This window comes from Kitasatospora fiedleri, from assembly GCF_948472415.1.
Lineage (GTDB): Bacteria > Actinomycetota > Actinomycetes > Streptomycetales > Streptomycetaceae > Kitasatospora > Kitasatospora fiedleri.
In genome coordinates, this window is the sequence record NZ_OX419519.1 from 6,403,064 (window position 1) to 6,458,765 (window position 55,702).

Genomic DNA, 55,702 nt, shown 5'->3' on the forward strand with positions numbered 1-55,702 from the left:
CAGCGCCTGCCGGGAGACCTGCTCGTCGCCGAGCGCGGCCTGCCGCTCCTGCACGTACCCGGCGGCGACCGCGCAGCTGACCACCCGCAGGTAGCCGAGCAGCCGGTCCTGGGCGGTGACGACGTCGGGCAGGTCGGCGGGGGCGGCCTCGGCCAGCACCCGGGCCGCGCACAGCTGGGCGCCCAGGTGGTAGGCGCCGACCACGGACTCCAGCGGCACCCCCTCGTCGGCGCGGCGGGCCGAGGACTCCCGAATCCGGGCCAGCTCGGCCTCACCCGGCAGCTCGCCGGTCCGCATCACCTCGACGAACGCCCGGATGCCGCGCTCGACCTGACGGGCCACCTCGCCGCGCAACTGCTCGGGCGGCAGCGCGTGGTAGGCCGGGAGCCGGTCCAGCAGTCGGACCATCACCTCGCCGGCCAGTGCGGGGGCCAGCGCGAGCAGCCGCAGGTGGACCGGCCGGCCGCCGAACCGGGGGCCTTCGACGGCGGGTTCGGGGACGGGTTCGGGGACGCGCTCGGGGGCTCCGGCGGTGGACACCGGCGCGGGGCCGGGCCCGGCGGCGGTCACGGCTCCGGTCGTGGCCCCGTTCGCGGTTCCGTTCGCGGCCCCGTCCGCGGTTCCGGCGGTGGTGAGTTCGACGGTGGTGAGTCCGGTGGTGGTGAGTCCGGCGGCGGGTCGGGCGTTGGGCGCGGTCACAATCCACCTCGCGAATCTCTGTGCGGCGGCCCGGCGACGGGGCCGGGCGGCGCGGTCATCATGGTTTCCCGGAGGTTACCTACCCGTAGGTAACTCCCGCGAGCCCCCACCGTTGTTCAGGTCGCGCGCCCCCACCCCCACCCAGAAACGGGAACCGCCATGAACCGAGCCGCCCGGTTGATCGCCACCGCCCTCGCCGCCGCCGCGGTCGCCACCGCAGCCCCCGTCGCCACCGCCGCCGCGGCGACCGCCACCACCGCGGCCGACCCGTTCTACCGCTACGACGGCAGCGCCCCGCTGTCCTCGATCGCGCCCGGCACCGTGCTCAAGACCCGCACCCTCGCGTACCACCTGCTCGGCCTGCCCACCCCCGTGCGGGCCGTCCAACTGCTGTTCCGCACCACCGACGCGCAGGGCCGCCCCAGCGCGGGCGTCACCACCGTGGTGCGCGGGCTGGGCAGCGACGGCTCCAAGGCGGTCTCCTACCAGTCCTTCTACGACTCGCTGAACCCCGAGCACGCCCCGTCCCGGGCGGTCGCGGGGGACGTCAGCCTGGGCGGCGCGATCGCCAACGCCGAGTCGCTGTTCGTCGTCCCGTTCGTGCTCCAGGGCTACGACGTGGTGATCCCCGACACCGAGGGCCAGACCGCGGACTTCGCCGCCGGGCCCGAGTACGGCACCACCACGCTGGACTCGATCCGGGCCGCCTCCGCCTCGTCCGCCACCGGGATGAACGCGGACACCCGGTTCGGCATGCTCGGCTACTCCGGCGGCGCGATCGCCACCAACTGGGCCGCCGCCCTCGCCCCCGGCTACGCCCCCGACGTCAACCGCCGCCTGGTCGGCTTCGCCGAGGGCGGCCTGCTGGTCGACCCCGCGCACAACCTCACGTACGTGGCCGGGGGCGTGGTGTGGCCCGGCGTCATCCCGATGGCGGTCACCGGCGTGGCCCGCGCCTACGGCTTCGACCTCCAGCCCTACCTGAGCGACTACGGCAAGCAGGTGTTCGCGAAGATGCAGGACGCCTCGATCGCCAACGCGCTCGGCCAGTACCCCGGTCTGACCTGGCAGAAGCTCGCCAAGCCCGCCTACGCGAACCCGAACTCGATCCCCGAGTTCCTGGAGGCCGTCAACAAGGTCAACCTCGGCTCGGCCGCCACCCCCACCGTCCCCGGCTACATCGCCCAGGGCAACGGCGGCGTCCTGGAGGGCACCTTCAGCAACGTCTCCGGCATCGGCACTGGAGACGGCGTGATGGTGGCCGGCGACGTCCGGGCGCTGGCCCGGCAGTACTGCGCCACCGGCAACGGCAGCATCAAGTACCAGCAGTACGACCTGCTCAGCCACCTCGGCGCGGCCGTCCCGTGGGCGCCCACCGCCGTGCTCTACCTGAACGACCGGTTCGCCGGGAAGGCCGCCCCGTCCGACTGCGGGCGCATCCCGGCCGGCAACTCGCTCGCCCCCGAGCGGCCCGCCGTCGCCGGGAGGTGACCCGCTGCGCGCCCGCCCCGCACCACACCGGGGCGGGCGCGTCCGCCTCCGCGTCCGCCTCCGCGGCCGGGCCTACGTCCAGGCGACGGACACCACGACGGCGGCCGCGGTGAACGTCCCCACCGCGTAGAACGCCCACGGCCGCCGGGTGGGCATGCCCACCAGCGCGACCACCGCCACCAGGACGTCCAGGCCGAGCTTCACGCCGATCTTCGGGTACAGCACCGGCAGGTCCAGGGCGTGCCTGGTCCAGACCAGCCCGGCGCCGGTGACCAGCTGCACCACCGCGCTGGACACCATGTACCCGCCCGTCACCGGGTCCTTCCCGCGCAGTTGGTAGAACAGCCCGCCCAGGATCGCGGCGAACCCGAACAGGTGGAAGACGAGGAACGCGTACCGAAGTGTCTCCATGCCAGTGATCTCTCTCCAGGGCCGGAACGGATGAGGACTTCCGGTACTGAGAGCGGAACGGCACCCGGATGCGTGACACCGGCGGCCCGGACGGCGGGGAGATCCGCGTCACACCCGCACACGCGGGGGCCCGTCCGCCGGTCAGCGGACGGGCCCCGGGGTGCGGACGCGGCGTCAGAGCTCGCGCGGGTACTGCTTGGCGCCGCTGCGGATGCGCAGCGCCGCGACGATCTCGGTGACGCCGATCACCACCAGGCCGCAGGCCGCCAGGATCGCCAGCGCGGTGATCGAGTGGGCGGGCCAGACCATCAGCACGACGCCCGCCAGCACGCTCAGGCCGCCGACGAAGCCCTGCCAGCCGCGGGCCGGCATCATCGGGTCCGAGGCCACCGCCGCCAGGTGCGTGATGCCGCGGAACAGCCAGCCGATGCCGATCCACAGCGCCAGCAGCAGCACCGACTGGGCCGCCGAACGGAAGCACAGCAGGCCCAGCAGCACGCAGATCGCGCCGCTGATGAACGCCAGCACCCGCAGCGCCGTCGACGCGTGCGTGCCGAACGCGCCGACCAGCTGCACCACGCCGATCACCAGCAGGTACAGGCCGAACAGCACGCCGACCACCCACAGCGTCTGCTTCGGCCACGCCAGCACGACCACCCCCAGCGCCAGCGAGATCAGCCCGCCCGCCAGCACCGCCTGCCAGGCCAGCCGGGCCAGCTGCTGGAACGGCCCGGGCAGGTCGTCGCGGGAGTCGATCCGGTACGGGGCACTCATGGCTCCTCCGAAGGGCGGGACGGAAACGGGCATGACACCCCCAGCCTCCGCGCCCCGCCACCCCCGGGGCGCGGCGGGATGCGCCGGACGGACGAACGGGCCGCCCCGTCCGCACCCGGACCCGCTACCGTCCGTTCACCCAACCGTCCTGACGGGCCGTCTACCATCTGACGGTATGACGGACCAGGGGCGGGGGAGCCCGGAGGACGGGGCCGAGCCGGGCGGAACGGACCCGGACGGGCACTACATCGTGTGCGGCGGCAACTCGCTCGCGCACCGGCTGATCCTGGAGCTCACCGAGCAGTACGAGGTCCCGGTGGTCGCCGTGGTCCCCGACCGGTCCCGCGAGCACGCGCCCGCGATCGCCCAGATACCCGGCGTCACGGCCGTGCTGGAGCACTCCACCGTCACCGGCGAGGCGCTCGCCGCGGCCCGGGTCGAGCAGGCCCGCGGCATCGCGCTGATGGACGGCACCGACCAGGAGAACATCCACGCCGCGCTGGCCGCCGAGAACCGCAACCCCGGCGTCCGGATCGTGCTGCGGATCTTCAACCAGCGCCTGGGCGAGCACCTGGAGAAGCTGCTGCCCAACTGCGCCGCGCTCTCCGGCTCCGCCACCGCCGCGCCCGCCTTCGCCAACGGCGCCCTCGGCCACCCGCACACCGTCGAGGTCGGCGGGCGGCAGTTGTACGTCGCCTACGACGCGGACATCCGGTCCGACCAGATCTGCCTGGTCGCCGACCGGATCGACCGCCAGGACCTCGGCCGGCTCCGGCTGCTGCCCGAGACCGGGGGCCGGGCCGCCGACTTCATCCGGATCGCCGAACTCCTGGGCGGCGGCGAGGCGCTGGGCCCGGTCGGCCGCTCCGACCCGGCACCCGCCCGGGAGCCCGGCGGCCTGGCCGCCCTACAGCGCCTGGACACCGAACCGCCGCTGCGCCCGCCGCTGCGCAAGCGGCTCAAGTGGTGGCTGCTCGACAGTCTCAAGTACTTCACCAACACCCGGCTGCGGATGATCCTGATCACCGCGTTCGCGGCGATCGTGGTCGGCGGCCTGGTGCTGGCCACCCACACCACCCACTCCGGCGGCCTCGGCTGGACGGTGTACTTCACGCTGCTCGACGCGGCCGGCGCCGTCCAGCCCGACGTCCCGGGCGAGCAGGTGCTCGGCGACTCCTGGGCCCGGGCCGCCCAGGTGCTGATCACCTTCTGCGGCATCACCTTCGTCCCGGTCGCCACCGCCATCGTGGTCGAGGCGCTGGCCAGCGGGCGCCGTGGCCTGCCCCGCCCGCCCGGGGCCCGCACCCGCGACCACGTCATCGTGGTCGGCCTCGGCAACGTCGGCACCCGGGTCGCCACCCTGGTGCACGGCACCGGCCTGCCCGTGGTCTGCCTGGAGCGCGACCCGCAGGCCCGCGGCATCACCGCCGCCCGCGCCCTGGGCATCCCGGTGCTGATCGGCGAGGGCCCGCTGGAGGCCCAGCTCAAGCAGGCCCGGGTCAAGCACGCCCGCGCCGTGGTCGCCGTCACCTCCGACGACGCCGCCAACCTGGAAGCCGCCTTGGAGGCCCGCGCGGTACGGCCCGAAGTCCGGATCGTGGTGCGGCTGTTCGACGACGACTTCGCCCACCACGTGTACGCCACCCTGGGCAACGTCGCCTCCCGCTCGGTCTCCTACCTGGCCGCGCCCGCCTTCGCCGCCGCCCTGATGGGACGCGAGGTGCTCGGCACCCTCTCGGTCTTCCGCCACGTCCTGCTGATCGCCGAACTCGCCGTCGAGGAGGGCTCCGCGCTCGACGGCCGCAACACCGGCGACCTGGAGGGCCCCGGCGGCGTCCGGGTGCTCGCCGTCCGGCTGCACCGGCGGGTCCCCGACTACCAGTGGAACTTCGCCGACCGCTCCCGGCGGCTCGCCCCCGGCGACCGCGTGGTGATCGCCGCCACCCGGGCCGGACTCGCGCGCGTCATCCAGTGACGGTGTGTACAGTGACGGTTCGTCCGATGGCGGAACGGGGGCCGCGGCGGCGTCGATGAGGGGACACCGGCGCCGCAACTCCCGTTCCCACAGCTATCGGTGACGCAGCGTCAGGGTGGGCGGGGGGAGCCGTGCCGGTCCGGTCGCGCGCACCGCACCTCCCCGACGGAGCACCGATGATCCGCGCCGCCCTGCACGGCCACGCCGGGATGATCCCGGCCTTCCTGGTCCTCGCCCTGCTGCTCGGCGCCGCCGGGCACCGGCTCGCCCGGCGGCACGGCCTGCCGCGCTGGGCCGTCCTGCTGCTCGCGGTCGCCCTGGCCGGGGAGCTGGCCGTCACGCTCCACCCGACCTTCGGCGGCGGCGCCCTGGCCCCCTCCTGCGCCTGGAGCGGCGACCCCGGGTCGGCGTTCCGCACCGAGCAGGGGCGGCTCAACCTCCTGATGTACCTGCCGGTCGGCCTGTTCGCGGTCCTGGCCCTGGGCCGACCGCTGGCCGCCGCCTGCGGGGTGCTCGCGCTGAGCGCCGCCACCGAGACCGTCCAGGGGCTGCTGCCCGCGATCGGACGGGCCTGCGACAGCGCCGACTTCACCGTCAACGCCACCGGCGGCCTGCTCGGCGTGCTGCTCGGCTGCGCGGTGCGGCTGGTCCGGCGCCGCCGGATCGCCCCGGACCGGCGGGAGTGGCGGCTCACCGGCCTGCTGGTGGCCGCGGCGGGCGTGCCGGTGCTGCTGCTCCAGTCCTTCGTGCTGACGCCGACGGCCGCCACCGGCGCGGTCGAGGCGAGCGCGGAGCAGGAGCAACTGGCCCGGCAGGACACCGTGCTGCTGTTCGGCCCGGACGCCCGGCTGATCCGCACCCAGCGCCTCCTGGACGTCGGGGTGGACCAGCTGACCGCCACCGTCGACCGGGGCTTCTTCACGGTGGACTGGCCCTCCGGGCGGCTGCGCGACCTCATCACCTTCCCCGCCGACCCGGGCGCCGCGCCGCCCGCCGTCCCCGCCGAGCAGGCCGCCGCGTCCGCGCGGGGCGTCCGCCCGGTGGCCGACGCCTTCGCCGCCCGCTGGCTGCCCGACCTCGCTCCGGGCATCGAACCCGTCGTCACCCCCGGCGGCGGGCAGGACGGCAGCCACCGCTTCACCTACGGCACCGGCCCGGACGCGCTCTGCCTGGACGTCGCCCCGGACGGCCGGCCGGTCCGGTTCGGCATCCGGCGCTGAGGGTGGCGGTGAGGCCCGGCCGGGCCGTCGGCGGCGCCGCGTAGGGTGCCCGTGACCGTGCCGGCGGGCGACCCGACAGACGACCCGCCGGACCACCCGACGCAGGGGGGAGCGCACCCGTGCCGCAGCACCCGGCCGGCGGAGGACCGGCCCCCGACCGACAGCCCGCGGACCCCGACGGCCTGGAGGCGCTGGCCCGCGACCTGTACCGGCGCAACGCCGAGCACCGCGGCGAGTGGACGCTGGACGGCGGCGGGCTGGTCCGGCGGCTCCGGGCGCTGCCGGTCGAGCGGCGGGTGTCGCTGCTGGTGCGCCTGAGCGAGGGGCTGGAGCGAGGGGCGGTGCACGCCCCGCCGGAGCGCCGCGGCCTGGCCGCGCTCCACGTGCTGTTGGCGGAGGGGCTCTCGGACCGGGAGCTGGCCCCCTGGCGGGAGCCGCTGCTGGCCGAGGCGGCCGGGCGGCCGGCGCTGTGGGAGGGCTGGCGGCTGACCGCCCTGGTGGAGGCCGACCTGGCCGCCGGGCGGGAGCTGCCCGCCGCGGTGGTGGCGACCGTCCGGCGCTCGGCCGTGCTGGCCGCCGACCCGGCCGGACTCCCGGCCCTCGCCGCCCGGTTCACCGAGCCGCCGCTCAACCCCGGTGAGCCGTGGGCCGATCGGGCGCTCGCCGACCTGGCCGGTGCCGGGCCCGCCTGGCGGGAGCTGCTGGCCCACGCGCTGACCGCCACCGGGGCCAGGCCCGCCGCGCGGTGGCTGCGGGCCGGGCGGCCGCTGGTGGACGCGGTCGGGCCGGGGCCGCTGCGCGAGGCCGTCGCCGGGTGGTTCGCGCTGACCGGGCAGCCGCGCCGGGACGGCCTGCCCTCCCCGTACCGCTCCGGCCCGGCCCTGCACGACCCCGACCCGTTCAACTGGCGCGCCCTGCAAGGGCTGTCCGCCCTGCTGGCGCTCACCCCGCCGCACCCCGACGCCGCCCGGGCCCTGGGCGTCCTGGCGGAGGCCGCGCTGATCCCGGTCCGCGGCCTGGGCCCGCGCTCGCCGCTGACCGCCGCGGCCGCCGTCCGCGCCCTGACCGCCCTCGGCGGCCCGGACGCCCGGGCCGAACTGGAGCGGCTGGCGGGCGCGTCGGCCCACAAGCCGACGCTGAAGGCGGTCGCGGCGGCGCTCACCGGCTGGGCGGACTGACCGGCTGGGCGGACCGACCGGCTGGGCCGACCGACCGGCCCCGCCTACCGGTGGGTGAAGGAGGCCGGGCGCTTCTCGGCGAAGGCCGCCATGCCCTCCTTCTGGTCCGCGGTGGCGAAGGCGGCGTGGAACAGCCGCCGTTCGAAGCGGACGCCCTCGGCGAGGGTGGTCTCGAAGGCGCGGTTGACGGACTCCTTCATCATCACGGCGGCGGGCAGCGACATCGCGGCGATGGTCCCGGCGACGGCGACCGCCTCGGTGAGCAGTTGCTCGGCGGGGACGATCCGGGAGACCAGGCCGGCCCGTTCGGCCTCCTCGGCGCCCATCATCCGGCCGGTCAGGCACAGGTCCATGGCCTTGGCCTTGCCGACGGCCCGGGTCAGCCGCTGCGAGCCGCCGATGCCGGGGATGACGCCGAGGGTGATCTCGGGCTGGCCGAACTTCGCGGTGTCGGCGGCGATCAGCACGTCGCAGAGCATCGCCAACTCGCAGCCGCCGCCGAGCGCGTAGCCCGCGACCGCGGCGACCACCGGCTTGCGCAGCCGGCCCAGCTCGTCCCAGGGGGCGAGCCAGTCGTCGAGGTAGACCTCGGGGAAGCGGTTGTCCTGCATCTCCTTGATGTCGGCGCCCGCGGCGAACGCCTTGGCGGAGCCGGTGATCACCAGCGCGCCGATCTCCGGGTCGCGGTCGAAGGACCGGGCCGCCGCCACCACCTCGTTCATCAGCTCGGTGCTGAGCGCGTTGAGCGCCTTGGGCCGGTTGAGGGTGATGATGCCGACCCGGCCCTCGCGGTCCACCAGGATCGTCTCGTACTCGGTCATCGCCGGTTCTTCCTCTCCACGCTGAGCGGGAACTCCGCCGGAAACTCTGCCGCTGGACACGATCTCCGAACGCCGGGCCGGATGCCAGTCTCGACAGGCGAGACGATGGTCACCCCGGCGTCACCGGGCCAGGCCCAGGTCGCCGTCGGCGGGCGGCTCGAAGAAGCGGGCGACGTCGGCGGCGGAGACCCCGGCCAGGGTGGCGGGGGACCAGTGCGGGTCGCGGTCCTTGTCGACGACCTGGGCGCGGATGCCCTCGACCAGGTCGTGGTGGGCCAGCGCGGCGCAGGAGATCCGGTACTCCTGGTCCAGGGTGGCGGCCAGCGAGGGCAGCGCGCGGGCCCGGCGCAGCGCGGCCAGGGTCACCTTGAGCATGGTCGGGGACTTGGCGCGCAGCTGCTCGACGGCGTCCAGGGCGGCGGGCAGGCCGGTGGCGCGCAGCCGGTCCAGGATCTCCTCGACGCTGTCGGCGGCGTAGCAGTGGTCGATCCAGCCGTGCTGCTCGGCGAGCGCCGAGTGCTGGGCGGGCGCGGCGAGTTCGGCGACGGCCTTGGCGGGGTCGTCCCCGGCGGCGAGCCGGTCGGCGAGGGCGGGCAGCGCGGCGGAGGGCAGGAAGTGGTCGGCGAATCCGCAGTGCAGGGCGTCGCCGGCGGTCATGGTGGCGGCGGTGAGCGCGACGTGGGTGCCGAGTTCGCCGGGGGCCAGGGCCAGCAGGCGGCTGCCGCCGACGTCCGGGACCAGGCCGATCCGGGTCTCCGGCATGGCGACGGCCGAGCGCTCGGTGACCACCCGGACGCCCGCGTGCCCGGACAGGCCGACGCCGCCGCCCATGGTGATGCCGTCCATCAGCGCGACGTACGGCTTGGGGTAGCGGGAGATCAGCTCGTTGAGCGGGTACTCGACCCGGAAGAAGGCCCGGCCGCCGGCGCCGCCGCGCTTGGCGTCGTCGTGGATCGCCCGGATGTCGGCGCCCGCGCACAGGCCGCGCTCGCCCGTGCCGGTGAGCAGCACGGCCGTCACGGCCTCGTCGGCGGCCCAGGCGTCCAGGGCGGCCCGGACGGTCTCCAGCATGGCGTGGGTGAGGGAGTTGAGGGCGCGCGGCCGGTTGAGGGTGATCCGGCCGAGCGGGCCGGTCCGCTCGACCAGCACGTCCCGCTGGGTGTCCTGGATGTCCTGGGTGTCCTGGGGGTGCACCGTCACCGCTCCCGTCCGTCCGGAAAGTACGAAGATCCTCCGTCGCACCGTACCGGGCGTCCGGGAGCGGCGGTCGGCAGCCCCGTCAGGGGGGCCTCAGCAGGGGTGCAGCGGGGTGGCGAGCAGGACCGGGGCGGCGGCGGGGGCGAGGGGGCGCGGGGAGAAGGCGCAGAGCGCCACGGGGTGCGGGGCCAGCGGGAGGGCCTGGGCCTGGGGGACGGGCAGCAGCAGGTTGGCGGCGGCGAGCGCGGCTCCGCAGACCAGGGTGCGCAGCTTCATCATCGGGGGTTCCTCCGGGGAAGAGAGTTGTCCGCGAACGGTCGCGGCCTGCCCCTTCGGTGCCTGGCGTGGGCGGCCCGGCTCGGGGGGAGGTCGCTGGAATGTCGGGTCAACTTCTAGCGGTGGAGGGGTTTGCGGTCCCGGAACCTCACCCGTTCGGCGGCGTGCTGCGGACGCGCCGTTGACGGGTCCGCAGCACGCCGGAGGATCGGCCCGCTGTCAGGTCGGCCGATCGTCCTCCCGGCGGATCAGCCGGTGACCGTCCCGGTGACCTCGCCGAACCCGACCCGCAGGCCCCCCGGCCCGGGGGCGGTCGCGGTGACGGACACCTCGTCGCCGTCCTCCAGGAAGGTCCGGTCGGTGCCGTCGGGGAGCTTGAGCGGCTGCTCGCCGTTCCACGTCAGCTCGATCAGCGCGCCCCGGGTGTCCGGCTCGGGGCCGGAGACCGTGCCGGAGGCGTACAGGTCACCGGTGCGCAGGCTCGCCCCGTTGGCGGTCAGGTGGGCGAGCTGCTGGGCGGCGGTCCAGTACATGGTGGCGAACGGGGGCCGGGAGACGGGGTGCCCGTTCAGCGAGACCTCCAGCGCCAGGTCCAGGCCCCAGGGCTCGGCCCCGCGGTCGTCCAGGTAGGGCAGCGGCGCCACGTCGCGGGCCGGCGGCTCCACCCGGGCGTGCTCCAGCGCGTCCAGCGGCACCACCCAGGGGGAGAGCGAGGTGGCGAAGGACTTGCCGAGGAACGGGCCGAGCGGGACGTACTCCCAGGCCTGGATGTCGCGCGCCGACCAGTCGTTGAGCAGGCAGACGCCGAAGACGTGCTCGGCGAAGTCCGCCAGCGCCACCGGGTGGCCCATCGAGCTGGGCGTGCCGACCACGAACGCGACCTCGGCCTCGATGTCCAGGCGGCGGGACGGGCCGAAGCTCGGCGCGGCGTCGGCGGGGGCCTTGCGCTGGCCGTGCGGGCGGACCACCGGGGTGCCGGAGACCACCACGGTGCCGGCCCGGCCGTGGTAGCCGATCGGCAGGTGCTTCCAGTTCGGGGTGAGCGGCTCCTGGCCGGGCCGGAAGAGCTTGCCCAGGTTGGTGGCGTGGTGCTCGGAGGCGTAGAAGTCGACGTAGTCGGCGACCTCGAACGGCAGGTGCAGCTCGACCTCCGCCAGCGGCAGCAGGCAGGGCTCGACGGCCGCCCGGTGGGCCGGGTCGGTCAGCCAGGAGGTGAGCGCGGCGCGCACCGCCCGCCAGGTCGGACGGCCGGACGCCATCAGCGGGTTGAGGTTCTCCGCCTCCAGCAGCGCCGAGGACGGGCCGACCGCCCGGGCGGCCGCCCCGGCGTCCAGCACCAGCTCCCCGATCCGCACCCCGATCCGCCGCCGGCCGGGCCGGTCGGCGGCGGTGAACACGCCGTAGGGGAGGTTGTGGACGCCGAACGGGGAGTCGGCGGGCAGGTCGAGCCAGGCGGCGGTGGTCAAGGGGTCTCCAGGAGGCCGAGTCGGGCGAGGTCTTCCAGCGGCTCGGCGATGCTACAGGTGCCGAACGAGGTGAACGAGGCGCGGATGCCGGACACCTGACGCTCCGTCAGCGACTCGACGGCGGTGGCCAGTCGGGCCCCGTCCCGTTCGGCGAGCAGGGCGACGGCCTGCTCCCGGCTCGAACTCCCGGCCGCCAGCAGCAGGTTGAGGAAGCCGTGGTGCTCGTAACCGGTGCCCGGGTCGGTGTACCGCACCGCGTGGTGCAGCCCCGCCGTGCACTTGTACGGCAGCGCGCGCTCCGCGCAGCCCCGCAGGAAGCCGGCCAGCTCAGCCACCGACGGGAAGGCCGCGTGCGCCAGGCCGCCGGTGCGGTACTTGGCGCGGTAGCGGGTGCCGGCCAGGGCGTCCAGGCCGTCCTCGATCCGCGCCGAGCGGGGCAGCTCGACGGCCGCCCCGACGCCGTCGGGCAGCAGCGCGTCCAACTCGGCCACCGCCGCCCGGACGTCCGGGCCCGCCGCGTACTCGACGGCGGTGACCGGCAGGCCGTCGGCGGCCTTCAGCGCCTCCGCCAGCCGGCCCGGGCCGACCACCAGCCCGACGGCGAACTCCGGCTCCAGCGCGCGCAGTTCGGCCAGCCGGTCGACCGGCGCGAGCAGCGGGCCGACCGCCGCCGCGTACCGGGCGGCGCGGTGCGCCCGGTGCGCGGGGACGGCCTCGGCCAGCGGCAGGTCGCCGGGCGGGAAGACCGCCGCGTCGTCGAACAGCCCGCGGTACAGCTCGGGTACGTTCATCGCCGCGCCCAGGTCCACGCGTAGTCCGGGTCCTCGCCGGCGGTGGCGGCCTCGCCGAGCTCCAGCGGGCGGAAGGTGTCCACCATCACCGCCAGCTCGTCGAAGAACTCCACGCCGATCGAGCGCTCGTAGGCGCCCGGCTGCGGGCCGTGGGTGTGGCCGCCGGGGTGCAGCGAGACCGACCCCTGCCCGATGCCGGAGCCCTTGCGGGCCTCGTAGTTCCCGCCGCAGTAGAACATCACCTCGTCGCTGTCCACGTTCGCGTGGTAGTACGGCACCGGGATCGACAGCGGGTGGTAGTCCACCTTGCGCGGCACGAAGTTGCAGATCACGAAGTTGGTGCCCTCGAACACCTGGTGGGCCGGCGGCGGCTGGTGCACCCGCCCGGTGATCGGCTCGAAGTCCGCGATGTTGAACGCGTACGGGTACAGGCAGCCGTCCCAGCCCACCACGTCGAACGGGTGGTGCGGCACCGTGTAGCGCGTCCCGACCACGCCGCCCGGGCCGCGGTGCTTGACCAGCACGTCCACCTCGCCGCCGCCCTCGACCAGCAGCGGGCCCTGCGGGCCGCGCAGGTCCCGTTCGCAGAACGGCGCGTGCTCCAGCAGCTGGCCGAACTTCGACAGGTAGCGCCGGGCCGGGGTGATGTGGCTGTTGGCCTCGATGCAGTACGCGCGCAGCGGCCCGTCCCCGGTCGGCACCCAGCGGTGGGTGGTGGCCCGGGGGATCAGCACGTAGTCGCCCGGCCCCGCCTCCAGCGCGCCGAACACCGTCTCCAGCACGGCCGTCCCGGACTCCAGGTACACGCACTCGTCGCCCAGCCCGTTGCGGTACAGCTCGCTGGGGGCGCCCGCCGCGACGTAGGAGATCCGCACGTCCGCGTTGCCGAGGACGAGCCGGCGGCCGGTGACGGCGTCCGCCGACTTCCACTCCTCGCCCGGGAACAGCCCGTGCAGTTTCAGGTGGCGGGGGAGCAGCGGGAGGTTGGCGGTGGTCGACTGGTCCGGCAGCTCCCACACCGAGGCGGCCGTCACCGCCGAGGGGATGTACCGGTGGTACAGCAGCGAGGAGTCCGAGGAGAAGCCCTCCTCGCCCATCAGCTCCTCGTAGTACAGGCCCCCCTCGGGGGTGCGGTGCTGGGTGTGCCGCTTGGGCGGCACCGAGCCCAGCTGCCGGTAGTACGCCATCGTCCCGCTTCTCCCTGTCGCCTGGGTGACTGCCCGTCAGAGGTTGCCGCGCCGGTCCTGCTCGCGCTCGATGGCCTCGAAGAGCGCCTTGAAGTTGCCCTTGCCGAAGCCCAGCGAACCGTGCCGCTCGATGAACTCGTAGAAGACGGTCGGCCGGTCGCCGATCGGCTTGGTGAAGATCTGCAGCAGGTAGCCGTCCTCGTCGCGGTCCACCAGGATGCCGCGCGACTGCAGCTCCTCGATCGGGACGCGGACGTGGCCGATCCGCTCGCGCAGCTCCGGGTCCTGGTAGTACGAGTCCGGGGTGGACAGGAACTCCACGCCGCGCGAGCGCAGCACGTCCACCGTGGTCAGGATGTCGTTGGTGGCCAGCGCCATGTGCTGGCAGCCCGGGCCGGTGTAGAACTCCAGGTACTCGTCGATCTGCGACTTCTTCTTCGCGACGGCCGGCTCGTTCAGCGGGAACTTCACCCGGTGGTTGCCGCTCGCCACCACCTTCGACATCAGCGCCGAGTACTCGGTGGCGATGTCGTCGCCGACGAACTCCGCCATGTTCACGAAGCCCATCACCCGGTTGTAGAACGACACCCACTCGTCCATCCGGCCCAGCTCGACGTTGCCCACCGCGTGGTCCAGCGCCTGGAACAGCCGCTTCGGCGCGCCCTCGGGCCGGACCACCGTCGAGGCGCGCGCCACGTAGCCCGGCAGGTACGGGCCGGTGTAGCGGGAGCGGTCGACCAGGGTGTGCCGGGTCTCGCCGTACGCGGCGATCGCGCCCCGGCGCACCGTGCCGTGCTCGTCCGAGACGTCGTTCGGCTCCTCCAGGACCGTGGCGCCCTGGGCGCGGGCGTGCGCGATGCACTTGTCCACGTCCGGGACCTCCATGGCCAGGTCGACCACGCCGTCGCCGTGCCGGCGGTGGTGGTCCAGCAGCGGGCTGTCCGGCGTCACCCCGCCCTCGATCACGAAGCGGCAGGAGCCCGAGCGCAGCACGAAGGACTTGCGGTCGCGGCGGCCGGTCTCCGGGCCGGAGTAGGCGACCAGTTCCATGCCGAACACGGCCTGGTAGAACTGCGCCGTCTGGGTCGCGTTGCCGACCACGAAGACGACCGCGTCCTGGGCGGTCACCGGGAACGGGTCGGTCGAGGCGTCGTACTCCACCAGGCCCACCAGGGTGCGCAACTGCTCGGCCGTCAGACCGGCCTGGAGCTCCTCGGGGGTCAGTTCAACAGCGGCGTCGGCGGTCATGGGGCATTCCTCCACGTCGAGGGCGGTTGCGCAGAGCTTGCTCCTGCTCGGTGAGGTGGGCAACAGGTCCGAATCCGGCTGCTCAATGTGTACAAGGTGAGCAGCCGGTCGGGGTACGGGCTGGACGGATTGCTCAGTCACCGGCCGGTTCGCCTCCCCGGTCGCCCTCCCGCCGGCCCTCCTGCCCGCCGTCCCGCCCGCGCTCCGGGGCGGCGGGCAGCCGGTGGACGAACCAGCCGGCCGCCAGCTCGGCGACCGCGTCCAGCGCGCCCGGCTCCTCGAACAGGTGCCCGGCACCCGGCACGACCTGGAGGACGCCCTCGCCGCCCAGTTCGGAACGGGCCTGCCGGTTCCACTCCACCACCTCCCGGTCCGCCCCGCCCACGATCAGCAGGGTCGGCACCGTCACCAGCGGCAGCCGTGCCGCCGCCAGGTCCGGCCGGCCGCCGCGCGCCACGATCGCGTACGGCCCGCCGTCCGGCCCGCCGCCGTCCGGCCCGCCGCCGTCCGGCCCGGCCGCCGCCCACAGGGCCGCCGCCGCGCCGGTGCTCGCCCCGAACCAGCCGTACGGCAGGCCCGCCAGCGCCGGGTGCCGCAGCGCCTCCCGGGTCGCCCCGGTCAGCCGCCCGCCCAGCAGGCCCGGGTCGAACACCTTCCAGTGCTCGTCCGCCTCGCCGGGCGCCAGCAGGTCGAACAGCACGGTCGCCAGCCGCTTCCGGTGCAGCCGGGCGGCGACCGCGCGGTTGCGCGGGCTGTCCCGGCCCGAGCCGCTGCCGTGCGCGAACAGCACGACGCCGCGCGGGCGTTCGGGCACCGTGAGGACGGCCGGGCCGGTGCCGAGCCGGAGCGCGTGCTCGACGGGCGCGGGCGCGGGGGCCGGGGTGAGCGCGGCCAGCACCTCGGCGTCGGTGGTCTGCCGGAAGTCCCGGTAGTACTCGCCCACGGCCCGGAAGCCCGCCGGGGTGTGCACGGCCAGGTAGCCGTCGGCCGCGTCGCCGAGCCGCCGCGCCCAGTCCGGCGGGGCGACCGGCACCGCCAGCACCACCCGCGCGGCGCCGCGCGCCCGGACGATCCGGCAGGCCGCCAGCGCGGACGAGCCGGTCGCCACCCCGTCGTCCACCACCAGCACCGTCCGCCCCGCCAGCGGCACCGGCGCCCGCCCGCCCCGGTAGAGCGCCGCGCGCCGGGCCAGCTCGGCCCGCTCCCGGGCCTCCGCCGCCGCGAACTCCGCCGGCCGGACGCCCGCCGCGTCCACCACCTCCTGGTTCACCACCCGGGCGCCGTCCTCGCCCACCGCGCCCATCGCCAGCTCCGGCTGCCCGGGCACCCCGACCTTGCGCACCACGCACACGTCCAGCTCCGCGCCGAGCGCGGCGGCGACCTCGGCGGCCACCGGCACGCCGCCGCGCGGCAGCGCGACCACGACGGCGTCGCGCAGGCCGGGGACGTGCTCCGGGTCGAGGGCCGCGGCGAGCCGGCGTCCGGCGTCGGTCCGATCGGTGAAGTGCATGGCGGAACCCCTTCCCCTCCCACGGTACGCGCGTAAGGGAAAAATAAGGACAAACCGGCGGGTAGCGTTATTTACCGCCCAGGGCGGGTAGCGACCCATTGGCTCGCATGTCCTGACTACGAGGAGGTGGTCCAGGTGTCGACCCATGCGCCTTCGGGCATGGAACACCATCCGGACATCCTGGCCCTGCGTGAACACGCGGAGCGCGTCACATCCACCACCGCCGGGCAGGGGACGGAAGCACTCGCCGTCTGCGCCGGCCTGTTCCTGGCGATCTCCCCCTGGGTGGTCGGCTTCTCCGGCTTCACCGGACTGGCCGTCAGCAACCTGGTGCTCGGCATCGCCTACGCCGTCCTGATGGCCGGCTACGGCTCAGCCTTCGGCCGCACCCACGCCCGGGCCTGGGCGTGCGTGGCGATCGGCGCCTGGACGGTCATCGCCCCCTGGGCGGTCAACGGCGGAGCGCACGTCCGCCGCACCATCCTGACCAACGTCATCACCGGCGGAGTCATGACCTGCCTCGCCCTGGCCGCGGTCGGCCTGGTCGCCGCGGGCATGTCCGGCCGACGCCGGTAGGACCCGGAACCGGGGCCCGGAAGCCCCCGGCACGGCGGGGCCCCGACGGGGCCCCGCCGTCACGCGCGGACAAGTTTCCGTCAAGTTCTGGTCAAAGAGCGGCTCGGACCGGAAACCGGCGTCGAGGCCCGTCGCACACGTCCCACCGGTGGTTCGTGCCCGGCCGGGAGCAGTGGTGATCCCGATTTCCCCGTCGAAACCTCCGGCCGCCCGGACGGCCGGGACCGGACGCCCCGGGCGGCGCGGCGGGAGGGACGGAAGTGCAGGCCGGGGACACCGGGGGCGGGGTGTGACGGGTGGGGCCCAGGTTGGCCGGGACCACACTCACCACATCGTGGGAAGCCGGGAAACAGTGGTGCCTCGCGCCGGGCCGGACCACCGTCCGGACCGGACACCGCCCGGGCCACCGTTCCGGGCGGACCCACGAGCCCTCAGGAGGGGATATGCGCACCGAGATCACCGTGCAGTCCGACACCGCCGACCTCGACCTGGACCTCCGCATCGCGGACGTCGCGGAGCAGACCCAGGAGTTCGGCCGGGGCACCTACACCTCGCCGAGCAGCTACGCCATCGGCACCCGCTGCCCGGTCTGCTGCTGACCGGACGGCTGTGCGCGCGGGGCGGGTTGCGGCCCGCCCCGCGCGCTCCCTCCCGCCCGGGCGGCCCGTCCCGCCCGGGACGCCCTCCTTCCCGCCCGCGAAGCTCTTCCCACCCGCGAACCCGAGGGGCCCCACGAACGTGCGCGCAGAGCTGGACCTGTTCGAAGTCCGGGAACCGGTGCTGGTGCGGACGGCCGGCATCCCGCGGACCGGCGCCGAGCCCCGGATCGACCCGGCCGACCCCGCCCCGGGCGCCCGCCGCCTGGCCGCCGACCCGCTGCTGCGGCAGGCCGTCGAGGTCGCCAGCGGCAGCCTCGCGCTCAGCCTCCAGCGGCTCGCCGAACCCGGCGGCGCCGCCGCCCTGGGCCGCAAGCGCACCGTCAGCGCCGCCCGCACCCTGACCCGCTACGCCCGCCGCGCGGGCGGCCGGCCCACCCCGTTCGGCCTGTTCGCCGGCGTCGGCCGGGCCCGGTTCGGCGCCGCCGCCAAGATCCCGCCGCCCGGCCCCGGCCGGGTCCGGGTCCGCCTCGACGGCGGCTGGCTGCACCGCCGGGTGCTGGACTGGCTCGCCGTGCCCGAGGTCCGCCGCCGGGTCGACGTGGTCCTCGACGACCTGTGCGTGCTGCGCGACGGCCGCCTGCTGCGGCACACCGGCGAACGCGAGGTCTCGGTGCGCGACAACGCCCTGGTCGCCCGGGTCCGGGAGGCCGCCGCCCGCCCGGTCGGGTACGCCGACCTGCTGGCCGACCTGGCCGGCCGCTTCCCCGCCGTGGCCCCCGAACGGATCGACGGCCTGCTCGCCGGACTCGTCCAGCACGGCTTCCTGCTCACCTCGCTCACCCCGCACCGGATCGACGACGCCCTGCTGGACCGGATCGACGCCGCCCTCGACGGCGCCCTCCCCGCGGCCGCCGAAGGACTGCGCGCCGTCCGGGCCGCCGCGACCGCCCACGAACGCGACCGCCCCGGCGCGGGCCTGGCCTCCTGGCGGCACCTGCTGGAACGCGTCCGCGCCCTCGACCCCGACGGCCGCGCGGGCGAACGCCCGCCCGTCCAGGTCGACCTGCGCACCGGCGCGGACCTGGTGCTGCCCGAGGAGGTCGGCGCCGAGGTGCGCCGCTACGCCGCCGCGATCTGGGCGATCACCCCCGAGTGGACCACCCTGCACCACCTGCGCGACTACCGGGAGCGCTTCGTCGAGCACTACGGCACCGCGAGCGCCGTCCCGCTCGCCGACCTCGCCGACCCGCACCGCGGCCTCGGCCTGCCGCCCGAGTACGGCGGCGCCGCGCCCGCGCACTCCCGCTCCGGGCCCGGCCAGGACGCCGACCGGCCGCGCCGCAACGCCGTCGCCGAACTCGTCCAGCAGGCCGTGCTGGCGGGCGGGGACCTGGTGCTCGCCGACGCCGACATCGACCGCCTCGCCGACGCCGCCGGCCACGCCCCCGGCGGCAGCCGCCCGCCGCGCACCCTGGAACTCTGCTTCCAGCTCCTCGCCGACTCCGCCGCCGCCCTCGACCGCGGCGAGTTCCTGCTGCTCGGCAGCCCGCACACCGGCTCCTGGACGGCCGGGGCCACCGCCGGCCGGTTCGCCGACCTGGCCGGCCTCACCGACGGCCTGGCCGCCCTCGCCGCCGGACCCGCCGACGGGCCGGCGCTGCCCGTCCAGGTCGAACTCGCCCCGCGCGACCCGCGTTCGCTCAACCTCGTCCAGGTGCCGCCGCTGCTGCCGCACCGCCTGCCGATCGGCGTCGCCGCCGACCGCGGCGACCCGCACTGCCTGGACTGGCGCACCCTGCTGGTCGCCGCCGGCGAGGACGGCCTGCGCCTGCTGCACCCGGACACCGGCCGCCCGGTCGTCCCGGTCCTCCCGCACATGCTCGCCCTGGACGCGCAGGCCCCGCCCGTCGCCCGCTTCCTGGCCGACCTGGCCGCCGCCCGCCCCCGGGTCTGGTCCGGCTGGGACTGGGCGGGCCTGGACACCCTGCCCTACCTGCCCGCCGTCCGCTACGGCAGGGTCCTCACCACCCCGCGCCGCTGGCTGCCCGGCCGCCGCCTGCGCGACGCCGCCCGCACCGCCGGACCCGCCGCCTGGACGGACGGACTGCGGGCCTGGCGCGAGCGCTACCGGGTGCCCGACCGGCTCCAACTCGCCAGCAACGACCGGACCTTCCCGATCGACCTGCGCGAGAGCTGGGACGCCGACCTGCTGCGCGCCGAACTCACCGCCCCCGAACCGAGGTTCCAGCTCTTCCAGGACCTCACCGCCGACGGCGCCGGACTCGGCTGGAACCACGGCCACAGCACCGAGATCGTCGTCCCGCTGTTCCGCGCCGCCCGCCCGGCCCCCGCCGACGCCGCCCCCGCCGACGCCCGGCCGCCGCTCGCCAGGTCCGCGGTCCGCACCGCCCCCACCCGGGTCCACCTCCCCGGCGAGGACTGGCTGTTCGCCAAGCTGTACGCCGAACCGGGCACCCACGACACCCTGCTCGCCGAACACCTGCCCGCGCTGCTCGCCGAGGTCGAGGACGACGTCGACCGCTGGTTCTTCCTCCGCTACCGCGACCCCGAACCCCACCTGCGGCTGCGCCTGCACGGCGACCCCGCCGCGCTGGCCGGCCGCGTCCTGCCCGCCCTCACCCGGCACGTGCGCCGACTCGTCGGGAACGGCGCGCTGCGCACCATGGCGCTCGACGCGTACCGGCCCGAGACCGACCGCTACCTCGGCCCGGACGCCCAGGAGAGCGCCGAACGGCTCTTCCAGACCGACAGCCGCTCCGCGCTGCTCCACCTGCGGGCCCGCCGCGCCGGAGCCGCCGCCGTCCCCGACGAGGTGCTCGCCGCCGTCGGCCACGCCGTGCTGCTGGACTCGCTCGGCGCCTGGGACTGGTGCGCCTGGGCGGTCCACCTGTTCGAGAAGGGCGACGACCACCGCGCCTACCAGCGCCACCGCGCCCTGGCCGACCGGCTGATCCGGCCCGGCGACGCCGCCCGGCACGCCGCCGAGCACCTCGGCGTCCCCGACCTCGCCCCGCTCTGGACCGACTCCCCGGCCCCGCGCGACTTCGGCCGACTGCTGCTCGCCGCACCCGAGGCCGACCGCGACGAGGCCGTCATGTCGCTGCTGCACATGCGGCACAACCGCCTGTTCGGCATCGACCCGGCCGCCGAGGCCCGCGGCTACGCCGTCCTGCGCGGCGCCGCCCGGACGCTGATCGGCCGGGCGGCGCACGGCGGGCGGCGGGAGTGACGACCCGTCGGACCGCCCGTCCCCGACCCGCCACCGACGACCGGAGCCCCCGATGACCGCCGCCGTACCGATGACCGCCGCCGTGCCCGCGGAACGCGCCCGGCTGCGCGAAGCCGCCGGGCGGCTGTCCGACCTGATCCTGGACCGGCTCGCCGACCCCGCCGCGACCGCGGCCGCCACCCGGATACCCGCCGAAGCCGCGGACGACGGGGCGGCGGACGGCGGGGCGGCGGGCGAGGGCGCGGCGGGCGACGGCGCGGGCGAGAACGTCTGGGCCGAGCTGACGCTCGGCAGCGGCAGCCCCGGGCTCTCCCTGGCGTTCAGCGGCGGCGCCCGGCCCGGCACCGAGCGGACGGCCCGGGCGCACGGCTACCTGGCGGTGGCGACCCGGGCCGCCGCCGACGGCGACACCGTGCCCAGCGGGATCTTCAAGGGCCCCGGCGCGCTCGCGTTCGCCGTGCTGGCCGCCCACCGCGCCACCGGCGGCTACACCACCGCGCTGCACCGGCTCGACGCCTACCAGCGGCAGCTGGTGCGCACCGCGCTGCCCACCGTCCCGCCCGGCCCGCTGGCCACCATCGGGCACTACGAGGTGGTGCGCGGCATGACCGGCGTCGGCCGCTACCTGCTGGCCCGCGCCGAGACCTGCGGCCCGGAGCTGGAGCAGGTCCTCGGCTACCTGATCGCGCTGGCCCGCGGCACCACCCGCCACCGCGGCGCCCGCGTCCCGCGCTGGTGGGCGCTGGACGCGCCCCGGACCGGCTCCGAGCACCTGCTGCCGGACGGCCACCTCAACCTCGGCCTCTCGCACGGCGTCGCGGGCCCGCTGATGCTGCTCGCGCTGGCCTGGCGCGACGGCGTCCGGCTGCCCGGCCACCGGGAGGCGCTGGAGGAGACCGCCGACCTGCTGGTGCGCTGGGCGGTGCGCGACGGGCACGGCACCTACTGGCCCGGCTACCTCGGCCTCGACGCGTACCTGGCCGGCCCCGACGCGTACCGCGAGCCCGCCGGCTGGCCGTCCTGGTGCTACGGCGCGCCCGGCGTCTCGCGCGCCCTGCAGACCGCCGGGGCCGCCCTGGACCGGCCGGACTGGACGGCCACCGCCCGCGACTCGGTCGAGCGGCTGCTGCGCCTGCCGCTCGACGACTGGGGCGTCACCGACCACGCGCTGTGCCACGGCTGGGCCGGCGCGCTGCACCAACTCGGCCGCCTGAACGAGCACTTCGCCGACGAGCGGATCGAGCGGCGGCGCGACGAGACCGCCACCCGGCTGCTGGACGCCTTCGACCCGGACGCCCCGTTCGGCCTGCGCTTCACCATGACCCGCCGGCCGTTCGCCAGCGACGTCTCCGGCTACCTGGACGGGGCGGCCGGTGTCGCGCTCGCCCTCGACTCGTACGCGGTCGGCGGCACCCCGCGCGACTGGGACATGCCGCTGCTGCTGTCCTGACCGGCGGCCGACCGGCGGCCGACCGGCGGCCGGCCGACCGGCCGCCCGCCGGTCGGCTGCCCGTCCGTCCGTCAGTCGGCGTCCCGCGGGCGGGTCATCCGCAGCACGTCGAGCGCCGCGTCGAGCTGCGCCTCGGTGAGCAGGCCGCGCTCCACGTAGCCCCGGTCGAGGACCACCTCGCGGATGGTCCGGCGCTCGGCCAGCGACTGCTTGGCGACCTTCGCCGCCTCCTCGTAGCCGAGGTACCGGTTGAGCGGGGTGACCACCGACGGGGAGGACTCGGCGTACTCGCGGGCCCGGTCGACGTTCGCGGTGAGGCCGTCCACCGCCCGGTCCGCCAGCAGGCGGGCCGAGGTGGCGAGCAGGCGGATCGACTCCAGCACGTTCCGGGCGATCACCGGGAGCATCACGTTGAGCTCGAAGTTCCCGCTCGCACCGGCCACCGTGACGGTGGTGTCGTTGCCGATCACCTGGGCGGCGACCATCAGCACCACCTCGGGCAGCACCGGGTTGACCTTGCCCGGCATGATCGAGGAGCCGGGCTGGAGGTCGGGCAGGTTGATCTCGGCCAGGCCGGTGCGCGGGCCGGAGCCCATCCAGCGCAGGTCGTTGGCGATCTTGGTGAAGCCCGCGGCGATCGTGCGGAGCTGGCCGCTGAGCTCGACCAGGCCGTCCCGGGCGCCCTGGGCCTCGAAGTGGTTGCGGGCCTCGGTCAGCGGCAGGCCGGTGGCGCGGGCCACCTCGGCGATGACGGCGGCCGAGAAGCCCGGCGGGGTGTTGATGCCGGTGCCCACCGCCGTGCCGCCGAGCGGGAGTTCGGCGACCCGGGGGAGCGTCGCGCGCAGCCGCTCGACGCCGTACCTGACCTGGGCCGCGTAGCCGCCGAACTCCTGGCCGAGCGTCACCGGCGTGGCGTCCATCAGGTGGGTGCGGCCGGACTTCACCGTCTCGGCGTGCTCCGCGGACTTGGCCTCCAGCGCCCGCGCCAGGTGCTCCAGGGCCGGGACCAGCTCGTGCAGGACGGCGCCCGTCGCGGCGATGTGGATCGAGGACGGGAAGACGTCGTTCGAGGACTGCGAGGCGTTGACCTGGTCGTTGGGGTGGACCGGGCGGCCCAGGCGTTCGGCGGCCAGGGTGGCGATCACCTCGTTGGCGTTCATGTTGGAGGAGGTGCCGGAGCCGGTCTGGAACACGTCCACCGGGAACTCGTCGTCCCAGCGCCCCTCGGCGACCTCATCGGCCGCGGACCCGATCGCCGCCGCGGTCTCCGCGTCGAGCACGCCGAGCCCGGCGTTGACGGTGGCCGCGGCCGCCTTGATCCGGGCCAGCGCCGCGATGTGGGCGCGCTCCAGGCGCTGCCCGGAGACCGGGAAGTTCTCCACCGCGCGCTGGGTCTGCGCCTGCCACTTGGCCGCCGCCGGGACGCGGACCTCGCCCATCGAGTCGTGCTCGGTCCGCCACCGCTGCTGTTCGTGCTGTCCGTCCGCCATGGTCGGTACACCTCCTGGACCGGTCAGCCTTCCACGGACGCCCGGCATTCCCGGCGCGCCGCCGCCGCGTGTCGGCGGACCGGACCGGCCGGCCGGGCCCGCCGTGGCGCCCTTGACCGCGCGGCGTACCGACCGGTAGGGACAGCGGTGACGCACCCGCGCCTACCCCGAACACCCCCGCGCACCCCCCCGTACCCTCCGAGGAGCCCGCCCATGGCCACCGCCGCACCCGCCGGCCGCCCCGACCCGCTCGACCTGCTCGGCGTCGACGAACTGCTCACCGAGGACGAGCGGCTGATCCGCGACACCGTCCGCGCGTTCACCGACCGGCACGTCCGCCCGCACCTCGCCGACTGGTACGAGCGGGGCACCTTCCCGGTGCGCGAACTCGCCCCGGAACTCGGCAAGCTGGGCGTCCTCGGGATGCACCTGGAGGGCTACGGCTGCACCGGGTCGACCGCCACCGAGTACGGGGTGGCCTGCATGGAGCTGGAGGCCGCCGACTCGGGGCTGCGCAGCTTCGTCTCGGTGCAGGGCTCGCTCGCCATGCGCTCGATCCACGCCTTCGGCTCGGAGGAGCAGAAGCGGCACTGGCTGCCGGAGCTGGCCGCCGGACGGGCCGTCGGCTGCTTCGGGCTGACCGAGCCGGAGGCCGGCTCCGACCCGGCCTCGATGCGCACCCGGGCCCGGCGCGACGGCACCGACTGGGTCCTGGACGGCGCCAAGCTGTGGATCACCAACGGCTCGGTCTCCGACGTCGCGGTGGTCTGGGCCGGCACCGAGGACGGCGTGCGCGGCTTCCTCGTCCCGCGCGGCACCCCCGGCTTCACCGCCCGCGACATCCCCGGCAAGCTCTCCCTGCGCGCCTCCGTCACCAGCGAACTCGCCTTCGACGGCGTCCGGTTGCCCGCCGACGCGGTGCTCCCGGACGCCCGCGGCCTGCGCGCCCCGCTCTCCTCGCTCGGCGAGGCCCGCTACGGCATCCTGTGGGGCACCGTCGGCGCCGCCCGGGACTGCTACCGGGCCGCGGTCGACTACGCCCGCGACCGGGTCCAGTTCGGCCGCCCGATCGGCGGCTTCCAGCTGACCCAGCAGAAACTCGTCGACATGGCACTGGAGTTGGAGAAGGCGTACCTGGTCGCGGTCCGGATCGGCCGGCTCAAGGACGAGGGCCGCGCGCAGGCCGCGCACATCTCCTTCGGCAAGCTCAACAACGTCCGCACCGCGCTGGAGATCGCCCGCACCGCCCGCACGATCCTCGGCGCCAACGGCATCACCACCGCCTACCCGGTGCTCCGGCACGCCAACAACCTGGAGTCGGTGCTCACCTACGAGGGCACCTCGGAGGTGCACACCCTGGTCCTCGGCGAGGCGATCACCGGCGAATCCGCCTACCGCTGACCGGAGTCCACCGGTCGGCGCGCCGGACCGGCGGGGTCGTCCGCGCGCACCGCCGGTCCTCCCGCCGGGCGGTCGCGGGTCCGCCGGAAGTCGGGGTCCCGGCCCCCGGTCTCCGACTTCCGGCGGACCCCGCCCGGTACCTGGTGCGCATGGATCGGGCCCCCGCCCGCACCCACCATGGAGGGGAAGGACCGGAACGGCGGGAAAAGGGGTGAGGGGCGATGGGCGGCGGACGGACGGCGGCGACGGTGGTGCTCGGCGGAGCGGCGGCGACGATGCTGCTGGTGATGGTGGCGCCCGCCGCGATCCAGCGGGCGCAGGACCGGATGGACCAGACCGTCCGCTACCCCAGCGGGGCCGCCGCCAAGGCCGACCGCACCGAGGTGCCGCGCTGGCTGCCCGACTCCGCCACCGGCATCGCCTTCCTGGCCCCCGGCGAGCAGGGCGAGCGGCTGATCCGCGCCACCCTCCCGGGCCGCGCGCTGCCCGCCGACTGCACCCTGGCGAGCCCGGCGCCCGACCCGCACCTGCGCGCCCACTGGTTCCCGACCGACACCCCGCGCCGGGCCACCGCGCACTGCGGGCAGTACGACGTCGCCCTGGTCGGCGACCAGCTCTACGGCTGGCGCGGCGCCCCGGCCACCGCCGGGGCCCGCACCGCCGGGGCCCGCACCGCCGGGCCGACCGGGTAGCCGCCGAGCGGGGGCGGCCGAGCGGGCGGCGGGTGGCCGCCGAGCGGGTGGCGGCCGAGCGGGTACCGGGTGGCGGACCGGCGGGTCCGGTTTCCGCCCGGGCGGGTGGATGGGATAGGACGGTGCGCACACCCGCCATCCGTGAGGAGCCCCATGCCAGGCCCGACCGTCGACCCCGACGGCGACCAGACCGCATCCGACCTCCCGCTCCGGCCGGAGGAGGTGGGCGCGGGGACCCCGCGGCCCGCCCCGTTCGCCACCGCCACCGTGATCACCCTGGGCTGCCTGGTCGCGCTCGGGCCGTTCACCACCGACCTCTACCTGCCCGCGCTGCCCGACCTGACCGCCGACCTGCGCTCCACCGCCCCGGCCGCCCAGCTCACCCTGACCGGCTCGCTGCTCGGCATGGTGCTCGGCCAGCTGCTGTTCGGCCCGCTCAGCGACCGCCTCGGCCGCCGCCGCCCGATCCTCACCGGCCTGGCCGCGTACACCGCCGCCAGCCTGCTGTGCGCGTTCGCCGACTCGATGCCGCTGCTGGTGGCCGGCCGGGTGGTGCAGGGCGCCGCGGGCTCCGCCGCGCTGGTGGTGGCCCGGGCGGTGGTCCGGGACCGGCTGGAGGGCGTCGCGATGATCCGGTTCCTGGCCACCATGGGCCTGATCTCCGGCCTCGCCCCGATCGTCGCCCCGCTGGCCGGCGCCCAACTGCTGCACGTCACCGACTGGCGCGGCACCTTCGTCGCCCTGGCCCTGCTCGGCGCGGTGCTCACCGCGGCCTGCGCCCTCGGCGTCCGCGAGACGCTGCCGCCCGAGCGGCGGCACGGCGGCGGCCCCGGCACCACCGTCCGGGCGATCGGCGGGCTGCTGCGCGACCGGGTGTTCCTCGGCTACCTGCTGGTCAGCACCTTCGCGTTCGGCGCGCTGTTCGCGTACGTCGGCGGCTCCTCGGTGGTGCTCCAGGAGGTGTACCGGATCACCCCGCAGACCTACAGCCTGGTCTTCGCGGTGAACTCGATCGCGCTGCTGGCGGTCACCCAGGTCAACGGGCGCTTCCTGGTGCACCGGTACTCCGAGCGGACGCTGCTGGTCTGCGGCCTGTCCGCCGCCGCGCTGGCCGGGGCCGCCGTGGTGCTGTGCACCACCGTGTGGGACGCCGGGCTGGCCGGGGTGTGGCCCGCGCTGACCGTGCTGATGGGCGCGATGGGCGTCATCCTGCCGAACGCCAACGGCCGGGCGCTGACCATGGCCCCGCACGCCGCCGGTTCGGCGTCCGCGCTGCTGGGCACCGGCACCTACCTGTGCGGCGCGGTGGTCGCCCCGCTCAGCAGCCTGGGCGGGCGGCCGTCGGCGACGGTGCTCGGCGCGGTGGTGCTGGGCTGCGCGGTGCTGGCGCTGGCGTCCTTCCTGCCGCTGTGCCGGGAGCGCTGAGCGGCCGGGCTCCTCGGTGGTTCCGGAAGCGGCCCGGCCCGGCCGGTGGCGGGGTGCCACCGGCCGGGCCGGGTCCAGGGGTGGAGCAGAGGCGGGCTGGGGTCAGGCGATCGAGAAGTCGTCGCCGTAGACCGCGCCCTGGCCGTACCAGCCGTGCAGGTAGACCGTGACGGTGCCGTTGGCGCCGGTGGTGAACGGGACGGTCAGCTTGGTCCAGGAGGTGCCGTTCGCCCAGGAGGAGGCGGTGGCGCCGCCGCTGACGCCGACGTACGAGTACGGGCCCTGGACCCAGGCGGTCAGGGTGTACGCGTGGTTCGGGGCCAGGGTGACGGTCTGGTCGCACTCACCGGTGGCGCCGGCGGTCGGGACGACCTTCAGGGCCTTGGAGCCGCCGTGCACCGGGGAGGTGACGACCGCGCCGCCGCTCTGGCAGGTCCACGGGGCGAGGGTGCCGCTCTCCAGGTCGCCGTTGGCCAGGCCGGTGGGCGGCGGGGTGGTGCCGGTGACGGTCAGCGCGTAGGTGGCGGTGTGGGTCTTGCCCGCGCCGGTGCCGGTGACGGTCAGGGTGTAGGTGCCCGGGGCCGCCGAGGCGGTGGTGGAGACGTTCAGGGTGGCGGAGCCGCCCGCGGTGACGGTGGAGGCGCTGAGCGCGGCGGTGACGCCGGCCGGGGCGCCGGAGACGGTCAGGTTGACGGTCGCGGCGGTGCCGGAGGTGACGGCGGTGCCGACCGTCGCGGAGGTGGCGGCGCCGGCGGCGACCGAGCCCGCGGCGGGCGACAGCGCGACCGAGAAGTCGGAGGCGGTGCTGCCGCCGGTGACGGTCAGGGTGTAGGTCGCCGAGTGGGTGCCGCTCGCGCCGGTGCCGGTCACGGTCAGCGGGTAGCTGCCGTTGGCGACGCCCGAGGTGGTGGAGACGTTCAGGGTGGCGGAGCCGCCCGCGGTGACGGTGGAGGCGCTGAGCGCGGCGGTGACGCCGGCCGGGGCGCCGGTCACCGACAGGTTGACGCTCTGGGCCGAGCCGGAGGTGACGGCGGTGCTGACCGTCGCGGAGGTGGCGCCGCCGGCGGTGACCGAGCCGGTGGCCGGGCTCAGCGCCACCGAGAAGTCGTTGGCCGGGACGGAGGAGCTGGTGAACTTCGAGAAGATGTGGCTGAAGTCCCAGGTGCCCTGCGCGATGCCGGAGCAGCTGTCCGAGCCGGCGGTGCCCGGGCAGCCGCCGTTGTCGCGCTGGAGGGCCCAGAAGGACAGCGTGTTGATGCCCTTGCTCACCGCCCAGTTGTAGACCGTGGTGGCGTTGGCGACGGTGAAGGTCTCGCCGGCGCCGAAGTCGTCGATGCCGGCCATCTCGGTGATGCCGATCGAGTTCCACAGCTGGGCGGAGGTCTTGGTCGGGTACAGCTTCGCCAACTGGTTGTACAGGCCCTGCGCGGAGGTCTGGGTGTCCGCCGCCATGTCGTGCGAGGCGCCGTCGTAGTAGTCGAAGGTCATCATGTTGACGACGTCGATCCGCGCGTTGTTGGTGACCGCGTTCTTGAGCACCGCCAGCCCGCTGGAGGCCAGGCCGCTGGTGGTGGTCGGCAGGGTGTAACTGAACTGGATGCTGCGGCCGTTGGCGGCGGCCCAGTCCTCGACGATCTTGATCGCCTTGTTGCGGCGGTCGATGCCGGCCGTGTTGGTCAGCGAGTTGTCCTCGATGTCCAGGTCGATCCGGGAGACGTCGTAGGTGGTGATCAGCTTCTCGAACTGGGCGGCGATCTGGTTGACGTCCGTGCAGGAGTCGGCGATCTCGGTGCCGGTGTTGTCGGCGGTGTAGCCGCCGAAGGACGGGATCACGTCGCCGCCGTTGGCGCGGATGGTGGCGATGTCGGCGCCGAACACCGAGTTCGAGATCGGCATCGAGGTGTCGCCGTTCCACAGGGCGGTGCAGGAGCCCTTGGTGGCGGCCTGGAGGAACGCCATGGTCAGGTGCTTGGCACCGGACTGGGCGGCCAGGGCGGCCGGGCTCTCGCCGGTCCACGCCTCGAAGTACGGGGCGAAGACGTGCTGCGGCAGCGGGGTGGCGGCCTGCGCGGGGGCGGAGATCAGCCCCAGCGAGGCGGCCGCCATCGCGCCGGTGGCGAGCAGCGCTTGGAGTGGTCGGTGAAGGCGCATCGAGTCTCCATCAGGCATGGGAGGGGGGCCCGCGTGCCGGTGCTCGGGCACGGGGGCGTGGATCGGCCTGGTACAGGGAGTGCCGGGGTGGTGCGGGGCAAGGCTCGCCCCGGCCGGTGGTCACACCCCCACGATGCGTCCCGGTCGGGAAGTACAGCGGACTCATGTTTGGTCTGGACCAGTGCATCTGTCAAGACTCTTTCCAGTTCGCCGGGGCAGCCCTCCGAGAGCTTTGCCAACCCTTGGGAATCAGGGTCCTGACATGCCGTCGGCCCCGCACCCGACTGCTCGGTGCGGGGCCGACGGGCGGCGCGGATCAGCTCAGGCCGCTGGACTTCAGCCAGTCCTTGGCGACCGCGGCCGGGTCCTCCTTGTCCACCGCGACGCGCTTCATCAGCGCGGTCAGCCCGGCCGTGTCGAGCTTCGCGGAGACCGCGTTCAGCGCGGCCGTCCCGGTGGCGTCCAGGCCGCCGGTGTTCACCAGCGGGGTGACGTTCTGCGAGCTGAACACGTTCTTCGGGTCGTCCAGCGACACCAGCTTCAGCTGGACCACCTTCGGGTCGGTGGTGAACACGTTGCCGACCTGGACGGTGCCGTCCTTCAGCGCGTTGGCGGTGGTGTCGCCGGTCGGCTTCCACTCCTTGAAGGTCAGCCCGTAGGCGTCCTTGAACTGCTGCTCGCGACGGGACTTGAACTCCGGCGGCCCGCCGACCACCAGGTCCTGCGCCTTGCCCGCCAGGTCGGCTATCGACTTCACGCCCAGCTTGTCGGCGGTCTCCTGGGTGACGGTCAGCGAGTCCTTGTCCTCGGCCGCCGCCGAGTCCAGGATCGCCAGCCCGGCCGGCAGCTTGGCCTTCAGCTCGGTGTTCACCTGGTCCTTGCTGGCGGCGGTCGACTTGGCGTCCAGGTAGGCCAGCAGCGCGCCGTTGTACTCCGGCAGCACCGTCAGCGCGCCCGACTGCAACTGCCCGTACAGCAGCTCGCGGCTGCCGATGTTGAACTTCTCCTCCACCTTCACGCCCTTGGCCTGCAGGGCCTGCGAGTAGATCGAGGCGAGCAGCACGTTCTCCGGGAAGTTCGCCGAGCCGACCACCACGGTCTTCCCGGAGCCGCCCGCCTGGCTGGAGGGCCCGCCGGAGGTCGCCGGGGCGGAGGACTTCGCGGCCAGCGGGTCGCCGCCGCCGGAGGAGGAGCAGGCCGCCGCGCCCGTCAGCAGGAGGACGGCGAGGGCGATTCTGACCGGACGGGTCGTCATGGGGATTCCTTCACGAGTGCGGGGGAGCCCGCGGGGTCGTCGGTGTCTACGGGTACGGGTTCTGCGGTGGTGCGGCCGGCGCGCGCGCCGGGTGGCGACGCGAGCCGGATGAACAGGGCGAACAGCAGTTGGACGGCCACCGCCAGCAGCACCACCAGCAGGGCGCCGCCGACCGTGGTCGGGAAGTCACGGGTGGCCAGCCCGTCGATCACGTACCGGCCCAGGCCGCCCAGACCGACGTACGCGGCCACCGTGGCGGTCGCGATCACCTGCACCGACGCCGTCCGCACCCCCGCCAGCAGGGTCGGGGCGGCGGCCGGCACGCACACCCGCAGCAGCGTCTGCGGGTGGGTCAGGCCGATGCCGCGGGCCGCGTCCCGGACGTCCGGGTCGGTGCCGCGCACCCCCTCGGCGGCGGCCACCAGCATCGGCGGCGCGGCCAGCGCCGTCAGCGGCAGCAGCACCGCCGCCTCGCCGACGCCCGCCAGCAGCACCGCCAGCGTCACCAGGCCCAGGGTCGGCAGGGCGCGCGCGACGCCGGCCAGCGCCGTCACCAGGAACAGGCCGCGCCCCGAGTAGCCGATCAGCAGGCCCAGCGGCAGCGCGACCAGCGCGGCCAGGCCCAGCGCCTCGGCGGAGAACACCAGGTGCTCCAGCACCCGGTGCAGGATCGAGTCCGGACCCGAGCGGTGCGCCGGGTCGGCGAAGAAGTCGTGCAGCCAGCCCAGCCAGTTCACCGCGCCACCCCCCGCGACCACGGCGCCAGCACCCGGCGGGCCAGCAGCAGCACCAGGTCGGCGGCCAGCGCCAGCAGCGCCACCAGGGCGATCCCGGCCAGGATCGGCGTCGGGAAGGTCCGCTGGAAGCCGTCCACGAACAGGTAGCCCAGCCCGCCCCGGCCGACCAGCGCCCCCACCGCCGCCAGCGAGATCGAGGACACCGCGGCGACCCGCAGCCCCCCGATCAGGTACGGCACCGAGGCCGGCAGCTCGACCGCCGCCAGCCGCCGCCACGGGCCGTAGCCCATCGCGGTGGCCGCCTGCCGCACCGGCTCCGGCACCGCGCGCAGCCCGTCCACCGCGGTCGGCAGCAGCACCGCCAGCGCGTAGCAGGTCAGCGGCACCATCACGGTCTGCCGGGTGGCCAGCCCCGTGTACGGGATCAGCACCACGAACACCGCCAGCGAGGGCAGCGCGTACACCACGTTGAACACCGCGGCCAGCGGCTGGTACAGCCGGGGGAAGCGCGCGCAGGCCAGGCCCAGCGGCAGCGCCAGCAGCAGCGCGATCAGCACCGGCACCAGCGCGATCACCGCGTGGTCGGCCGTCAGGTCGCCCAGGTAGCCGAGGTGGTCGCCGAGCCAGCGCCAGCGGATCAGCGGCTCACCGTCCAGCATGCGGCACCTGCGCAGACTCGGGGGAGCTCCCGGCCGGGGATTCGGCGGTCGGGGCCTGCGCGGCCCCCGGGGCAGGGGCCTCCGCGGCCGGTGCGGCCTGGCTCAGGGCCAGCGCCTCGACCACGGCGGCGCGGCTCGCGGTGCCGACCGCCCGGCCCTCGGCGTCCACCGCGACGGCCAGGCCGGACGGGGCGAGCAGGGCGGCGTCCAGCGCGGAGCGCAGCGAGTCCCGGGACGGGGCGAAGACCGGGGCCGGGTGGCGCTCGGCGCCGCGCGCCCAGTGCTCCGGGCGGCCCTCCGGGTCGAGCGCCAGCGTCCACTCGCCGTAGGCGGGCCGGAGCCCGTCCAGCGGGACGGCGCCGGCCGGGCGCAGGCCCAGCCCGCGCAGGCCGCGGTCGCGGCCCAGGAAGGCGGCCACGCCGTCGTCCGCCGGAGCGGTCAACAGGGTGTGCGGGTCCGCGAGTTGGGCGATCTCGCCGTGCTCGCGGAGCACCACCACCCGGTCGCCGAGCCGGACCGCCTCCTCGATGTCGTGCGTCACGAACAGCACGGTCTTGCCCAGTTCGGCCTGGAGGCGCAGCAGTTCCTCCTGGAGCCCGGCACGCACCAGCGGGTCGACCGCGCTGAACGGCTCGTCCATCAGCAGCACCGGCGGATCGGCCGCCAACGCCCGTGCCACGCCCACCCGTTGCTGCTGGCCGCCGGAGAGCTGCGCCGGGTAGCGGCGGGCGGTCTCCGGCGACAGGCCGACCAGCTCCAGCAGTTCGGCGGCCCGGGCCCGGGCCCGCTTGCGGTCCCAGCCGAGCAGCCGGGGCACCGTCGCCACATTGTCGATCACCCGGCGGTGCGGGAACAGCCCGGCCTGCTGGATCACGTACCCGATGCCGCGCCGCAACTGCGCCGCGGGCAGCCCCGCCACGTCCGTCCCGTCCAGCAGCACCCGCCCGGCGGTGGGCACCACCATCCGGTTGACCATCCGCAGGATGGTCGTCTTGCCGCAGCCGGACGGGCCGACCAGTACGGTGGTCCGGCCCGCCGGAACCTCCAGGTCCAGGCCGCGGACGGCGACCGTGCCGTCGGGGTGGCGCTTGGCGGCGCCCTCGAATCTGATCACGGAAGGGTCCTCGGAGGGTCGGCCGGAACGGCTGGCTCGGCCGGAACGGCGCTGTGCCCGGCGCGCACGGCCGGCACAGGTATCGAACAATGGTCTGAATGCGTCGCCTGTCCGGCTTCCCGCGGTGGCATCACCGCAAACCTTGATCAACCGAACGGGTGGGCAGCCCGGCCGCCGCCCAGGCCACGAACCCGCCGTCCAGGTCGGTCGCCCGGTACAGCCCCAGCTCCTGGAGCGAGGCCGCCGCCAGCGAGGACGCGTACCCCTCCGAGCAGACCACGATCCAGCGCACCCCGTGGTCCACCGCCTCCGGGATGCGGTGGCTGCCGGTCGGGTCCAGCCGCCACTCCAGCACGTTCCGCTCGATCACCAGCGCCCCCGGGATCTCCCCCTCGCGGGCCCGCTGCGCCGCCGGGCGGATGTCCACCAGCCGCGCCCCGTCGGTCACCTCGGCCCAGGCCCGGGCCGGGTCCGGCCGGTCCAGGCCCGCGCGGGCCGCCGCCACCAGCTGGTCCACCGTCCGCGTCACCGGGCCGCCCGCTGCCGCCGCCGCTCCGTCCGTCACCGCTGCTCCGTCCGTTCCGTCCGCCACTATCGCTGCCACTGCCGCTCCGTCCGTCACCACTGCGCCGCCTCCTCCGTGGAGGTCTTCACCAGGCCGTTGACCCGCAACTGGTAGTGCGACATCTCGTTCAGCGGCGGCGAGTACGCGTGCAGCGTCACCGCCGGGCCCTGCGCGGTGTTGCGGACGTCGTGCAGGTACTGCGGCCCGAACGCCCGCTCGCTGCCCGACGGCAGCCGGCGCACGGTCAGCCCGTGCTCCGGCCCGGCCAGCGCCAGTTCCTCCAGCTCGCCCAGCGCCACCGTGAACGCCCCGCGCGAGCCGCCGTGGTCGTGGAACCCGGTGGACTGCCCCGGCAGCCAGCTGATCAGCCACACCTCGTAGTCCTCCGCCAGCTCCAGCCGCTCGTACCAGCGCTCCTCCGCGGACAGCCGCACCCGGTGCAGCCAGCGCTCGGGCCGCTCGGCCAGGTCGCGGACGATCCGGCGCAGCGCGTTCGGGGACAGCGGGGGGCGGGCGGGCGTGGCACCGCCAGCACCGTCGGCGGGGACGGCGGCGGTGGTGGTGGCGGGGACGGCGGGGGCGGTTTCGGGGGTGGCGACGAGGCCGGTGCTCATGGGATTCCTCCGGAGTGTGCCGGGGCGGCCGTCGACGGCGCCGACACCCGTGCCGGGGCACGGGCGGGGAGACGCGGACAGCGGGGGGAAAGGGGGTGTCTGGCAGCGGGGGCGCGGAACCCTGGGTCAACTCACAGGGCAGGCGCGGAGGTTACGCGGTGAGCGTCAACAGGCACACATGTCGCTCGCCTGGCGTCGCAGATCGACGTGCAGGCGGCAGACCAGGAAGGTGCCGGAGTTCATGCCGCTGATGCTTCACGACCCGGCGGCAGCGCGTCAAGTTCCGCCACGCTCATGATCGCATCCCGGACGTTTCCGTCCCGGTGGCCGGACAGGCCGACGGCCCGCGCTCCGGGGAGAGCACGGGCCGTCGGGGCTGTCGGGGGCGCGCCGCGCCCTCAGCCGCCGGTGCCGCCGGTGTCGGTGCCGGTGTCCGTGTCGGGCCGGGCGGCGTCGGATTCGGCCTGGGCGGCGGCGCTGTCCGCGGCGTCCACCTTCTGCTGCATCTGCTGGACCTGCTGCGCGTCGTCGGGCCCGGCGCCCCCGGACGGCCCGCCGGAGGTCGGGCCGCAGGCCGACAGCAGGGCGGCCGAGGCCAGCGCCAGCGCCGCCAGGGCCGCTCGCCCGGCGGCGGGCCGACGGGTCACTTCTTGGCCGCCGGGGCGTTCTTCGCGCACCAGTCGGCCACCGGGCCGAGGTCCGCCTTGCGGGTCTGGAGCGTCGGCAGCAGGCCGCGGCGGAAGGTCAGCCGGTCGTTCAGGTACTTCTCGATCTCGGCGTGCCCCGCCTTGTGGGCGTCGTCCACCCGCTGCTGGAGCCGGGCCACCGACCCCACGACGGTGGCGTCCCCGTTCAGTCGGGTCAGCGCCTTGTCGACCCGCTCCTGGGTCTTCGGCAGCCGCTTGCACACCGCCTTCGCCCCGTCCGACTTCGGCGCCCCGGTCGCCGCCTGCGCGGGCCCCGCCGCGAGCAGGCCGCCCGCCAGCGCCAGTACCCCGACAGCGGCCGCCGCCGCCCGGTCGATCCGCATGGTCGTCCCCTTCCGTTCCGGACTCCGACCGGCTGCCCGGCCGGACCCGACCGACGGTAGGGGCCCTTCTTGTGGAAACCCTGTGGAACAGGGGGACGAGTGAGCGGGTACCGGCCCGGCGGACGTCCGAGCAGAATCCACGCTCCGGCCCGCGGCCACCGGCTGGTCTCCGTTCGTCGACACGGCTCGCGGTGATCGACGGTGGCCGTCCTCGCCGGAGGCCGACCTCACCCGGCCCGGTCGAGGCCGACGTCGGACCGGCCGTCCGCTGTCAGAGGGTGGCGGCACGCAGCACGATCAGGGCGACGGAGGCCGCGGTGAGGACCACCGCCGGAGACGCGCCCTTGCGGTCGCCGACGCGCAGGTGGAAGGCGACCGCCCCGGCGAAGTAGAGCGTCAGGCCGATCGCGGCGGCGATTCCGACGGGTCCCCACCGGAGTCCGGCGATCACGCCGGCCGCGCCCGCGATCTGAGCGCCGATCAGGAGAGCCATCATGCGCTTCGGCACTCCGAGGGTCGACATCTGCTCGGTGATGTGCCGCGTCCGCAGGGACTTGGCCCCGGCCGATACCAGGAGGAGCGCCGACATGAACACGGTGACGACGGCGAGCGAGACGAACATGGCTGAGACCTCAATCGTGCGAGAGGCGAGTAAGGGGCGTGCGCACCTCGACGACGATAGGCGGCCACCAGGTACCTCCAGGTAACCTTCGGGGCATGAGCCTGCGACCCGGAATCGCCTTCCTCGCCGACTGCCCCGCTCTCCTGGCCATGGAGATCATCGCCAGCAAGTGGTCCATGGTCACGCTCTTCGCGCTGACCGAAGGCCCGTTGCGCCACGGCGAGTTGGTCGAGCTGAGCGGTGGCATTTCGCGCAAGGTGCTGACCCAGACGTTGCGCCGGCTCCAGGCCAACGGGCTCGTCGAGCGGCACGCGTACGCCGAGGCGCCGCCGCGCGTGGAGTACGGCCTGACCGCTCTCGGGCGAACCCTGGAGGAGCCCATCAGGATGCTCACCGCATGGGCGCGGGAGAACGGCGAGGCGGTCGTCACCTTCCGGGAGGCAGCCGAGGCGGCCAGGGCCAGTGATCAAGGACTGCGGCTGGAGCGCTAGGCGACAGGCATCTCGGCGGGGGCCTGGGGGCGGAAGGCGGGGTAGCCGGGCAGGGGTTCGACCGGCCAGGTGTCGGCGGTCTGCCGCAGCAGCCGTTCGAAGGTCCCGGTGAGGGCGGGGAGGCCGTCCAGGCGGGTGGCGGACTGCCAGCGGTGGCGCAGGAGTTGGCGGCGGGTCGGGACCGGGCGGCGGGTGGGGTGCAGGGGGGCGTCCTCGGCGGTGCGGGGCAGCAGGCGGACGGTGGCGTCGACGGTCCACACGGCGGTGGCGTCGCGCATGCCGGCCTCCCAGCGGGCGTCGTCCGCCAGCGCCGGGTGGACCGGGACGACCTCGGCCCGGTAGGCGGCCTCGACCCGCCGGGCCAGCTCGGGCGGCAGGGTGAAGACGCACCAGCAGGAGGAGAACGGCATCCGGCAGTAGGCGGCGGTGAGGAAGACCGACTGGAAGCAGGCGGCCTCGAAGTCGAGCAGCCGCAGGCCGTCCGGGGTGAGCAGGTTGTTGTCGGGGCAGGTGTCGCCGGGGGTGAACCCCAGGTACTCCGGGCCGCCGACGGCGCCGATCACGGCCAGTTCCGCCGCCAGCCCCGCGGGGGCGGGGACCCCGGCCGCGGCGAGCACCTCGGGGAAGCGGGCGGCGTTCTCCGCGATCCAGGGCTGTTCCGCCCAGGTCGGCACTCCGACGTCGAACTTCCGCCACAGCGCGGCGAGTTCGGGTTCGCGGCCGACGGCCCGGGCGGCCAGCCCGCCCAGCCCGCGGGCCCAGGCGAGCAGGCCCGCCTCGGCGGCCCGCGGGTCGGTGCCGAGCAGCACGTCGGCGAGGGTGGGCGCGGGGCCGAGGTCGCCCAGCACCAGCAGCGGCACCTCGGGGTCGACCGCGAGCAGCGGCGGACCGGCCACCCCGAGGGTGAGCCCGGCTGCCTCGGAGGTGAAGCTGCGCAGCGCGTCCGGGCCGCCGGGGTACGCCTTGACGATGACCGAGCCGCCGTCCTCGGTGCGGCAGCGCAGCACGGTGGTCCGGCGGCTGCCGCCCAGGTCGACGGGGTCGGACAGGCCGCTGCCCAGCAGGCGGGCGGCGGCCGCGAGGATCTGCTCCATCCGGGCATCCTGCCACCCGCCCCCGGCGGCCGGTCCGGCCGGGTGGTCCGGCGGGTACGGCTCGGCGGCGACAGGGGGCGGACCTACCGGCCGAGCGCCTCGGCGGCCAGCGCGGTGCCCTTGAGCCGGGCGTCGATCTTGGCGAAGGCGGTCTCGCGGGAGGTGGAGGTGTCGTCGGCGAACGGGGCGAAGCCGCAGTCGTCGCAGGTGCCGAGCTGGTCCACCGGGAGGTGGCGGGCGGCGGTCAGGACCCGGTCGCGGACCTCCTCCGGGGTCTCCACCCGGGGGTCGATCGGGTCGGTCACGCCGACGAACACCCGGACGCCCGGGCGGAGGTGCGCGGCGATGACGCCCAGCACCCGCTCCGGGTCGGCCTCCCCGGCGAGCTGGACGTAGAAGTTGCCGACCTCCAACTGGAAGAGGGTGGGCAGCAGTTCGGCGTAGTCGACGTCCAGGCTGTGGGTGGAGTCCCGGTCCCCGCCGGGGCAGGTGTGCACGCCGATCCGGGCCCGCTCGGCCTCGGTGAAGCGTTCCAGCACCCGGTTGTTGAGGGCGACGAAGTCCTTCAGCAGGCCGCCGCTGGGGTCGAGCTTGAGCGACAGCCGGGCCTCGGTGAAGTCGAGTTGGACGGCGTGCGCCCCGCCCTCCAGGCAGCCGCGGATGTCGGCCTCGGCCTCGTCGGCCAAGTCCCGCAGGAAGTCCTCGCGCGGGTAGCCGTCGATGCCGTCCGCCGGGTAGAGCAGGCTGAGCGCGGACGGGGCGATCACCGCCTGCTTCACCGGCAGCCGGGTGTGCCGGCGGGCCTCGCGCAGGTACTCGGCGGCCCGCACCCGGTAGCGGAACGGGCCGGCGGTCAGGACGGGCAGTTCGCGGGTGTGGCCGTCCGCGAACGGGATGATCGCACCACCGGGCGCGAGCGAGTCGAGGCCGGCCACCGGGTAGGTGAGGAAGCTGGGCTTGGCCTGCTCGCCGTCGACCAGGACCGGGCTCCCCAGTTCGGCCAGCCGGGCGAGGGTGTCGGCGGTCGCGGCCTCCTGGTGCTTGGCCAGTTCGGCGTCGTCGATCCGGCCGGCGGCATGGTCGGTGAGGGCGTTCAGCAGGGTGCGCGGGCGCGGAAGGGAACCGATCGCCTCGGTGGGAATGGTCATGATCCGGACCTTAGGAAGCCCGCGCGGACCGGCACAAGGGGGCGCGCGAGGCGCGTGAGCGTCCCAAGTGCGCTGCTGAGGAAGGAATGTGACGCTGCTTCACCGTATCGAGCGAGATTGCCGGACCGGGGGAGTGGGCAGGCGGCCCGGCCCGGCCCGGAGGTTCCGTCCTCGGTTCCGTCCTCAGTGTCGTTCGCGGTCGCTCAGCCAGTCGCGGAGGGAGGGGAGCCGCACGGTCGGCGCGTCCGGGACGAGCAGCGGCAGGCGGACCTCCAGGCGGCAGCCGGGGCGGTCCGGCCGGTCGGTGGCCAGGACCGATCCGCGGTGCAGCGCGGCCTGCTGGGCGACCAGGGTCAGGCCGAGACCGGACCCCGGGCTGTCCGGGCGGCGGTGGAAGCGGTGGAAGACGGCGGCGCGTTCGGCGAGCGGGATGCCCGGCCCGGTGTCGTCCACGGTGAGCCGGACGGTGCCGTCCCCGACGCGCAGCCGGACGGTCACCTCGGCGGTGCGGTCGGCGTCCGGGGCGGCGTCCGGGCTGGTGCCCGGGGCGTCGTTCCGGCTGGCCCCACGGCCGTGCGCGGCGGCGCGGCCGTGCACGGCGGCGTTGCCCAGCAGGTTGGCGAGCAGGATGCGCAGCCCCGCGTCCCAGCCGAACACCCGTACCTCGGAGGGGATTTCGCCGATCCGGAAGGCGGTGTCCGGGTGGCGACGGGCGGCCTCGGCGACCGCGGTGTCCACCAGCTCCGCGAGGTCGACCGGCCCGAACGCGGAGAGCTCCACCAGATCGCCCCGGGCCAGGGCCGACAGCGCGCTCAGCAGGTCCAGCATCCGGGCGTGGTCCTGCTGCAACTCGGCCAGTACCTCGGCCCGTTCGCCCGCCGGGAGGTCCGGGTGCGCGACCAGCACGTCCAGGTTGGTGCGCAGGCTCATCAGCGGGGTGCGCAGCTCGTGCGAGGCCGCCGAGGAGAACGACCGGGCGGTGTCCAGGGCCTGCGCGGTGCGGTCCGCCTGCTCGTCGTACCGGGACAGCAACAGGGCGATCGCGGAGGAGAGTTCGTCGACCTCGGCGGTGCCCGTCCGGGCGTGCGCGAACGCCGCGTGCCCTGCCCGCGGGTCCAGGACGGCCGCCCGGCGGCCCAGCCGGCGCAGCGGCAGGGTGGCCCGCTCGGCCAGCCCGAACCCGATCAGCCCCGAGAGCGGCGCCGCGACCAGTGCCACCAGCAGCACGCGCCGCCGAACCGCCCGCAGCTCGTCCGCGGGCTCCCCGGCCGGGGCCAGCACCCACAGCGTCCCGGCGGTGCTCCCGCCGCCCACCTGCACCGCCAGCACCCGCCAGGCCGATCCGCCCTGGCGGACCGTCACCGCGCCCCCGCTCGGGGCGGCCGGGAGCCGCGCCGGGTCGTCCGGCTGCGAGCCCGCCGAGAGCAGCACCGTGCCGTCGGCGGCGACCACCCGCACGCCCGCGTCCAGCGCCGCGTCCAGCAGCTTGCGCTGCTGGTTCTGCTCGACCTTCGGGCGGTTCCGGCTGTCGGCCGCGAGCAGCGCCCGGACGTTCGGCAGGACGGCCGCCGCCCGGGCGCCCAACCGGTCGTCCTGGCGGCGGTGCAGGTCCGCCCCGACCAGCGGCAGCAGCAGCAGCCCGGCCGCCGCCACCAGCAGCGGCACCAGCACGGCCGCCCCGAGCGCGATCCTGGTCGACAGCCTCACCGTCCCGCCCCGCCCTCGTCCGGCGCCCGCAGCACGAAGCCCACCCCGCGCACCGTGTGCAGCACCCGGGGGCGGCCGTCGGCCTCCAACTTCCGCCGCAGGTACGAGACGAAGGTGTCCACGGCGTCGCTGCGCACCTCGAAGTCGTAGCCCCAGACCCGGTCCAGCAGCACCTCCCGGGAGAGCACCAGTCCGGCGTTCCGGGCGAGTTGGGCGAGCAGCTCGAACTCCCGCCTGGTCAGCCGGAGTTCGCTCTCCGCCCAGAACGCCTGGCGGGTCTCCGGGTGCATCCGCAGCGGCCCGACCCGGATCAGGTCCGCGGACTGCGGCGGGCGGCGGCGCAGCAGCGCGTGCAGCCGCAGCACCAGCTCCTCCAGCGCGAACGGCTTCACCAGGTAGTCGTCCGCGCCCGCCTGCAACCCGGCCACCCGGTCGGCGAGCTCGTCCAGCGCGGAGAGCATCAGCACCGGGGTGTCGTCCGCCCGCGCCCGCAGCGTCCGGCACACCTCCGTCCCCGACAGCCCCGGCATCCCCACGTCCAGCACCAGCACGTCCGGCGGCTCCTCGGCCACCGCCGCCAACGCGCCGGCGCCGTCCGCCGCCGTCGAGACCCGGAACCCGCTCAGCCGCAGCCCGCGCTCCAGGCTCCGCCGGATCGCCGCGTCGTCGTCCACCACCAGCACCCGCCCGGCCACTCGCCCCACCTCCACCGCCGACTGTCGCACAGGAGACCGCGCGGAGGAGGGGAGGGGTCCCGGTGGTCGGCGGGTGGTAGTGGGTGGGCGGCGGTCGGTGGGCGGTTACGGCTCGTCGTGCCAGGAGAAGGCGGTGATGCGCCAGCCGTCCGGGGTGCGGGCGAACTGGAAGGTCTTGGTGCCGCCGCCGACGTACGGTTCGCCGTTCAGCAGGCCGGACTTGCGGTAGCTGCCGATCCGGCAGGCCACGCCGTCGGCGATCTCGGTGCGCTCGTCGACCTCCCACTCGTGGAAGTCGGTCAACTGCCCTTCGGAGAGCAGCAGTTCGCGCGGAGCGATGAACTCCTCGACGCCGTACACGACGTAGCGGGGCGCCGTCACCACGATCACCCCGCCGGGCAGCATCAGCCGCCGCAACCGCCCGACGTCGGCGGCCCCGCCGTCCCGGTTGTCGAACGCGCCGAAGAACTCGGCGGTCAGCCGGTCGAGTTCGGCCTTGACGGTGGAGACGCCCTCGGACATGGACCGCACCGTAACACCGCACCCCGCGCCCCCGCCGCGCGGGCCGGAGGGCCGGGCGGGAATCGGGTTGCCGGTCCCACCCCGGCGGTCGAGAATCCGGGTCATGACTTCCGTGATCAGGCACGTGACCATTGACAGCCTCGACCCGTACCGCCTCGCCTCGTTCTGGTCGGAGGTGCTGGGGCAGCCGCTGCACGAGGACGACTTCCCGGGAGACCCGCAGGCGCTGATCGAGGGCGCCGGGCTGCTGTTCGTGACCGTGCCGGAGGGCAAGGCGGGGAAGAACCGGATTCACTTCGACCTCCAGCCGCAGGGACGGACCAGGGACGAGGAGGTCGAGCGGCTGATCGCGCTGGGCGCGGTACAGGTGGACGACCAGCGGCGCCCGGACGGCACGGGTTGGGTGGTGCTGGCCGACATCGAGGGAAACGAGTTCTGCGTCGAACGCAGCGCGGCCGAACGCGCGGCCTGACGCCCCGGCGGCGGGCGGGGCGGTGCGCGGTGAGCGGGCTGCGCGGCTGCCCGGTGGGCGCTGGCGGGCACATCATCGGATGAGCGGTGGTATCCGCCGGGAGAGGGAACGGCCGACGGTTCTGCGCCGTCCGGACCTGGGGTTCCAGCAGACTCGTGCCGTCGGCGGCCGGTCCGTCCTGGTGGGCGGTTGACGCGTGCTCCGGCGGGAAGTTGACGTGCGTCCCGGGCGGTCGGGCGGGGCGCGTCCTCCGGCGACCCGTCGATCCGGGCGTGTCCGCGGTCGGCCCCGCCCGTGTCCGGCGTTCCCGGGCGCGGTGCCCACGCACGCGAACGGACCGGAGGATTCCGCCATGAGCCGAGCCACCGCGCAGCGCCTCCCGGTCGGGCCGTCCGCCGGGCCACTGGGCGCGCTGCTCGACCGGATTCCGTCCCCCGCGCCGCACCCGTACGCCGACGCGCTGCGCGAAGAACTCGCGCACTGGCTGGCCGGCACCGGCCTGCTCGACCACGAGGGCACCCAACGCCTGTTGGAGCAGGGACACTTGGAGCTGGCGTCCCGCTGCTGGGGCGACCTCCCGGCCGGGCCGGGGCTGCGGACCGCCACCCAGTGGCTGCTGCTCGGCTGGATTCTCGACGACCACTTCGACCGGCACTGGCTCGGCGACCCGTCCGACGAGGCCGACCGCACCGTCCGTGAACTCGCCGCCCTGCTCGCCCCGGAACTCGCCCCCGACGCCGCCGCGCCCGCCCCGCGGACCGTCCTGGCCCGGGCCTTCCGCACCCTCTGGCAGGACAGCGTCGCCCTCACCGGACCGGCCTGGCGGGCCCGTCAGACCGCCGACTTCCGCTGCTACCTGGAGAGTTCGCTCGAATTCCTGCGGCTGCGCGGCGCCACCCCCACCGTGCCGCAGTACCTCTCCCACCGCGACCGGGGCGGCGCCACCCGCTGCGCGGCCGGCACGGTCGAGCTGGCGCACCGCCTCGACCTGCCCGAGCAGTTCCACCACCATCCCCAACTCGTCGACCTGCGCAACCGGTTCGACCACCTGGTCGGCTGGGCCAACGACCTCTGCTCGTACCGGACCGAGACCGCCACCGGCCACGGCAACAACCTGCTGTCCGCGCTGGAGGTGCACGAGCGGCTGCCGCAGGCCGCCGCGGCCGCCCAGGTGGCCGCGCTCTGCGGGGCCGAACTCACCACCCTGGAGTTCCTGGCCGAGGGCATCGCCCGGGGCTCCCACTGGCCGCCGCCGGTGCGCTGCTACGTCCGGGCGCTGGTCCGGTTCGCGCACGCGCTGCTGCACTGGATGGCCACCACCGTCCGCTACCGCCCCGAGGCGGTGCCGCTGCCCCGGGCCCGCTGAGCCCCGTCCGCCCCCGCTCCCGTCCGCCCCCGCTCCCGTCCGCCCCCGCTCCCGTCCGTCCGTGCGCGGGTGGCCGGAACCGCGCGGTGGCGGGCGCGCGTCCCTCCCGGTGAACGGGCGCGGGTGGTTGCCCGTCACGGCGCGGGGGCAGGAGAACGGACATGGGAATCGTCAGCTGGATCATCCTCGGGCTCCTCGCGGGAGCCGTCGCGAAGCTCCTGCTGCCCGGCAAGGACCCGGGCGGCATCATCGTCACCACCCTGATCGGCATCGCCGGTTCCTTCATCGGCGGCTGGCTCTCCTCGAAGCTCCTGCACAGGTCCGTGAACGTGCACTTCTTCGACCTGCCGACCTGGATCTCCGCGATCGCGGGCGCCCTCGTCCTGCTGATCGCCTACCGCCTGGTGTTCGGCAGGTCCCGCGACTGACCGGGCCGTCCACGGCTGACCGGCGCCCCTGTCCGCTCGGCGCGGCGGCAGGGGCTCCGGCGCGTCCGGCCACGTTCAGCCACGTCCGGCCACGTCCCGCCGTGAGCGCCGTGGCCGCCCGGGACGCCCGGGGTGCCCGGGCCACCCGGGACGCCCGGGGCGCCCGCAGGCGGGGCCGTCCGACCGGTACCAAAGGCTGATCCGCGGTCACCCATCGGGCGGGGTTCGCTCGATCGTGGGCGATTCGTGCTGCCGAACCGCCCCCGTGGGTCCAAGGTGGGAGCAGGACGCACTCGGAAGACCGCGTCCCGCTCGCCGCACCAGGCCCGGAGCGGTGCGCGCGCCCCGGTAGATTCCGTCCGCCGGGCGCGCGCCCCCCGACCCGTCGCGGCGCGCCGAGCGGCAGGCCACCTCGCAGGGAGCCGAACCGATCTTCTAGGCTCGCTCAGGTCCCCTGCCCCGGTGCCCGTCCGCGCCGAGGAACGGAGACCCACGTCCCCGGGCCCCGGGCCGAGCCGGAGCCGCGGACCGAGCGAGGAGGACGAAGTGTTGCCCAGTCCCAGGCCGCCCCGTACACCGCGACCGAGCCCGACGCCGCGCAGGACCCGCCGGACGCCCGTCCCGCCGATACCACCGGGCGCCCCGCGGCCCGCCGGGGGTGAACGGTGAGCCCGCATACCGTGGCCCCCGAGCCGCACCCCGCCGAGCCGCATCCCGACGGAGCCCCCGCGGCCGCTCCCGCCCCCGCTGGAACCTCCGCGCCGCCCGCCGCGGACACCGCCGAACCGCCCGCCGCCGCACCGGCGGTGACCCCCACCGCCGCCCTGCCCGGCCTCCCGCGCACCCTCGCCGCCCGGGCCCGCACCCTCACCGCGGCCGTCCGCAAGCGCTGCGCCGACCTGGCCCGGATCGAGTCCCCGTCCGGCGACGCCGCCCGGCTCGACTCCCTCGCCGAAGAACTCGCCGCCGGTTACGCGGCGACCGGCGCCACCGCCGTCCGGCAGCGCTGCGAGCACGGCGACCACCTCGTCCTCGACTGGCCCGGCCAGCAGGAGGACCTCCCGCACCTGCTGGTGGTCGGCCACCACGACACGGTGTGGCCGGTCGGCACCCTCGCCGACTGGCCGGTCGAGGAGCGCGACGGACGGCTCACCGGCCCCGGCATCCTCGACATGAAGGGCGGACTCGCCCTGCTGGAAGGCGCGTTCGCGCTCCTCGCCGACCTCGGGCAGCGCCCGCACCGCCCGGTCCGGATGGTGATCGTCTCGGACGAGGAGGTCGGCAGCCCCGACGGCCGCCGCCAGGTCGAACGCCACCTGCGCGGCGCCGCCGCCGTCCTCGGCCTCGAACCCGGCCACCCCGACGGCCGCCTCAAGACCGCCCGCCGCGGCTCCACCCGGGTCCGGCTCACCGTCACTGGGCGCGAGGCCCACGCGGGCAACGACGCCGCCGAGGGGCTCTCCGCGATCGACGAGCTCGTCGACCAGCTGATCGCCGTCCGCGGCCTCGCCCGCCAGCCCGGCACCGAACTCAACGCCGGCCGCATCGACGGCGGAACCCGGGCCAACGTCATCGCCGGGCACGCCGAGGCCGAACTCGGCCTGCGCTTCGCCACCGCCGAGGCCCAGCGCCGCACCCTGGACACCCTCGCCCACCTCACCGCCAACCGGCCCGGCGCGGACGTCCGCACCGAGGTCCTCTCCAGCCGTCCCGCCTGGCCCGAACGCACCGGCAACCCGCTGCTGCGCCACGTCCGCTCGCTGGCCGCCGCGCTCGGCCAGCACCTCGACGGCGCCCCCGCCGGCGGGGCGGGCGACACCAACCTGGCCGGTGCGCGCGGCCTGCCCACCCTGGACGGCCTCGGCGCGGTCGGCGCCGGCCCGCACGCCCGCCACGAGCACCTGCGGGTCGACCAGCTCGGCCCGCGCATCGCCCTGCTGGCCGCGCTCCTGGCGGTGCCGCTGCCGCGCCTGCGCGAGCGCTGACGGGGCACGGCGACGGGACGGCGGGGAACTGCGGCCCGGGCGGCCGTCCCCCCGTCCCCCCTGGTTCCCCCGCCGTCCCCCCTGCTTCCCCCGCCGTCCCCCTGGTTCCGCGCCCTTGCTTGTCACGGTGCTGTCCCTGTGTACAGAATGGAACCGACCGAACGGTCAGTCGGGAGGTGGGCAGTGGAGACCAGCACGACGGCGGAGGCGGCGGAGGCGGCGGCGCAGTCGCGGTTCGAGGCGGTGGTGGCCGCCGATTCGCGGGTGGAGCCCCGGGACTGGATGCCGGAGGCGTACCGGGCGACGCTGGTGCGGCAGATCGCGCAGCACGCCCACTCGGAGATCATCGGGATGCAGCCGGAGGGCAACTGGCTGACCCGGGCGCCCTCGCTGCGGCGCAAGGCGATCCTGCTCGCCAAGGCCCAGGACGAGGCCGGGCACGGGCTGTACCTGTACGCGGCGGCGGAGACACTCGGGGTCGACCGCGCCGAGCTGACCGAGAAGCTGATCGACGGCCGGCAGAAGTACTCCTCGATCTTCAACTACCCGACGCTGACCTTCGCGGACGTCGGCGTGATCGGCTGGCTGGTGGACGGCGCGGCGATCTGCAACCAGGTGCCGCTGTGCCGGTGCAGCTACGGCCCGTACGCCCGGGCGATGGTGCGGATCTGCAAGGAGGAGTCCTTCCACCAGCGGCAGGGCTACGAGCTGCTGATGACGCTGATGGCCGGGACGGACGCGCAGCGCGCCATGGTGCAGGACGCGGTGGACCGCTGGTGGTGGCCCTCGCTGATGATGTTCGGGCCGCCGGACGGGGCCTCGCCCAACAGCGAGCGCTCGATGGCCTGGCGGATCAAGCGGCACAGCAACGACGAGCTGCGCCAGCGCTTCGTCGACATGACCGTCCCGCAGGCCGAGCACCTGGGCGTGACGCTGCCCGACCCGGCGCTGGCCTGGAACGAGGAGCGCGGCGGCTGGGACTTCGGCGAGCCGGACTGGTCGGAGCTCCAGCAGGTGATCAAGGGCGGCGGCCCGTGCAACGCCCAGCGGATCGAGCGGCGCCGGGCGGCCCACGACGACGGCGCGTGGGTGCGCGAGGCGGCCACCGCGTACGCGGCCAAGCGGGCCGCACGGGAAGGGAGTTCGGGATGAGCGGGGAACGGGCCTCCTGGCCGCTGTACGAGGTGTTCGTGCGTCCCCGGCGCGGGCTGAACCACGTGCACGTCGGCTCGCTGCACGCGGCCGACGACCGGATGGCGCTGCTCGCGGCGCGCGACCTGTACACCCGGCGCAACGAGGGGGTGAGCCTGTGGGTGGTCCGCTCGGACGCGATCGCCGCGTCCAGCCCGGACGAGCAGGACCCGTTCTTCGCGCCGAGCGGTGACAAGGTCTACCGGCACCCGACGTTCTACCCGATCCCCGAGGACGTCCCGCACATCTGAGAAAACTGACGGTCCGTCAGGAACCGAGCAGGGAAGGCGATATGACCGACGAGCACGTGTACCTCTCGCTGACCGGGGCGGGCCCGGAGCCGGACGGCGAGGCCCGCTGGGCGTACGGCACGGGGTTCGCCGATCCGCTGCTGGGGGTGGACGCGGCGCCGCCGGAGGGGATCGACCCGGCCGACCTCGCCGCGTACTGCCTGATGCTCGGCGACGACGCGCTGGTGCTCTCCCAGCGGCTGATCCAGTGGATCACCCGGGCCCCGGAGCTGGAGGAGGAGGTGGCGCTCGCCAACCTCGGCCTCGACCTGCTCGGCCAGGCCCGCCGCCTGCTCACCCGGGCCGGGCAGCTGGACGGCAGCGGCCGCAGCGAGGACGAACTCGCCTACTGGCGCGAGGAGTCCGACTACCGCAACGTGCGGCTGGTGGAGCTGGAGAACGGCGACTTCGCGCAGTGCGCGGTGCGGCTGCTGCTGTTCGCCACCGCCCGCGAGGAGCTGTACCGGCGGCTGTCCGGCCACGCCGACCCGGTACTGGCGGCCGTCGCGGCGCTCGGCGCAAAGGAGCTGGCCTACCACCGGGAGTACGCGGCCTCCTGGACGGTGCGGCTCGGCGACGGCACCGAGGAGTCGCACCGGCGGATGCGGGCCGCGCTGGAGGCGCTGTGGCCGTGGCTGGACGAGCTGTTCACCCCGCACGAGGTCGAACTGCGGCTCGGTGTCGACCCGTCGGAGCTGCGCGCACCCGTACGGGCCGTCCTGGAAGGGGTGTTGGCCGAGGCCACGCTGCCCGTTCCGGAGACGGCGGGCCGGGCGTACGTGAACGGGCGGGCCGGGCGGCACGGGGTGCACACCGAGGCGATGGGGCCGCTGCTCGCCGAACTCCAGGTGCTGGCCCGGGCGCACCCGGGGGCGACGTGGTGAGCACCCTGGAGCGGGCCCGGGAGGTCGCCGCCGCCGTGCCCGACCCCGAACTGCCCATGCTCACCCTGGCCGACCTGGGCGTGCTGGCCGGGGTCGAGGAGGCCGACGGCACGGTCACCGCCTGGCTGACGCCCACCTACTCGGGCTGCCCGGCCGTCGCCGAGATGGCCGCCGACGTGGCCCGCCGGCTGCGGGCCGCCGGCTTCGCGCAGGTCGAGGTCCGGCTGCGGATCGACCCGCCGTGGTCCAGCGACCGGATCAGCGCCGAGGGCCGCCGCAAGCTCGCCGCCGCGGGCATCGCCCCGCCGACGCCCGGCGGGCCGCCCGGGCCCGGCGGGCCGCTCGCGTCCGGCGGGCTGCTCGCGCTGGGCCCGACCCGCCGGGCGGTGGCCTGCCCGCAGTGCGGGTCCGAGGACACCGAGGAACTGTCCCGGTTCGGCTCCACCGCCTGCAAGTCGCTGTGGCGGTGCCGCAGTTGCCGCGAACCCTTCGACCGGATCAAGGAGATCTGATGGCCGTCCGCCGCCCGCGGTTCCACCCGCTGCCGATCGGCACCCTGGAACGGCTCTGCGAGGACGCCGTCGCGGTCACCTTCGACGTCCCCGCCGACCTGGCCGGGGAGTTCGCCTTCCGCCCCGGCCAGAGCCTGACGCTGCGCCGGATCGTCGACGGCGCCGACGAGCGCCGCTCCTACTCGCTCTGCTCCCCGGTCGGCGGCCCGCTGCGGATCGCGGTGCGCGAGGTGCCCGGCGGCCTGTTCTCGCACTGGCTGGTCGGCGAGGCCGGGACCGGCGAACTGGTCGACGTCCTGCCCCCCGCGGGCGCGTTCGCCGCCGACCCGGCCGAACCCGGCGAGCACGTGCTGATCGCGGCGGGCTCCGGGATCACCCCGATGCTCTCCATCGCCGGCTCCGTCCTGGCCGGCCACCCCGACTCCCGGGTCACCCTGCTGTACGGGAACCGGCGCAGCGACACGGTGATGTTCGCCGACGAGCTGGCCGACCTCAAGGACCGCCACCTGGAGCGCTTCCAGCTCGTCCACGTGCTCTCCCGGGAGAGCCGGGACGCCGAACTGCTCAGCGGCCGCCTCGACCCCGAACGGGTCGCCGCCCTGCTGACCGCCCTGGTCGACGTCCCCGCCGTCGACCACTGGTGGCTGTGCGGGCCGTACGGGATGGTCACCGGGACGAAGCAGCTGCTGGCCGGACTCGGCGTCCCCGCCGGGCGGGTGCACCAGGAGCTGTTCCACGCCGAGGACGCCGCCGACGGGATCACCGAGGAACGGCACCTCGAACCCGCGCCGGACGCCGACGCCAGCGAGGTCACCCTCGTCCTGGACGGCCGCTCCAGCACGCTCGCCCTGCCGCGCGACCGCTCCATCCTGGACGGTGCCCAACGCGCCCGCCCCGACCTGCCGTTCGCCTGCAAGGGCGGCGTCTGCGGCACCTGCCGGGCCCTGGTGTGCGAGGGCGAGGCCGAGATGCGGCGCAACTTCGCGCTGGAGGAGTCCGAGGTGGCGGCCGGCTACGTGCTCACCTGCCAGGCCCGACCGGTCTCCGACCGGGTGACGGTCGACTACGACCGGTAGGGGACGGGCGCGGCGGGGACCGGGGCCTCAACCGCGGTCGGCCGCCGCGTCGAGCAGGGCCTCAACCGCGATGGGCCGCCGCGTCGATCAGGGCGGCCAGCTCGGCGGGCCGGCTGAACATCGGCCAGTGGCCGGAGTCCAGGCCCAGGTACGTGATCCGCTCCATCCGGGACACCTCCGGCGCCGCGCCCGCCGCGACCCACCCCCGGACCTCGGCCGGCGCGGCCTCGGCGCAGACCATCGTCACCGGCACGCCGTAGCGCCGCTCGTCCGCCAACCGGACCGGCGCCAGCGCGACACCCGCCGGGACGGGCACGGCGTTCGCCGCGATCCGCTCGCGCAGCCCCGCGTCCAGGTCGGCGCTGCTCGGCCCCTCGAACGGCTCCCAGCCGGGGAACGGCACCGCGCCGTCCACCACCGGGAACAGGTCCGCGTACGCCTTCCCGTCCCCGTGCGGGAAGCCGTCCACCAGCACCAGCCCCGCGACCGCCTCCGGGCGGGCGTCCACGGCCATCCACCCCAGCGTGCAGGCCGCCGAGTGCGCCACCAGCAGCGGCCCGCCCTCCGCCGCGTCCACGGCGGCCACCACGGCCGCCAGCTGCTCCGCCAGCGTCGCCTCCGCGCGGCCGTCGCCCTGGCCGGGCAGGGTCAGCGGCACCGGTCGGTGGCCGCGCGCGGCGAGGGCGGGGACGACCGCGTCCCAGGCGGTGCCGTCCAGCCAGAGGCCGCCGATCAGTAGGACGTCCATGGTGTTCCTCCACGTACCGGGGGCCGCGAGCGGCCCGTTCGAGCGGTTCGCGGACCAGGCTAGGGAGGGTTCAGGACGATCGGCTTCCTGATCGGGAAGGACGTTTCGGCCCCCGGACCCCCGGACCCCCGGACCCCGGACCGCGCTTCCGTAGGCTGTCGGGTGTGTCGACCACCGGGGACAGCCCCACCGCCCGGGCGCTGCGCGCGCTGGAGATCCTGCGCGACCGGCCCGGGACGAGCGCCGAGCAGCTCGCGGAGCGGCTGGGGTGAGCGACCGGGCCGCCCGGCGGTACGTGGCGATCCTGCGGGAGGCGGGCGTGCCCGTCGAGTCGGAGCGCGGCCCCTACGGCGGGTACCGGCTGGGGCGCGGGGCCCGGCTGGCGCCGGTGTCGTTCACGCAGGAGGAGGCGCTCGGGCTGGTGATGGCGGTGCTGGACGGGCGGCCCGCCGCCACCGATCCGGACGACCCGGTGGGGGCCGCGCTCGGCAAGGTGGTCCGGGCGCTGCCCGAGGCGATCGGGCGGCAGGCCGCCGCGCTGCGGGCGCACGCCGCCGCCGCGCCCGACCCGTACCCGGCGCACCCCGACCCGGCGGTCGCCAGCACGCTCGTGGAGGCGATCGCGTCCCGGCGGCGGGCGGTGATCAGCTACCGGAGCCCGGGCGGCGACGAGTGGCGCGCCGAGGTCGACCCGTGGGCGGTGGTGGTGCGGCGGGCCCGCTGGTACCTACTGTGCCACTCGCACCGGTCGGACGCGGTGCGGACCTACCGGATCGACCGGGTCCGGGCCGCCGAGCGGAGCGGCACGCCGTTCGAGCCGCCGGAGGGGCTCGACCCGGTCGCCGTGCTGGAGCGGCACCTGGGCAGCGGCTGGGCGTTCCGCACCCGGGTGCTGTTCGACGCGCCGTTCGAGCAGGTCGCCCCGTGGGTCGGCCCGACCATGGGACGGCTCCGACCGGCGGGCGGGGGGTGCCTGCTGGAGGGCAGCACCCGCAACCCGGCGATGTACGCGGGGGAGTGGCTGGCGGCCGTCCCGTTCCCGTTCCGGGTCCTGGACGGGCCCGAACTGCGGGAGGCGGTGGCCGCGTTGGCGGCCCGGTTCGCGGCGGCGGCGGCCGCACCTCCGGAGGATGAACCGCCGGAGGGTGAGCCGCCGGAGGGTGGACCGCCGCAGAACTGAACCGCCGGAGGGTGGACCGCCGCAGAACCGAACCGTCAGACCACGGCGGACCGGGCGGGCGCCGGCGCCGGGGCCCCCAGCAGCCGGACCACCTCGTTGACCGCCGTGCGGCCCGCCCGGTTGGCGCCGACCGTGGACGCGGACGGGCCGTAGCCCAGCAGGTGCACCCGCGGGTCGGCGGCGACCCGGGTGCCGTCCATCCGGATGCCGCCGCCCGGGCCGCGCAGGCCCAGCGGGGCGAGGTGGGTGAGCTCGGCCCGGAAGCCGGTCGCCCAGACGATCGCGTCGACGGGCAACTCCTCGTCGCCCCAGGCCACTCCGCGCTCGGTGAGCCGGTCGAACATCGGGCGGCGGCGCAGCACGCCCAGCTCCTCGGCCCGCCGGTAGGCGACGCTCGGGCCCAGGCCCGTCACCGAGACCACGCTGCGCACCGGCAGCCCGGCCCGCACCCGCTCGTCCACCCGGGCGACCACCTCGCGGCCGAACTCCTCGGTGAACGGCCCCCGGTGGACCACCGGCGGGGTGCGCGTCACCCACACCGTCTCGGCCACCGCGCCGAGTTCGGAGAGCACCTGCACCGCCGAGGCCCCGCCGCCCACCACGACCACCCGCTGCCCGGCGAACTCCGCCGGGCCCCGGTAGTCGGCGTAGTGCAGCTGCCGCCCGGCGAAGTGCCCCGGGTAGCGGGGCAGGAACGGCCTGGTCCAGGTGCCGGTGGCGTTCAGCAGGGCGCGGCGGCCCAGCGCCCGGCGTCGGTCTCCACCAGCAGCCGCCCGTCCGGGCCGCCGTCGGGGCGCCCGTCCGGCCGCTCGCGCACCGCGAGCACCTTCACCGGCCGCAGCACCGGCAGCGCGTGCTGCGCCTCGTACGCGGCGAAGTAGCCGGGGACGGCCACCCGGGCCTCGGCGGCCGGGTCGGTGGCGGGGAGCTCGAAGTCCGGCAGGTCATGGAAGCCGTGCACGGTGGCCATGGTGAGCGAGGGGGAGCGGTGCGCCCAGGCACCGCCGGGCGCGTCGTCCGCGTCCAGCACCACGAAGCCGGTGTGCGGGGCGAAGCCGCGGCGGCGCAGGTGGTAGGCGGCGGACAGGCCGGCCTGGCCCGCGCCGATCACCAGCGCGTCCACCTCGCGGACGGTGCCGTCGTCCCCGGTGCTTGCACGTTCAACAGTCACGCCGGTGAAACACCGGGGTGCGGTCGGGTGTTCCCGGCAGCAGCGCGCAGGCCGCGGCGGCCAGCCGGTCCGGCCCGTCCGGGCACAGGGCGAGGAACAGCCGGGCTCGGTCAGCTCCAGCTCGATCAGCGCGGGCGAACCGTCCGCCAGGCGGACCAGGTCGACCCGGGCGTACAGCAGCTCGCCCGGCTCGGCCGCCACCGCCAGCACCCGGGCGGCGAGCGCCAGTTGGTCGGCGTCCGGCTCGCGGGCGACGTCCGCGAAACCGCCGCCCAGCATCGGGCCGCGGCGCACCGCGTGGCTGAACTCCCCGCCCAGGTACAGCAGTGAGGTCTCGCCCTCGTCCTCCACCATCGTCAGGTACGGCTGCACCATCGCCGTCCGCCCGGCCGCCGTCAGCGCGGCGACCTGCGCCAGCGCCTCGGCCCGGTCCGCGGTGCGCACGGTGTCCCGCGCGCCGGAGGAGACCGTCGGCTTGACCACCAGCTCCGGCCAGTCGACCGCCGCCACGCCGTCCACCGGGTCGCCCGGGGCGACCCAGAGCGTCGGCACCACCGGCAGCCCGGCGGCGGCCAGTTCGCGCAGGTACGTCTTGTCGGTGTTGCGCTCCAGCACCCGGGCCGGATTGGCCAGCCTGGTCAGCGCGGAGACCCGCCGCGACCAGGCCAGGAACTCCGCGCGGTACAGGATGTAGTCCCAGACGCTGCGCACCAGCACCAGGTCGTACCCCGCCCAGTCCACCCCCGGGTCGTTCCAGAACACCGCCTCCGCGCTCACCCCGAGCCGCGCGAACGCCGCCAGCACCGGCATCGCCTCCACGTCCTCCACCCCGCGGCAGGTGGCGTACGCGACCCGCTGGGGCCGGCGGACGGACGGGTGCAGGGCGGTGCTCACGGGGGGCTCCTGGCGTCGGGGCGGAAGAGTGCGCAGCGAGCGTCTTATGGGGCCCTGACCAGTGTCAACCGGTATGTCATTCCGTCCGACGAGATGACCGGGGCGTGGCCGGACGGCACCGGACGGTGACCGCTCCGGCCGGTGCGGGCCCCGGGCGCGTTCGGACGTAGTCGGACGCGTTCGGACGTATTCGGACGTATTCGGGCGCGTTCCGGCGGATCGAACGGAATGCGCCCGGGTGGAATCCGTCCGGGCGGGATTCTTTCGGACGGAGCTCTTTCGGACGGAGTTCTTTCAGGTGGAGTTCTTCCGGGGGCCCCGGAATGGGCGGGCCGTCGGGACGGGCAGGATTGTCAGTGGGCCGCCGTAGGGTGGGAAACACGCTGGAGGGGGCGCCGGAAGAGGCGTCGGGCACGGCGTGGGAAAAGGGGCGGCGAAATGTCTGCGAACAGGATCGAGCACAAGGTCAACCACGTCTCGCTGGTGGTCGACAAATCCGGTTCGATGCGCCGGCACGAGGCGCAGCTGGTCCGGGTGGTGGACGAATTCGTGAAGGGCCTCCAGGAGGAGTCCGACCGCCTCGGCCACGAGACCAGGATCAGCCTCTACGCCTTCGACCACGAGGTGCGGAACCTGGTCTGGGACATGGACGTCAAGCACCTGCCGTCCCTCAAGGGCCTCTACGCGGTCGCCAACGGCGCGACGGCGCTGATCGAGGCGGCGGTGAAGTCCGTCGACGACCTCAAGCACGTCTGGGAGGGCTACGGCGAGCACTCCTTCCTCCAGGTCGTCGTGACCGACGGCGAGGAGAACGCCTCCGGCTGCGCGGAGAGCGGCCTGATGCACACCCGGATGAAGAAGACCGAGGGCGCCGCCGTCCTGGGCGGCTGGATGGACCGCATCCGCACCGCCATGGCCGACCTCCCCGACCACTGGACGTCGGCGATCCTGGTCCCCAACTCGCTGGCCAAGCGCACCGCCCAGGAGTACGGCTTCCCGGCGGGCAACATCGCGATCTGGGACGCGGACTCCAGCGGCGGCGTCGAGGAGGCCATCGACACCGTCAAGACCGCCGCCACCAGCTTCCTGCGCGGCCGCGAGAAGGGCGTGCGCGGCACCAAGAGCCTCTTCGCCATGGGGCAGGACCTGAGCGCGGCCGACGTGAGCGCCAACCTCGAAGCCCTCGACACCGGGGCGTACGCCCTCGTCCCGGTCGACCGGCAGGCCCCCATCCGGGAGTTCGTCACCGGCGCCGGGCACCCCTACCGGACGGGCTGCTCCTTCTACGAGCTCTCCAAGCGCGAGAGAATCCAGGGCGGCAAGCAGCTCGCGGTGGCCGAGAAGGACCCGGCCACCGGCCTGATGACGGGCCGGGTCTTCTCCGGCCCGGCGGCCCGCAGCCTGCTGGGCCTGCCCGCCGCGGAGACCACGGTGAAGCCGGGCGACAACCCGGCGTACACCGTGTTCGTCCAGTCGACCTCGGTCAACCGGAAGCTGGTGCCCGGCACCCGGCTGCTCGTCATGCTGTAGGCCCGGCCCTGGCCCCTGCTGCCCGGGCCCCTGCTGCCCTGGTCCCTGTTGCCTGGGCCCCTGCTGCCCGGGCCGGCGGCCCCGGAACGCGCAGGTCCGGGGCCGCCGGAGGGCCGGGGAGCGGCCGGGGGAGGGGGCAGGTCAGGCGAGCGGCTCGATCACGGCGGCCGTGCCGTACGCGCAGACCTCCGTTCCGACGTCGGCGGCCTCCGAGACGTCGAAGCGCATCATCAGCACGGCGTTGCCGCCGCGCGCCCTGGTCTGCTCGACCAGCCGCGCCATGGCCTGGTTCCGGGTCTCGACCAGGGTCTTGGTGAGACCCTTGAGTTCGCCGCCCATCAGGGACTTGAGACCGGCGCCGATCTGCGAGCCGATGTGCCGGGAGCGCACCGTCAGGCCGAACACCTCGCCGATCACCCGGACCACCCGGTGCCCCGGCACGTC

General features: G+C 75.4%; 51 protein-coding genes and 2 pseudogenes (2 of these 53 cut by a window edge). 23 read left to right on the top strand and 30 right to left on the bottom strand.

Features of this window, described 5'->3' with window-relative positions; all coding sequences use genetic code 11:
- Positions 1–699, bottom strand: the start of a protein-coding gene (locus QMQ26_RS28850; protein ID WP_282203250.1) for a PucR family transcriptional regulator. 741 nt of this gene lie to the left of the window's left edge; 699 of the gene's 1,440 nt are visible here — the first part of the coding sequence; its start codon is at positions 697–699; the stop codon falls past the left edge of the window.
- Positions 700–858: 159 nt separating this feature from the next.
- Here QMQ26_RS28850 and QMQ26_RS28855 point away from each other — a divergent pair, with 159 nt between their 5' ends.
- A complete protein-coding gene (locus tag QMQ26_RS28855) occupies positions 859–2,190 on the top strand; it encodes a lipase family protein (protein ID WP_282203251.1) in 1,332 nt (443 codons plus the stop codon).
- A gap of 72 nt (positions 2,191–2,262) precedes the next feature.
- Here QMQ26_RS28855 and QMQ26_RS28860 read toward each other — a convergent pair whose 3' ends face one another.
- Together QMQ26_RS28860 and QMQ26_RS28865 are read right to left on the bottom strand one after the other, a co-directional pair.
- Complete coding sequence (locus QMQ26_RS28860) at positions 2,263–2,601, bottom strand: hypothetical protein (protein WP_282203252.1); 339 nt, start codon at positions 2,599–2,601, stop codon at positions 2,263–2,265.
- A 174-nt stretch (positions 2,602–2,775) separates the two neighbouring features.
- Positions 2,776–3,375 carry an HdeD family acid-resistance protein gene (locus QMQ26_RS28865; RefSeq protein WP_282203253.1) on the bottom strand — a complete coding sequence of 200 codons (600 nt, stop codon included), beginning with the start codon at positions 3,373–3,375 and terminating at the stop codon, positions 2,776–2,778.
- Positions 3,376–3,550: 175 nt separating this feature from the next.
- Between QMQ26_RS28865 and QMQ26_RS28870 the strand changes: the two genes are divergently transcribed.
- From QMQ26_RS28870 to QMQ26_RS28880, 3 genes are all read left to right on the top strand, one after another.
- Positions 3,551–5,350, top strand: a complete 1,800-nt coding sequence (locus QMQ26_RS28870) for an NAD-binding protein (protein WP_282203254.1) — start codon at positions 3,551–3,553, stop codon at positions 5,348–5,350.
- 176 nt (positions 5,351–5,526) lie between these two features.
- Positions 5,527–6,570, top strand: a complete 1,044-nt coding sequence (locus tag QMQ26_RS28875; RefSeq protein ID WP_282203255.1) for a VanZ family protein — start codon at positions 5,527–5,529, stop codon at positions 6,568–6,570.
- 119 nt (positions 6,571–6,689) lie between these two features.
- Entirely contained in the window at positions 6,690–7,748 is a 1,059-nt protein-coding gene (locus tag QMQ26_RS28880; RefSeq protein WP_282203256.1) for a serine/threonine-protein kinase, read from the top strand.
- A gap of 44 nt (positions 7,749–7,792) precedes the next feature.
- Here the strand turns inward: QMQ26_RS28880 and QMQ26_RS28885 are convergent, their stop codons facing one another.
- The 8 genes from QMQ26_RS28885 to QMQ26_RS28920 all read right to left on the bottom strand — a co-directional run bounded on the left by QMQ26_RS28885 (position 7,793) and on the right by QMQ26_RS28920 (position 16,244).
- On the bottom strand, positions 7,793–8,569 hold the full coding sequence (locus QMQ26_RS28885) for an enoyl-CoA hydratase (protein WP_100839679.1): 777 nt from the start codon (positions 8,567–8,569) through the stop codon (positions 7,793–7,795).
- A 120-nt stretch (positions 8,570–8,689) separates the two neighbouring features.
- Positions 8,690–9,763, bottom strand: coding sequence for an enoyl-CoA hydratase/isomerase family protein (locus QMQ26_RS28890; RefSeq protein ID WP_404814221.1), 1,074 nt, complete (start codon positions 9,761–9,763; stop codon positions 8,690–8,692).
- A 96-nt stretch (positions 9,764–9,859) separates the two neighbouring features.
- Positions 9,860–10,045 (bottom strand): hypothetical protein, encoded by a 186-nt coding sequence (locus QMQ26_RS28895; protein WP_100839678.1) that lies wholly within the window; start codon positions 10,043–10,045, stop codon positions 9,860–9,862.
- 245 nt (positions 10,046–10,290) lie between these two features.
- On the bottom strand, positions 10,291–11,508 hold the full coding sequence (gene fahA / locus QMQ26_RS28900; RefSeq protein WP_282203257.1) for a fumarylacetoacetase: 1,218 nt from the start codon (positions 11,506–11,508) through the stop codon (positions 10,291–10,293).
- A complete protein-coding gene (locus QMQ26_RS28905) occupies positions 11,505–12,317 on the bottom strand; it encodes a hypothetical protein (protein ID WP_282203258.1) in 813 nt (270 codons plus the stop codon). Before QMQ26_RS28905 ends, fahA begins: the two co-directional genes overlap by 4 nt.
- Positions 12,296–13,486 (bottom strand): homogentisate 1,2-dioxygenase, encoded by a 1,191-nt coding sequence (locus tag QMQ26_RS28910; RefSeq protein WP_282203259.1) that lies wholly within the window; start codon positions 13,484–13,486, stop codon positions 12,296–12,298. The genes QMQ26_RS28905 and QMQ26_RS28910 overlap by 22 nt, the downstream gene beginning before the upstream one ends.
- A 36-nt stretch (positions 13,487–13,522) precedes the next feature.
- Positions 13,523–14,734, bottom strand: a complete 1,212-nt coding sequence (gene hppD / locus QMQ26_RS28915; protein ID WP_100839675.1) for a 4-hydroxyphenylpyruvate dioxygenase — start codon at positions 14,732–14,734, stop codon at positions 13,523–13,525.
- Positions 14,735–14,867: 133 nt separating this feature from the next.
- Positions 14,868–16,244: a phosphoribosyltransferase family protein gene (locus tag QMQ26_RS28920; protein WP_282203260.1), complete on the bottom strand. Its 1,377-nt coding sequence runs from the start codon at positions 16,242–16,244 to the stop codon at positions 14,868–14,870.
- A 159-nt stretch (positions 16,245–16,403) separates the two neighbouring features.
- On the opposite strand from QMQ26_RS28920, the gene QMQ26_RS28925 reads away from it, so the two are divergent.
- From QMQ26_RS28925 to QMQ26_RS28940, 4 genes are all read left to right on the top strand, one after another.
- Positions 16,404–16,820, top strand: coding sequence for an SPW repeat protein (locus tag QMQ26_RS28925; RefSeq protein WP_282203261.1), 417 nt, complete (start codon positions 16,404–16,406; stop codon positions 16,818–16,820).
- Between the two features lie 443 nt (positions 16,821–17,263).
- Positions 17,264–17,419, top strand: coding sequence for an SCO0268 family class II lanthipeptide (lanA, locus tag QMQ26_RS28930; protein WP_100839673.1), 156 nt, complete (start codon positions 17,264–17,266; stop codon positions 17,417–17,419).
- Positions 17,420–17,558: 139 nt separating this feature from the next.
- Positions 17,559–20,669 (top strand): lantibiotic dehydratase, encoded by a 3,111-nt coding sequence (locus QMQ26_RS28935; protein ID WP_282203262.1) that lies wholly within the window; start codon positions 17,559–17,561, stop codon positions 20,667–20,669.
- A 52-nt stretch (positions 20,670–20,721) separates the two neighbouring features.
- A complete protein-coding gene (locus QMQ26_RS28940) occupies positions 20,722–22,119 on the top strand; it encodes a lanthionine synthetase C family protein (protein WP_282203263.1) in 1,398 nt (465 codons plus the stop codon).
- Between the two features lie 71 nt (positions 22,120–22,190).
- Here the strand turns inward: QMQ26_RS28940 and QMQ26_RS28945 are convergent, their stop codons facing one another.
- The gene (locus QMQ26_RS28945) at positions 22,191–23,609 is read right to left on the bottom strand and encodes a class II fumarate hydratase (protein WP_282203264.1); all 1,419 of its coding nucleotides are present in this window, start codon (positions 23,607–23,609) and stop codon (positions 22,191–22,193) included.
- 213 nt (positions 23,610–23,822) lie between these two features.
- Here QMQ26_RS28945 and QMQ26_RS28950 point away from each other — a divergent pair, with 213 nt between their 5' ends.
- From QMQ26_RS28950 to QMQ26_RS28960, 3 genes are all read left to right on the top strand, one after another.
- Entirely contained in the window at positions 23,823–25,010 is a 1,188-nt protein-coding gene (locus QMQ26_RS28950) for an acyl-CoA dehydrogenase family protein (protein ID WP_100839669.1), read from the top strand.
- Positions 25,011–25,231: 221 nt separating this feature from the next.
- Positions 25,232–25,702, top strand: coding sequence for a hypothetical protein (locus QMQ26_RS28955; RefSeq protein ID WP_282203265.1), 471 nt, complete (start codon positions 25,232–25,234; stop codon positions 25,700–25,702).
- A 153-nt stretch (positions 25,703–25,855) separates the two neighbouring features.
- Positions 25,856–27,127, top strand: a complete 1,272-nt coding sequence (locus QMQ26_RS28960; protein ID WP_282203266.1) for a multidrug effflux MFS transporter — start codon at positions 25,856–25,858, stop codon at positions 27,125–27,127.
- A 102-nt stretch (positions 27,128–27,229) separates the two neighbouring features.
- Here the strand turns inward: QMQ26_RS28960 and QMQ26_RS28965 are convergent, their stop codons facing one another.
- The 10 genes from QMQ26_RS28965 to QMQ26_RS29010 all read right to left on the bottom strand — a co-directional run bounded on the left by QMQ26_RS28965 (position 27,230) and on the right by QMQ26_RS29010 (position 35,874).
- Positions 27,230–29,278 carry a glycosyl hydrolase family 18 protein gene (locus QMQ26_RS28965; RefSeq protein ID WP_282203267.1) on the bottom strand — a complete coding sequence of 683 codons (2,049 nt, stop codon included), beginning with the start codon at positions 29,276–29,278 and terminating at the stop codon, positions 27,230–27,232.
- A gap of 316 nt (positions 29,279–29,594) precedes the next feature.
- Positions 29,595–30,533 (bottom strand): ABC transporter substrate-binding protein, encoded by a 939-nt coding sequence (locus QMQ26_RS28970; RefSeq protein ID WP_282203268.1) that lies wholly within the window; start codon positions 30,531–30,533, stop codon positions 29,595–29,597.
- Positions 30,530–31,270, bottom strand: a complete 741-nt coding sequence (locus QMQ26_RS28975) for an ABC transporter permease (protein WP_282203269.1) — start codon at positions 31,268–31,270, stop codon at positions 30,530–30,532. Before QMQ26_RS28975 ends, QMQ26_RS28970 begins: the two co-directional genes overlap by 4 nt.
- Positions 31,267–31,929, bottom strand: coding sequence for an ABC transporter permease (locus tag QMQ26_RS28980; RefSeq protein ID WP_282203270.1), 663 nt, complete (start codon positions 31,927–31,929; stop codon positions 31,267–31,269). Before QMQ26_RS28980 ends, QMQ26_RS28975 begins: the two co-directional genes overlap by 4 nt.
- A complete protein-coding gene (locus QMQ26_RS28985) occupies positions 31,916–33,043 on the bottom strand; it encodes an ABC transporter ATP-binding protein (RefSeq protein WP_282203271.1) in 1,128 nt (375 codons plus the stop codon). The genes QMQ26_RS28980 and QMQ26_RS28985 overlap by 14 nt, the downstream gene beginning before the upstream one ends.
- Before the next feature lie 130 nt (positions 33,044–33,173).
- The gene (locus QMQ26_RS28990; RefSeq protein WP_282203272.1) at positions 33,174–33,608 is read right to left on the bottom strand and encodes a rhodanese-like domain-containing protein; all 435 of its coding nucleotides are present in this window, start codon (positions 33,606–33,608) and stop codon (positions 33,174–33,176) included.
- Positions 33,609–33,661: 53 nt separating this feature from the next.
- Positions 33,662–34,222, bottom strand: coding sequence for a cysteine dioxygenase (locus QMQ26_RS28995; protein ID WP_282203273.1), 561 nt, complete (start codon positions 34,220–34,222; stop codon positions 33,662–33,664).
- 398 nt (positions 34,223–34,620) lie between these two features.
- Positions 34,621–34,869, bottom strand: coding sequence for a hypothetical protein (locus QMQ26_RS29000; protein ID WP_282203274.1), 249 nt, complete (start codon positions 34,867–34,869; stop codon positions 34,621–34,623).
- A complete protein-coding gene (locus tag QMQ26_RS29005; protein WP_282203275.1) occupies positions 34,866–35,252 on the bottom strand; it encodes a hypothetical protein in 387 nt (128 codons plus the stop codon). Before QMQ26_RS29005 ends, QMQ26_RS29000 begins: the two co-directional genes overlap by 4 nt.
- Before the next feature lie 271 nt (positions 35,253–35,523).
- On the bottom strand, positions 35,524–35,874 hold the full coding sequence (locus QMQ26_RS29010; protein ID WP_282203276.1) for a DoxX family protein: 351 nt from the start codon (positions 35,872–35,874) through the stop codon (positions 35,524–35,526).
- 95 nt (positions 35,875–35,969) lie between these two features.
- Here QMQ26_RS29010 and QMQ26_RS29015 point away from each other — a divergent pair, with 95 nt between their 5' ends.
- On the top strand, positions 35,970–36,365 hold the full coding sequence (locus QMQ26_RS29015) for a winged helix-turn-helix transcriptional regulator (protein WP_282203277.1): 396 nt from the start codon (positions 35,970–35,972) through the stop codon (positions 36,363–36,365).
- On the opposite strand, the gene QMQ26_RS29020 is transcribed toward QMQ26_RS29015, so the two are convergent.
- The 5 genes from QMQ26_RS29020 to QMQ26_RS29040 all read right to left on the bottom strand — a co-directional run bounded on the left by QMQ26_RS29020 (position 36,362) and on the right by QMQ26_RS29040 (position 41,531).
- A complete protein-coding gene (locus tag QMQ26_RS29020; protein ID WP_282203278.1) occupies positions 36,362–37,459 on the bottom strand; it encodes a hypothetical protein in 1,098 nt (365 codons plus the stop codon). The two genes, QMQ26_RS29015 and QMQ26_RS29020, sit on opposite strands and share 4 nt — an antisense overlap.
- An 83-nt stretch (positions 37,460–37,542) precedes the next feature.
- Positions 37,543–38,607, bottom strand: a complete 1,065-nt coding sequence (locus QMQ26_RS29025) for a cobalamin-independent methionine synthase II family protein (protein ID WP_282203279.1) — start codon at positions 38,605–38,607, stop codon at positions 37,543–37,545.
- 183 nt (positions 38,608–38,790) lie between these two features.
- Positions 38,791–40,314 (bottom strand): sensor histidine kinase, encoded by a 1,524-nt coding sequence (locus QMQ26_RS29030; protein ID WP_282203280.1) that lies wholly within the window; start codon positions 40,312–40,314, stop codon positions 38,791–38,793.
- A complete protein-coding gene (locus QMQ26_RS29035) occupies positions 40,311–41,009 on the bottom strand; it encodes a response regulator transcription factor (protein ID WP_282203281.1) in 699 nt (232 codons plus the stop codon). Before QMQ26_RS29035 ends, QMQ26_RS29030 begins: the two co-directional genes overlap by 4 nt.
- A gap of 105 nt (positions 41,010–41,114) precedes the next feature.
- Positions 41,115–41,531, bottom strand: coding sequence for a Cif family virulence factor (locus QMQ26_RS29040; protein WP_282203282.1), 417 nt, complete (start codon positions 41,529–41,531; stop codon positions 41,115–41,117).
- Positions 41,532–41,634: 103 nt separating this feature from the next.
- On the opposite strand from QMQ26_RS29040, the gene QMQ26_RS29045 reads away from it, so the two are divergent.
- The 9 genes from QMQ26_RS29045 to paaE all read left to right on the top strand — a co-directional run bounded on the left by QMQ26_RS29045 (position 41,635) and on the right by paaE (position 49,735).
- On the top strand, positions 41,635–42,003 hold the full coding sequence (locus QMQ26_RS29045) for a VOC family protein (protein ID WP_282203283.1): 369 nt from the start codon (positions 41,635–41,637) through the stop codon (positions 42,001–42,003).
- A 352-nt stretch (positions 42,004–42,355) separates the two neighbouring features.
- Positions 42,356–43,369 carry a terpene synthase family protein gene (locus QMQ26_RS29050; protein ID WP_282203284.1) on the top strand — a complete coding sequence of 338 codons (1,014 nt, stop codon included), beginning with the start codon at positions 42,356–42,358 and terminating at the stop codon, positions 43,367–43,369.
- 161 nt (positions 43,370–43,530) lie between these two features.
- Positions 43,531–43,797, top strand: a complete 267-nt coding sequence (locus QMQ26_RS29055) for a GlsB/YeaQ/YmgE family stress response membrane protein (RefSeq protein ID WP_100839653.1) — start codon at positions 43,531–43,533, stop codon at positions 43,795–43,797.
- A 665-nt stretch (positions 43,798–44,462) separates the two neighbouring features.
- Complete coding sequence (locus tag QMQ26_RS29060; protein WP_282203285.1) at positions 44,463–45,782, top strand: M20 family metallopeptidase; 1,320 nt, start codon at positions 44,463–44,465, stop codon at positions 45,780–45,782.
- Positions 45,783–45,929: 147 nt separating this feature from the next.
- Positions 45,930–46,934, top strand: a complete 1,005-nt coding sequence (gene paaA / locus QMQ26_RS29065) for a 1,2-phenylacetyl-CoA epoxidase subunit PaaA (RefSeq protein WP_282203286.1) — start codon at positions 45,930–45,932, stop codon at positions 46,932–46,934.
- Entirely contained in the window at positions 46,931–47,224 is a 294-nt protein-coding gene (gene paaB / locus QMQ26_RS29070) for a 1,2-phenylacetyl-CoA epoxidase subunit PaaB (protein ID WP_100839651.1), read from the top strand. Before paaA ends, paaB begins: the two co-directional genes overlap by 4 nt.
- Positions 47,225–47,265: 41 nt before the next feature.
- Positions 47,266–48,147, top strand: a complete 882-nt coding sequence (paaC, locus tag QMQ26_RS29075) for a 1,2-phenylacetyl-CoA epoxidase subunit PaaC (RefSeq protein WP_282203287.1) — start codon at positions 47,266–47,268, stop codon at positions 48,145–48,147.
- A complete protein-coding gene (paaD, locus tag QMQ26_RS29080; protein WP_282203288.1) occupies positions 48,141–48,659 on the top strand; it encodes a 1,2-phenylacetyl-CoA epoxidase subunit PaaD in 519 nt (172 codons plus the stop codon). Before paaC ends, paaD begins: the two co-directional genes overlap by 7 nt.
- Positions 48,659–49,735 carry a 1,2-phenylacetyl-CoA epoxidase subunit PaaE gene (paaE, locus tag QMQ26_RS29085; protein ID WP_100839648.1) on the top strand — a complete coding sequence of 359 codons (1,077 nt, stop codon included), beginning with the start codon at positions 48,659–48,661 and terminating at the stop codon, positions 49,733–49,735. Before paaD ends, paaE begins: the two co-directional genes overlap by 1 nt.
- Before the next feature lie 61 nt (positions 49,736–49,796).
- On the opposite strand, the gene QMQ26_RS29090 is transcribed toward paaE, so the two are convergent.
- Entirely contained in the window at positions 49,797–50,483 is a 687-nt protein-coding gene (locus tag QMQ26_RS29090; RefSeq protein ID WP_282203289.1) for an alpha/beta fold hydrolase, read from the bottom strand.
- Positions 50,484–50,647: 164 nt separating this feature from the next.
- Between QMQ26_RS29090 and QMQ26_RS29095 the strand changes: the two are divergent.
- Positions 50,648–51,663, top strand: a pseudogene (locus tag QMQ26_RS29095) (helix-turn-helix transcriptional regulator).
- A gap of 35 nt (positions 51,664–51,698) precedes the next feature.
- Here QMQ26_RS29095 and QMQ26_RS29100 read toward each other — a convergent pair.
- A pseudogene (locus QMQ26_RS29100) lies at positions 51,699–52,834 on the bottom strand (NAD(P)-binding domain-containing protein).
- A 1,332-nt stretch (positions 52,835–54,166) separates the two neighbouring features.
- Here QMQ26_RS29100 and QMQ26_RS29105 point away from each other — a divergent pair.
- Entirely contained in the window at positions 54,167–55,258 is a 1,092-nt protein-coding gene (locus QMQ26_RS29105) for a vWA domain-containing protein (RefSeq protein ID WP_282203290.1), read from the top strand.
- A gap of 141 nt (positions 55,259–55,399) precedes the next feature.
- On the opposite strand, the gene QMQ26_RS29110 is transcribed toward QMQ26_RS29105, so the two are convergent.
- Positions 55,400–55,702, bottom strand: the 3' portion of a protein-coding gene (locus tag QMQ26_RS29110) for a YbjQ family protein (RefSeq protein ID WP_100839642.1). Its footprint extends 69 nt past the window's final position; the window shows 303 of its 372 coding nt (coding positions 70–372); its start codon lies off the right edge, out of view; the stop codon is at positions 55,400–55,402.

What these genes read in the sequence shown, in the direction of transcription:
- QMQ26_RS28855 (WP_282203251.1), top strand. Translation starts at nt 859, where the DNA reads ATGAACCGAGCCGCCCGGTTGATCGCCACCGCCCTCGCCGCCGCCGCG.
- QMQ26_RS28860 (WP_282203252.1), bottom strand. Translation starts at nt 2,601, where the DNA reads ATGGAGACACTTCGGTACGCGTTCCTCGTCTTCCACCTGTTCGGGTTC.
- QMQ26_RS28865 (WP_282203253.1), bottom strand. Translation starts at nt 3,375, where the DNA reads ATGAGTGCCCCGTACCGGATCGACTCCCGCGACGACCTGCCCGGGCCG.
- QMQ26_RS28870 (WP_282203254.1), top strand. Translation starts at nt 3,551, where the DNA reads ATGACGGACCAGGGGCGGGGGAGCCCGGAGGACGGGGCCGAGCCGGGC.
- QMQ26_RS28875 (WP_282203255.1), top strand. Translation starts at nt 5,527, where the DNA reads ATGATCCGCGCCGCCCTGCACGGCCACGCCGGGATGATCCCGGCCTTC.
- QMQ26_RS28885 (WP_100839679.1), bottom strand. Translation starts at nt 8,569, where the DNA reads ATGACCGAGTACGAGACGATCCTGGTGGACCGCGAGGGCCGGGTCGGC.
- QMQ26_RS28895 (WP_100839678.1), bottom strand. Translation starts at nt 10,045, where the DNA reads ATGATGAAGCTGCGCACCCTGGTCTGCGGAGCCGCGCTCGCCGCCGCC.
- QMQ26_RS28910 (WP_282203259.1), bottom strand. Translation starts at nt 13,486, where the DNA reads ATGGCGTACTACCGGCAGCTGGGCTCGGTGCCGCCCAAGCGGCACACC.
- hppD (WP_100839675.1), bottom strand. Translation starts at nt 14,734, where the DNA reads ATGACCGCCGACGCCGCTGTTGAACTGACCCCCGAGGAGCTCCAGGCC.
- QMQ26_RS28920 (WP_282203260.1), bottom strand. Translation starts at nt 16,244, where the DNA reads ATGCACTTCACCGATCGGACCGACGCCGGACGCCGGCTCGCCGCGGCC.
- QMQ26_RS28925 (WP_282203261.1), top strand. Translation starts at nt 16,404, where the DNA reads ATGGAACACCATCCGGACATCCTGGCCCTGCGTGAACACGCGGAGCGC.
- lanA (WP_100839673.1), top strand. Translation starts at nt 17,264, where the DNA reads ATGCGCACCGAGATCACCGTGCAGTCCGACACCGCCGACCTCGACCTG.
- QMQ26_RS28940 (WP_282203263.1), top strand. Translation starts at nt 20,722, where the DNA reads ATGACCGCCGCCGTACCGATGACCGCCGCCGTGCCCGCGGAACGCGCC.
- QMQ26_RS28945 (WP_282203264.1), bottom strand. Translation starts at nt 23,609, where the DNA reads ATGGCGGACGGACAGCACGAACAGCAGCGGTGGCGGACCGAGCACGAC.
- QMQ26_RS28950 (WP_100839669.1), top strand. Translation starts at nt 23,823, where the DNA reads ATGGCCACCGCCGCACCCGCCGGCCGCCCCGACCCGCTCGACCTGCTC.
- QMQ26_RS28955 (WP_282203265.1), top strand. Translation starts at nt 25,232, where the DNA reads ATGGGCGGCGGACGGACGGCGGCGACGGTGGTGCTCGGCGGAGCGGCG.
- QMQ26_RS28960 (WP_282203266.1), top strand. Translation starts at nt 25,856, where the DNA reads ATGCCAGGCCCGACCGTCGACCCCGACGGCGACCAGACCGCATCCGAC.
- QMQ26_RS28965 (WP_282203267.1), bottom strand. Translation starts at nt 29,278, where the DNA reads ATGCGCCTTCACCGACCACTCCAAGCGCTGCTCGCCACCGGCGCGATG.
- QMQ26_RS28970 (WP_282203268.1), bottom strand. Translation starts at nt 30,533, where the DNA reads ATGACGACCCGTCCGGTCAGAATCGCCCTCGCCGTCCTCCTGCTGACG.
- QMQ26_RS28980 (WP_282203270.1), bottom strand. Translation starts at nt 31,929, where the DNA reads ATGCTGGACGGTGAGCCGCTGATCCGCTGGCGCTGGCTCGGCGACCAC.
- QMQ26_RS28995 (WP_282203273.1), bottom strand. Translation starts at nt 34,222, where the DNA reads ATGAGCACCGGCCTCGTCGCCACCCCCGAAACCGCCCCCGCCGTCCCC.
- QMQ26_RS29005 (WP_282203275.1), bottom strand. Translation starts at nt 35,252, where the DNA reads ATGCGGATCGACCGGGCGGCGGCGGCCGCTGTCGGGGTACTGGCGCTG.
- QMQ26_RS29010 (WP_282203276.1), bottom strand. Translation starts at nt 35,874, where the DNA reads ATGTTCGTCTCGCTCGCCGTCGTCACCGTGTTCATGTCGGCGCTCCTC.
- QMQ26_RS29015 (WP_282203277.1), top strand. Translation starts at nt 35,970, where the DNA reads ATGAGCCTGCGACCCGGAATCGCCTTCCTCGCCGACTGCCCCGCTCTC.
- QMQ26_RS29020 (WP_282203278.1), bottom strand. Translation starts at nt 37,459, where the DNA reads ATGGAGCAGATCCTCGCGGCCGCCGCCCGCCTGCTGGGCAGCGGCCTG.
- QMQ26_RS29025 (WP_282203279.1), bottom strand. Translation starts at nt 38,607, where the DNA reads ATGACCATTCCCACCGAGGCGATCGGTTCCCTTCCGCGCCCGCGCACC.
- QMQ26_RS29040 (WP_282203282.1), bottom strand. Translation starts at nt 41,531, where the DNA reads ATGTCCGAGGGCGTCTCCACCGTCAAGGCCGAACTCGACCGGCTGACC.
- QMQ26_RS29045 (WP_282203283.1), top strand. Translation starts at nt 41,635, where the DNA reads ATGACTTCCGTGATCAGGCACGTGACCATTGACAGCCTCGACCCGTAC.
- QMQ26_RS29050 (WP_282203284.1), top strand. Translation starts at nt 42,356, where the DNA reads ATGAGCCGAGCCACCGCGCAGCGCCTCCCGGTCGGGCCGTCCGCCGGG.
- QMQ26_RS29055 (WP_100839653.1), top strand. Translation starts at nt 43,531, where the DNA reads ATGGGAATCGTCAGCTGGATCATCCTCGGGCTCCTCGCGGGAGCCGTC.
- paaA (WP_282203286.1), top strand. Translation starts at nt 45,930, where the DNA reads ATGGAACCGACCGAACGGTCAGTCGGGAGGTGGGCAGTGGAGACCAGC.
- paaB (WP_100839651.1), top strand. Translation starts at nt 46,931, where the DNA reads ATGAGCGGGGAACGGGCCTCCTGGCCGCTGTACGAGGTGTTCGTGCGT.
- paaC (WP_282203287.1), top strand. Translation starts at nt 47,266, where the DNA reads ATGACCGACGAGCACGTGTACCTCTCGCTGACCGGGGCGGGCCCGGAG.
- paaE (WP_100839648.1), top strand. Translation starts at nt 48,659, where the DNA reads ATGGCCGTCCGCCGCCCGCGGTTCCACCCGCTGCCGATCGGCACCCTG.
- QMQ26_RS29090 (WP_282203289.1), bottom strand. Translation starts at nt 50,483, where the DNA reads ATGGACGTCCTACTGATCGGCGGCCTCTGGCTGGACGGCACCGCCTGG.
- QMQ26_RS29105 (WP_282203290.1), top strand. Translation starts at nt 54,167, where the DNA reads ATGTCTGCGAACAGGATCGAGCACAAGGTCAACCACGTCTCGCTGGTG.